This window comes from Legionella stuttgartensis, from assembly GCF_977063405.2.
Genome location: NZ_CDRUHA020000022.1, coordinates 403,700 through 461,370, shown reverse-complemented (window position 1 = coordinate 461,370; position 57,671 = coordinate 403,700). Strand labels below are relative to the sequence as shown.

The following is a 57,671-nucleotide window of genomic DNA, read 5'->3' as shown; positions in this document are numbered from 1 at the left end:
GGCTTTGTTATTTATTAAATCTACACGACCCGATATGCATGATGTCAGTTTTCTCAGACACCATCCAGATCTGCTTAAAAAATTAGCGTTAGCTTATGATGCACGAGATCACAGCATGGCCAGACTATTAGATGCCCATGCTCGGGTTGATACGCCTCATGTACCAGGTCCATCGGATCATGCTGTTTCGCTTTCGAGTGTTCGAGTGTCTACTTCTGTACCACCTGTCTTAGAGGGGGCAAGAGTACCCAGGCCTTCTGAGCATGTTGTAACGGGCCGTCATCTTCCTGAAGTGTCTCCTAGTCCTGAGCGCCTGCCTGTCCCCGATAGAAGGAGAGGACATGGAGTGGAAGAGACAAGAGCGATGTTACAAAGGGAAGATGTAAGTTCGCATGATCTTTCAGCTTTTATCCGCAGAGCTGGAACTGGGGCTTTTGAAGATGACGAAGATGAAGTTCTAGTATCTCAAGGAAGAAAAATTCTTGATAAACAGCTACATCCTAATTTGAAACATTCCAAGGAAAGTTGCCTTAAAGAGTTACAAGATTATATTAATTCTCGAGGTACAATTAACGATAAAGGAGATTTCGTACCTTCAGACAGAACAAAATACCTTAGAAACTCTGTTGTTACTGCGCGAAAAGTAAGCATAGTGCAGGGGATAATCGATAAAATTAAGGGGGCTCATAGTTATGAGGCCTTGCAAGCTGCGTTGAGGCCATCTGAACAGGAACAAGGTGTTTTAAATGTAGGATGCTGGAGTAGTGACGTCAATTCATCCTTAGGTAAATGTGCACTTATTGCAGATGAAGGATTTCGAAACCATGTTATTGCCCATGGTCATGGTGCTATTTCCAGGAAAGTGGTGGAAGAGGAATATGATGATGATTTAGGCGAGTATCATCGCTTTGAGTAAATGAAGCAGGTGTAGAGGTGTCAAACTAGCTTTTATGGTTCAGACCCTGACTCATCATTAGTCTCAGGAGCACGATGGTAGCTCAGTAGGGTTACTCTAAACTTAAGGAGAATAATTTCGTTCTTCTTTGGTTTCTAACTGACTTGTCTCGATTGCCTTTTGTGCTTGTTTAAAAGAATGAATAATAGCTGATAACGTTTGCATCGCCGTTTCAAAACCTGAACCACACTTTTCTTTTTGCATTTGGTCCGCTAAATCCATTTCTAATAGAGAAACATTTGCATCCCTGGATGATACCGCACGCACCTTACCATATTCATAAGGCATAGTATCCATAAACCATTTTAAAGCCATTTTTTCACGTTTATCCATTTTATCTATAATTTCCATTAAAGCGATCATAGATGGTGCCATTAATTTAGTATATACCTCGGGATTTCCTATTTTAATGATCCTATGAATTGGTTTACCTGCTTCATAAATATTAAGCATTGCTTGAACCGTTGTTTCTTTAATTAGACTTGCTGTTTCTGCTAATTGAGTAAATATGTCTTCTGGATCAAATTTTCCTTCGATTTTTGAACTAGAAAATTTATAGATCGCTTCTTTTACAGATGGAAATTCTAATAGTTTTTGTATGTCGGTGGGAGAAAAGAGCACAACCCCTTTTTTGTTGTCTGGATTTAAAAAATCTTCAAACAGTTTAGGTTCGGTACGACTTCCAAGGCTATGAATAATATCATCAATATGATATGCATAACCACTTTCAGATACAAACAATTTATCTTGGGGTATATTTGCCGAAGAGTTTTTTGTAGTACTCGCTAGAGCATTACCGCTCGCATCCCTTTTGACATCCCCTCTATTAATCTCACGTCCAGGCTCATTATAAATAGGTAAATCAATGGGTTCTTTTTCTTTCATTAGTTCTTTAAGTTTAAGCTTTAACTTTTCAAAATTTTTTTTCATGACACTCTCAAAAAAAGATCAATTATTGGAAATACTGATTAATTAAAATATAGTATGCTTCTGAGAGATAATGTGGTAATCAGGAGGCAATTGCAGGTTGATGGTTTAAGCCACCTTGATAGTAAGGAGTAGTGTTTATTTTACTCAAGATTAGTGAGCTTTTATCAAGCCTTGTGCGAGCAAGCGATACAATCGATTCCTGCACTCAATATGGATAACTTACCTTATTTATAATTATTTTTGCTTAAGTATTGTTATGGGCACAATTTTTTTTACTAAAATAATACTTTAAGGAAAAGTTATAGATTCGGTATTAATGGAAATTAAAAAAGCAAGGAAGTCTATTAAATATTGGAGCATTTATGAAAACTATCAGTAAGAAAGATCAGCATAATATTACACCAGATCAAGCAATTGATTTGCTACGAAAAGGAAATGAACGGTTTGTCCAAAACTTACGGTTTAATCGAAATTTACTCCAACAAGTGAATGAAACAGCTGACGGGCAGTATCCTTTTGCCACCATTTTAAGCTGTATTGATTCACGAACACCCGCAGAGTTAATATTTGACCAAGGTCTTGGAGATATTTTTAGTATCCGAATTGCCGGTAATATTGTGAACGACGATATTCTTGGTAGTTTAGAGTTTGCGTGTAAGGCTGCGGGATCTAAATTAATTGTGGTGCTTGGCCATACCAACTGTGGTGCAATAAAAGGGGCGTGTGATGATGCTCAGTTAGGTTTTTTAACTCAGCTTTTAGAAAAAATAAAACCTGCAATCAATCTGGAGCAATCATATAAAGAAAATCGAAATGGGAGTAACCTTCCCTATGTTAATGAGGTGGCAAAAATTAATATCAAAAACAGCATCCAAAATATTTTAAATAAAAGTACCATTATAAAAGAACTGACAGAGCAACGAACTATTAAAATAATTGGTGGTTTGTATGATGTATCCTCTGGAGAGGTCGCTTTTTTTGAGGAGTAAAGGGCATTACAAGGTTAGGAACCAAAGTTTTTTGCTCAAAACGAACGATTCAAATTTGATTGTCATTATTCAGCCACATAACTCACATGTGTTCAACGTCATTTTGTCTCGATGTATTTGCTCAAGAATCTGAGAGGTTATGCAAAACTCATTGAGTTTTGGGTAACTTATGTTCAATTCAAAGTTATTTTTTATAATAAGAACGCGTATAGTATTTGGGGGTGAGGAATGGGTAAAGTAGTTCATGTCTTAATCTCAGGTGGCGGTATTTCGGGCTTAACTTTGGCTAATTTATTAGTTCGTATTGGTAAAGATGTAAAGTTTCACGTCACAATCTTCGATTCACGCCCCAATTTAAATAACAATCAAGAAAGTATCGGTGGAGGTATTGGTCTATGGCCGCCCAGTCAGTTGGTATTGAGTAATATACCTAACTATCAAAACTTTATTCAAGAATTTGGTTATCTCATGCCTTTTCCGAGTTATCGAGATTCGGATGGAAGGATATTAGCTAGAGCGAATGACGATTTTGGAAACCGATTTCCTGTGCAATGTTTAAACCGCGATGATTTAATTAATATGCTTTTAGATGGTTTAAAAAATAGAGATGATGTTGAAATTATTACATCACAAAAAATCGATGGATATAAAAGAGACAAAGATGAAATTGTGGTGACTCTTGATGGGAATAAATCATATCGAGGGGATTTACTCATTGCTTGTGATGGCATTCATTCAAAGATCAGAAATTGTCTGATGTCCGAATTAAAACGACCACCAGTCCATGAAACTGATCTTGGTTATACTTATTTTCGTGCAAATGTTCAGCTTCCTATCGATACCCAACATAAATGGTGGTCCTCATCCTTTGAAACATGGGGAACTTATCAATCCAAAAAATATGGTAACCAAGAGGTTCGGTTTGGTTATGTCCCGCTAAAACCTCCAAATGCCTTTTGGTTTATCGCAGTTAAAACACAACAGGATCACAAGTATTTATCGCCAATTACAGGCGTTCAGTTAGTGGACCAGGATACTAAGAAATTTTTGCAAGACTTAGTTAGAGATTGGAAACCAATTCGCATCGACTCTGGTGATATTGCAGTAGATTATGTGGAACTAATCAATTCGACCAATAAAATAATCAGAACAGATATAGCTAAAATTGAAGGGGTGGAACAATTCCCCTGGACATCAAAAGACAATCGAATAGTGCTTATGGGGGACTCAGCTCATGCTACCGCACCGAATATTGCTCAGGGAGCCGGTTTGTGTATCGAGGATGCAGCGTGCCTTGCATCTAAAATGGATCGAATTGATTATTTAGAGGGTATATCTGAATACGAAACCGAACGAAAACCACGAGCTAAAACAGTCCAGAATATTGCGGATTGGGTGGCTTCCGTAGGACAAGCTCAAAATCCATTGCTAAAAATGTTAAGAAACGGCGCCATGCGTACTGCCACTCACCTTGTTCCATCATTGCAACGAAATGTATTCGAATATTTAGTATCTTACAGCTTGGGTGGATCAACAAAGTCACCCTACTGGCATGCGCCTACATTAGCAATAACTGAGAATGAATCATCCTCTATCTTTGGGAGAGCTTTTCCTAAGGCCCATTTACTTGATAGTCAGGTAAAAGAGTTTAAAACGGCGAGTATTGGAGGTAATGGGATAGGTGAGGTTACCGTAGAAAAGCCAAGCTCTTTAGCAAAAATAATTGGATATTTTGCAGGTTTTCCCAGTGATATGAATCAGCAGCCGTTTTACGCTGAGGTAATCAATTTAACTAAAGATGTACAACGCTGGAACAGAGTGTTTGGCTATAAGACTCCGCAACAAAAGACCTATTCAACCACACATTCACTCTACAAAGGCTTTAATCAACAAATGCATTTAAGTGAAGGTATGGGAGGTAAACTAGACAAGGCGCTTCGATTTATTTACAAAATACAACTACAAGCCGATAAGTCGTTAAAATATGAATCTCAAGGTATAACATTTTTTGATTCATTCAAAATACCATTACCCACATTTTTATTACCCAAATCAGAGTGGGTCGAGAAACCAACAGAACAAGGATGGAAATTTGATGGAACAGTTTCTTTTCCTATGATTGGCACCTTGATGCATTATTATGGACATTTTCATGTGAACAAAATGGATGTTGTGACGAATAAAAGAGTAATTATCGCAGGCGGATCGGGTATGATCGGAAAAGAAGCATGCTTGGAGTTCGTCAAAAAAGGATATGAGGTATATTGTTTAAGTCGCTCTTCAGAGACAAAAATAAATATTGAAGGCGTCAAAGTCAGACAAATTGATGAAGATTGGTCAGATCTTATTGATAAAAACACAATCATATTAAACTTAAGTGGCGAAAATCCAGGTGCTCAAAGATGGACTTCTTCAGTTAAAACTACTATAGCAGAATCACGCTTTCGGGTGATTGATACAATAATTCACAACATTGATAAAGCTCGCGAAAAACCATTAAAGTATCTGCAAGCGTCTGCTGTCGGATTTTATGGAAATGCTGACGATTCCATTTTGACAGAAGAAAGTGGGTCAGTTATAGGCAGTGATCCTGGAACAAAATTCAGAGTGGAAGTCTGTAAGGAAATTGAACATAGAGCAAATAAAGCAAATTGTCACGTGGTCAATTTAAGACTGGGACATGTGTTATCGAACAATGGTGGTCTTTTGCCTTATTATCGATACGCTGGATTTTTTGGAGCTGGGAGATTTGGTACTGGTAATCAATTTGTTCCTTATGTGCATGTTAAAGACGTCGCAAAAGCGATTGAATTTATTGCTAAAACCGACAAAATTATTGAGGGCCCCATAAACATAACTGCTCCGCAATCCTGTACTAATTCTGAAATATTACAGTCGTTGCGATGGGGTAAATCGATGTTTGGAGTACCTGTCCCAAGTTCAGTTTTAAAATTATTAATCGGCGAATCATCTGTAGTATTAACTGACTCTGAACGAGTCTCGCCGAAAAGGTTACTCGAGAATGGATTTGAATTTGACTACAACACCATAAATGAATCCTTAAATGGATTAAAATAGGAGGATGCTTCTACACTGGCTCTCACGACCCAGATATTGAGTGCATTCTATGCTATCCTTTTATTTATTAGTTTGATGCAATTAAAAGCTCACGGCTTTTTTGGGTGGGCTCTGAAAATAAATAGTTCTTATGCCAATCTGGTTGTCACGTACGTATTGGTAAATGTTTGTTTTTTCTAATTGTGAAAAAATAATATGAATGAGACTAAATTATTAGCTGAATGGGTATCCCAGATTGCATTTGAATCTATGCCAACCGCAGTTATTGAATCGATTCAATTATTTCTTCTTGATAATGTGGGATGTATGATCGGAGGTGCCAAACTCCCTTGGAGTTTAAGCTACTATCAAACGATTAAAAGTACGCGCTCCGGACATCATTCCACCGTAATTTATTACGGCGATAAACATTCGCCTGACGAGGCTGCATTTTTAAACAGCTCCTTTGGACATGCCAATGAAAGCGATGATACACATCTAGCCAGTCCCACACATCTTGGAAGCATTGCTATCCCCTCAGCACTTGCCCTGGGAGAGTATTGCAATTGTTCAGGTAAACAATTGCTGTTAGCACTTATCGCTGCTTATGAAGTGCAAATTAGAATTGCTTCGGCGTGCTCTCCCCATCTCATCAATCGTGGTCATCACCCGCCTGCTGGTGTTGGGCCTTTCGGAGGAGCAGCTGCAGGAGCGGTTTTACTGGGGTTTGATAAACAAAAAACTATTGATGCGTTGGGCATAGCCGGCAGTTATGCTTCAGGGTTACTTGAATATACTCAGTCTGGAGGTTCTGTTAAACGAGTGCATTGCGCAATTTCTGCTCAAGGCGGAGTGCGTGCCGCAATGTTTGCTCAAGCAGGAATTACTGGACCTCAAGCGATTATCGAAGGTACTCGGGGTTTTTGTAATGTGTTCGCAGGAGATCAATATCATCGAGAACAAATCACCAAAGAACTGGGTTCTACTTATCGATTACTTGAAAATGGGTTGAAAATACATAGCTGCTGTTTTTACATCCATGGTTTTTTGGAAACATTAGATCGGGTGCGTTCTACTATTGAAATTATCCCTGAGCAAATCAAATCCATTACGTTGTACATAGATAATCCTGATGTTTTTCATCACATTTGTTCAATAAGAGAACCTAAAGATGTTTTGGGTGCACAATTTAGCCTCCCATTTAGTCTGGCAATGAGACTTTGGCATGGCGGAAAAGGTGTTGAAGGTGGCAATGGCTTCTGGGATTATTTATCCGTTGATTTAGCTAATCCACATATTTTGAACATTGTAAAAAAGATATCCTGCATATTAGTTGATTCCAATCAGAACACAATACGCTCTCAATTATACCCATTTATCATGGAGCTTAACGATGGTCGTTTAATTGAGCAAGAACTATTACTGGCAAAAGGAATACCTAAAAATCCTCTTAGCTCAGCCGAGGTCCAAGAGAAATTTTTATTTATAACTGAAAAAAATCTTCCCCGAGGTCGAGTTCAGAAAATTATAAATATGATCGAAAATATCTCCGATTTGCCTGACATAAAAACATTGATAAAATTGCTTATCAATAAATAATTAGATATGCCTCTAAGAAAACCCTGATGTTATAGAGTTTCACTCCATAATTGAATAAAAAAAATACATTATAATTAATATATCAGTTTTTACAAAAGGATAAACCCATGGAGTTTAAATATGAAGAATTAAATGAAAGAGATACTTTCTCTGCACTAATAATCGCAATAAAGACAAAAAACTTGGATCAACTTTCTGATTTATTAAGGCATGCCAGAGATAAAGGTCTTAAAGATTTACCAATCATGACCGATGAGAACGGGAGTACGATTTTACATCATGCCTTAATGCAAGCCGACTTTATGATTATGAGAACATTAAGTACTTATGAAGCAGGTTTTGAGGAAAGCTTATCAATAAGAAACAAATTAGGTAAAACTCCATATGATTGTATAGCTGATTTACCTAAGGAGCAGACTGCATTTAAAAATAAAGCCAGAGAAATGTTGAGCGCTTCCTGGAAGCAATCATTTATTCTCGAGCAATTCAGACAATTTTTACGCTATCAACAAAAAAAAATGAATATAATGAGGAAGAAGTTAATCAGATAATCAATATTCTTCGAGAAGGTCACTGTAATGGCTTTAGTTCAATCTGGTTACACTGTAAGCTTAACGGCGAAAATCAAAAATATTATGAACTAATGAACGATATTGTGACTTGGGATAAATCCGAAGCAACCCTGACTGAAGCACTTGTTAAAAAGTTTGACTATGCCCTACAACTTGTTCGTTCCTATCATATGAATCCTCGACATCTTAAACATGAAGAGGAGCAATTTCAAAAGGAAAGAGAACAATTTTATAAAGAGGGGGAGGCTTTAAGACAACAACTTGCACAGGCTGAAAGTGTAGATGCAAAAGCCCAACTGGCTGCTGAGCTAGCACGGTTTGAAACTGCAAAATCTAATTTGGAGGCAGCACAGGATTTTATGACCCCCTCTACCGACTGGCAAAAAGTGTGGGATAGCAAGAAATATCAATTTGAAAGGGAAATAAGAGGGGAGGAGGTAACTTTACCTATGTTAGAAATTAGCCATTGCAGAAAATGACGGCAAAGGATTTAACTTTAAATCGAGAACCCATGTTATAGCTGGCTTTTACCGCGATGGGATATTAGAACTTTTCGATTCAAATTTCCCAGGAGAATTTGGAAATACGCCTTTAACAAAATCCTTTGATTTAAAAGACCCCACAGAAATTAAAGAAGGCGCTTTAGAAATTCGTGAATGTTTATATGATCGGGTCAATAAAGGTTCTCCTGAACGCTTTTTTATTTCTTTCCATGCTTTTGATAAAAAAGAGGCTATACCCGGTAAATATCTAACGTTTACAGACATCAACGGTATATTAGCAACGAGGGAGATTTTGAGATTGTCCGAGGAAGGCCCTTTAGATCCAGCAAAATTCACTCAGCACATGGAAGACATTGATAAATATTTGTCACCTGAAGAGGTTGATAATTTTTACAAAAAAGTCGTGTTTGACCAGAGTAAAATCGATAATCCTACGCCTTCTTCACCATACTCACCACTTACACAGGCAGTTGCTGCGCAAAATTATCGAGCAATAGAAAGCCTGTTAAGACATGGTGCCAATCCTAATTTAGAAATTGCATACCAAAGCGCTCTTTCTTTAGCCAATGATCTGGATGACCCAAAAATTATTAAGCTATTTGAGGCGCAACGCGATCTATCCAACGCCACTGCTTCTACCAGCACCTTTCAAATGAAAGTAAATATTCTCAAGATTCCCATAGATGAACGCAGTGCGAATATCTTAGCAGTTTATAATTTACTGAATGATCCTTTAATGAATAACCAAGATGGTTTGGTTCCTAAGATTATTGAAGATATAAAAAAATTGGTAGGGGAAATAGATCCTGAGTCTGAAACAAGTATATGTAAATCTATTTGTGATATTAAGGAAAATATCAGCGCAACCAAGAGTAATGGTCTCAACTCCCACGCCCAAGCTGTTCTTGAAGTGTTTAGTAAATCGAGCTCAACTGACTTTAGAAGCATTCGTAACTCATTGTCTGAGGATCCTGCGCGAAGAGCCATTATGGATGTTCAACCAGGAAGTAGGCTAGACACGTAGAAAAAATTGGTAATCCCAGAGGAGTAACAGAATCTAAGGTGTTAGCGGCTCTTGGTAAAAGATTCTGGCATTGAACTGAATTGTTTGAATAACATGAAAATTTGGGCATTAATATAAGGATACGATACATAATGCGCATAAAATAGCACCAGATTATATTGTGATTTCTTGGGTATGGTAAATGCTTGTCACTGAGTGCATACATTAAGAAATACAAATCCGATTAAAATGATGTTTTTTTGAACAACAGTTAAAGTTTAAGGTTTGACATACATAACTTTTTTGTTAACATGCCTCTAATAGATACTCTCTAAAAGTAATAATATATGAAAGATCGTAGCCGAACAAAATATACCTTGCTAGGTATGCTAGCAATAAGGGATTTATCTGGTTATGAAATCACTAAATTAATTCAAACCAGCACGGAATATTTTTGGTCAGAAAGCGAAGGACAAATATATCCAACTCTTGCAAAATGTGTTGAGGAGGGGTTTGCTTTCTGCACAGCACAACCAGCCAATAAAATAGGCCACAATAAAAAAATATATTCGATTACCGAGGATGGTAAAAGATTTTTAAGAGAATGGCTTAAAAAAAGTCCTAAAGCTACCATCATTAGGAATGAATTATTATTAAAATTATTTTATGGCCATAACGTTGATAAAATAGATAACATTCATCACGTTATACATCGTCAAAAGGAAATTGAATTAACCCTTGAGCGCTATAAAAATTTATATAATGAATTGATCGACGAACACAAAAATTCCCCGCACCTAAAATATTGGCTTCTTACATTAAGCCATGGAATAGACATGGCGGAGGCAGAACTATCTTGGTGCAGGAAAAGTTTAAAACTACTTGAGTTAGACCAGCCTATCGCGATTAAAGAATCATGAGGTAAGAATAATGCAATATTACTTGATGTTAAAAATGCTTCATATTTTTGGAGCCGTCTTGTTTTTAGGAAATATAATTGTTACAGCATTTTGGAAAACCTTCGCGGACCTTTCAAAAGATTGGAGAGTTATTGCCTTCTCTCAAAAATTAGTAACATATACTGATATTTTTTTTACAACTGTTGGAGTTTTAATAATAGCTATTACTGGAATTCTGATGGCAAAACAATATGCTAATTACTTGCACTTAAAATGGATCGCATGGGGGATAAGTTTATTTATCGCATCCGGTATTATTTGGTTATCAATTCTAATTCCTTTGCAAATTAAATTGCATATAATTGCCAAGAAATTTAAAACGAATCAAAAGGTTTCCGAAGAGTATTGGAAACTTGAAAAGTTTTGGATGATATTTGGTATCATTGCAACCGTCTTGCCACTAATGAACTTGTATTGGATGGTATTCAAGCCAAATTAAGCAAGCAAACATCAATACACTGATGCGAAAATCCGTCAATTTGCCGACAGCTTTTATATCCCCATGCCATCTGTGAAATTGATTCGCATGCTTTTAGATACCAATATTCCCTGCGCTTAAGTTAATTAATACTTTTATATTCATTGAAATAAATTATATTTATATTTAGTATAAAATATTATCTAAGACAGCCAGGGAATGCATAATGTTCAAGAAATTAATAATTGGTGGTTTTTTGTTTGTTATCACCGGGGCTGTTCATTCCGAGAAAGTGGCTGTTGTTGGAGCCGGTGCCTCAGGCTTAGCCACTGCATGGTCAATAGGAAATGCACACGAGGTGACATTAATAGATAAGAGACAGTTAGGTGGTCATGCTCTAACGAGAAAAGTTCATTTAGAGGGTAAGATTCATATTGCCGAAGCGGGGGCTGAATTTTTCAATACCACCGCATACCCTCATTTTCTCCGATTATTGGAATATTTAGGCGTGGCTCTGGCTGGTTTTACTTTAGTAACCATTTTTTATAACCAAAATAATAATCAACGGCTAGTCGTGCCTCCTGTACATGACGGTACTGTGGAATGGAATTCCTTTCGACCAAGAAATTTAGTAAAAATGCTGGGTTTAAAATATGTACTATATAAAGCAGGCCCTTTAGTTGCCAATAAGGATTCGACGCTTTCCCTTAGTGAATTTCTGGATTCATTATGGCTTACAGCAGGATTTAAACAGTATTTATATGCAACGCTAGGTGCATTTTTTGGTGTTAATGCAACAGCAGCAAGCAACATGAAAGCTTATTATGCTCTGCGTTATATGGTTATTGGTGAAAATACTCAATGGCTGGAGGCTACTGAGGGGTTGAAAAGTTATATTGATAAAATTGCTCACGAAATCGAAGAGGATGGCACAAAAATAGAGACGGGTATTGGTGTTAAGTCTATAGAGTTGAAAGAAAATGGCCGTTATCGAGTTATTAAAGAAGATGGGAGTTCAGAATCGTTCGATAAAGTAGTTTTGGCAACCAATGCAAAGTCTACGGCTCGCATGCTTAAAGGAATGGCAGGGCGCGAGAAGTTAGTTGATATTATTAACAAAGTTGACTACGTACCTGCTACGATTGCTCTACATGGTGATGAAAGTTTTCTACCAATAAATCCTGATGACAGAAAAACAATTAATATTCGTATTGCAGAGGATAGGCAAAGCGCCCGCATGACGATGTTTAAACATAACGATGTGAAAATCTATAAAACATGGGTTACCCACGATGAAAAGCCTGAGCCTTGTTACTCTGAAGATGGGTTTATGCACCTGCGTGTTAATCAAGCTTATGTAGATGCACAAAAAGCTGTGAAAAAAGCTCAGGGTAAAAAAGGGTTGTTTTTTGCTGGTACCTGGACTGGCAACGGTGATTCACATGAAGAGGCCGTGTTATCTGGCATGGAAGTTGCTGAAAGAATTGGCGCGAATCACGAGCGGCTTGCAATATTAAAAGGCTTATAAGCAGGTAAAGCGCTTATTGAATTAAGTGCCTTGCAATATTTTTTCAGGTTCTGTGTGGATTTAGAATAGCGACAAACCAAACGCAGCGGTCCCCCCATGGGGTATTCATCATTTCATAACTAGTTATTAAAAGTCATGCCGATAACACCAGTGATATTATAGTTAATTTTGCTTTGATCCCCATTCAATACTTGAGAAATTGGGGTTGACCATCCTAACTGAAAGAAGAGTTTTTTGGTAGAAAACCATAAAGAAGGGGTAAGGTATACTACATTTCCTCCTGTGTCTGGATCAGCCTCTCCTGAGATTCTATCTTTTTCTGCATAGGTTCCATGGACTTCAACTAAACCCATAAATATGTATTTCCCCGTTACGCTTTTAATGTTTCGACCCAAGCCGGATTGATATAGATATTGGGTACCTAATTTAACATTTCCATTTTTTTCTATCCACGTCAACCCAGAAGAAGCATACCATAACCAATTTACAGACATGCGGTTAAAGGTACTTCCCAAAAAATAACTAGGTGAGCCAAAACCTGTAGGTGGGTTTTTCTGAAAGGAACCTGTTGGCGCGGACAGTGCACCTACAACAGTCAATTGGTCGGCATATTTTGAATTGCTATTTTCATAAGGAGCATATTCTCCTTGAATGTAAATATCTCCTATGCCGGAGGAGTGCTCGTTACCGCTTACGTAATTTGCAGCGATTGGGAGCGATAATAAAAGGGAGGCTTTATCCGATAAACCATAAACAAAAGAGACTGGTGCGTTTAAAAAATGTTCGTTTCTAATTTGCAAATAAGTGGGTGCAACATAAAATTGGAATTGATCCTTTCAATTAAACTTTGACCAAATGAGAGGAATGGGCCAGGTTGTTGGGAAGGAGGAAGAGCAAAATTTCCTATACTTGGGGGTTCATTTTCGGTTTCTGGCGAGATGACCTCACAGAAAGCGATATTGGGGTATGCAAAAACAACAGTTAGGAATAAGCTGAATCTGCTTATCTTATATAATTCTCTCATTTATCTATGACTTAAAGTTAAAATGTAATTAAACTACAAAAGGGGCGTAAACGCCCCTAATTATTTAAGTTTTTTTGAAATTTTTTAAATATTTAAGTTTTATTAGACCTCTAGAAGATGAATTACTAAGCCATTAAGATTGGGAAAAATAGCAATCACAATCGCAGCGGCCAGCACTCCTACGCCTACATACCGGAACATGGATGCTTGGAATCGCGAGATCAGCAGTCCTGCCCCAACTCCAACACCTAATAAGAATAATGAGGAAATTAGGCATCCGAGGATGAAAGCGGGCATGCTCATTAGAGAACTATAATTTACCATTAGTCCATTACCATTAAAGAAAGTAAAGACTGCAATAATACCCACAATGGCTAACAATGAAATACCTGTATTCAACGAAAGCAAGGCGCCGCAAACAACAATGGAAGCAAGAATGGCATATTCCAATAAAGGAATTGATACACCGGAGAGGTTTAAAATGCCACCCAGTAACATAGCCATACTAAATACCAATGGAATGCTCCATAAGGCCCGCCCACCTATTTGTGCTGCAATGAGCCCAACTGCAAAGGTGAACAGCATATGGTCGACACCATGAATTGGCATACTTAACCCTTGCAAAAAGGGAGCATCGCGCATAAATTCAGCATGATGTGCATATACCATAGTGGGTACAACGCTAAGCACCACAATTAAAAACGTAGATAAGGCGGTGCTATGAGTGATTTTGCGCATAATATTTTCTCCTTTAAACACCGGGTGTGGAATCGACAGTCCAGTCAGTGGTTTTCCTAACTTCGTACGTTAAGTATATACTATTTAAGGTAATAATGCGTTCAAACTGAATAAGAATTAGGCATTAATTCCAGTGGCCAACCAATTATTGAGGGCAATCCTAAGATAATTCGATCATTGCTTAACCTATCCGTTAGGTTAGGCTCACCAAATTCTCGACAAATTATACGTAATTTCCAGGACTGTATATAAGTTAAGATGTGAGGCCCTCAGCATCAGATTTGCTTAGCATAAGCCATTTATACATTCCCATCATAAAAACACTCAATAGGATATAAATGGCAGGTAATAAAAAAGTGTTAAGAGTAAAAATACCCATACAGAGTACGATCACTGTGGCTGTACCCATATTAATAAAATTCATCACTGCGGAAGCATGCGCTTTATCATCTGACCCACTCATGGCAATGGAGGATGCATTGGCAAGAATAAAGCATAATCCAAGGTAAATAGTAATGGTTGGTATGAATAGTGAGAACATTATGGGCATTTTAGCACATAGGCAAAGAAACATAGCTAGGACTCCAACTAGCGTGATACATAAACCCATAAACATAATCGATTGAAGAGTATGTTTATTTGTCAATTTGGCTCCAATGAGTGAACCAAGTATTAAACCAATGGATGGTAAAATGTTTGCTATACCGTACTCAGTACTGCTCATTCCAAATGCATTGATAGCAATGAACGGTGCAATAGCAGCAAATGCATAGATAAAAGAAGTGCATGCGCCCATCAGTAAACCGCCTGCAATCAATTGAGAATTTTTGAATTGCTTGCCATAAGCAGACAAAAGATAAGATGGTTTGAGCGAATCGTAGTTCAAATTTTTCTGTGTTTCAGGTAATCGACCGACAAGCAACAAAAGTATCAATCCATAAAAAGCACTGGCAAAAAAACAACTCATCCAGCCAAAATGTGAATTAAGAATGCCGCCTAATGCAACACCTAGTCCTGGGGTAATAGCAAATGCTAGCAATAAATAAGATATTTTTTGACTCGCCTCTTTAGGAGCATAACACTCATTCACTAAGGTAAATGTCATTTTCAAGCCAACACCAGCTCCTAGGGCAAGTAAAAATCGCCCCAGCACTAATAATGGATAATAATGCATGGTTCCTGCTAAAACACATAAAAGGCTACTCGTGATTTGTAAACTAATTCCTATGTATAAAGCAGGCTTCCTACCAAATCGATTAGCAATGGGACCATAAACCAGTTGTCCCAATGCATATCCAATGAGAAACCAGCTAATGGTTTGCTGAGCAGTTATGTCTGAGATAGAGAAAAACTCAGCAATATTAGGTAAAGCAGGGGAAAATAACACTGCATTTACCGACGCAAATGAAATCATCAAAACTAAGGTAGTAAAAGGGAGTTGTATCGTTGTTTTCATAGAATATCCTAAATAAATCAGATAATAGTATATAAATTGACTTAAAAGTTAACAATATTATAATATGTTAATAACTGTTAACATTTATGCAATAATTATGAGTAAATTGGAGCGTATCGCTGCTTTTATTGATGTAGTAGACGAAAATGGTTTTGCGGCGGCAGCCAGAAAACAGGGAGTTTCCACTGCGGCAATAAGTCGCTTAGTTACTCGACTTGAGTCAGATCTAAACGTCGAATTGTTAAAGCGAACCACTCGCAAAGTATCGCTTACTGAAATTGGCATTACCTATTATCAACATTGTAAAAAAACAATTGATGGCTTGCGAGAAGCAGAAATTGCCATTGCTGGGAGTCAAAACGAAGCCGTAGGGACGTTAAAAGTGGTAAGTAGCCGCTATTTTGCTCTCAAACATTTAATACCTGGCTTATCGAGTTTTATGGCGAAGAATCCTAATTTGCAGGTTATGTTTGAATTAGCGGAGCGCTTCCCAGATATGGATATGGAGGAAATTGACATTCTGTTTGGTGTTTCATTAGAGGGCGCTGGTCATCTAGTGAGAAAACGTGTTGCAATGACACGATATGTGCTTTGTGCATCTCCTGAGTATTTAAAAAAATATGGTACACCGCGGGTTCCTCATGACTTGAGTAAACACCATTACATTACTCATAGTATGCGCACACCAGATAACGTGCTTGTGTTTAAAGATAACAAAGAAATCGTTGTACATCCCATATTGTGGCTAAATGATAGTCGTGCGATGCGGGAGTGCGCCATACTGGGAATGGGCATTGTCAAATTACACGATTATATTATTGCAGATGCATTAAGAGATGGGCACCTTATTGAAGTGCTGTCTGAATTTCAAGACCAGCAATTACCCGTATATGTATATTATCAACAAAGCCGATATTTGCAGCCAAAAATTAGGAAATTCATCGATTTTTTTACTACTAATGAACACTTGTTGGATTTGGATTAAGAAATCCAAATTCCTATACCCAATACCAAGTAAAGCTCCAATAACTACGAGGTATTTGAGCGCTTAATGGCATGAAGCTTGGAGATTTATTATCACCTTACAGTGGCATTGACTTTAAAATAGACTCAACATGTTCTTGGGGGCTTTTAAGTGGGATTATATTTGCTTTCCCCCAAGTGCATTTCTTTTTGTATTAGGCACCTATGCTTTTCATTGTACCTAACTGCATCTCTTCATCGCTTCCTTCTTCGTCTTCTTGCTCGCTCTTCTCACCTTTTTCTTCATCATTCTCAACAGAATTTTTAATGATGCCTTTAAGCATACGAGGAGCAACTCCATTCGTCGTAGAAGTTGTTGGAGTAGATTCTTTCGAAACTTCACTACCGCCCCATGAAACGAGAAGTAGTGCGCTGTAGAGAAGTTGAAATAAATACAAGAGTTGCCCAACTATTTGTTCATCATTAAAAACCAAGGCTATCGCGAACCCCAGCATAATGGCTGAAAAAATAGCCTGAAGTCCTTGGATAACTTTTTCATTAAGGTGGGTATCTGAGCGACACAGAGCATAACCAGAGTTGAGGACCTGGGCAAAAGATATAGGAATTAAAGGAATCGGGCTTGTCGTGTTAACTATTTGCATACCTGCTTGTACGGTTAGTTGGGTCACTGCTAATCCGGCGTTTCCTCGTTGAGCATTTCTATGGGCAGAGGAGGACTGGGGTGCTCGGGCTTGAAGGCGATCTAATACAGTAGAATAAGTTGTTCCTGCCATTTTTTAAAATCCTTTTAAATAAACATATGTGCAGATTAAATCGAAATTTAATCGTAAGTCGATTTTAGCTACTGAAAATACTCAAAATGTTTTGCATTAAGGTTTTCCAGAAGCAAGTTGTTATTCTAACTGGTTTTTTTTCAACTTCAATGTTATTGGTGGGAAAGAAAGTAACTTAACCAAAAAATTTATCTCGTTTTAAAACATACAATTTTCCATTACGCACAAAATAGTATGTACAAAAGAATGATTATTGGGTTTTATAAATATTAAATATCTTATGAAAAACAACAAGCACCCCAAAGCCAGTAACTATGTATTATCTTTATAAACTGGAGTACGGTCTATCGTGACTGCTATGCACTGGTTGCTACGAAAAATTTCTATATCATTTTAGTAATGAATATAAGCCACAATCATGAGTTTATTTGGGCCATATAAACTCATGATTGTGGCTTACATATCAACTATTTTATCTCGAATCTAATTTTCTAAACTTAAATTCGAGTAATTTTCCTTTCAGCGATTAAAACTCTGCACTATAGGTACGTTTATGGCCAACAATTGGTATGGTAACGCCATATTTCTTTTGTCCAAAAAATAGGTGTGGATTAGAACTTTGGACTGTTTCTCGCTGAGCACTATCAAGCGTCCTTGGAGTTTCTTCTTGAGTAGCAGGTAGGAAAGGCCAATTTTTTTCATCCTCTTCTTGAGGTAAAAGATTCACTGGAGGAGACTGTGGTTCAGCATCAGCATCAGCATCAGCATCAGCATCAGCATCAGCATCAGCATCAGAATACGAATTCGTGTCTGAAATTAGTAACTTATCATTAATTAAAGTTTGATAAAAATCCATGACGAAAAGGTCATTAATTTCTTCAGATGAGTTGATTTTATCAAATACCTCCGGAAATATTTTCTTTAATAAACCATACTCATACAAAGCCTTTACATAAGAAACTGGATGTTCCACGGCAGCAAGATGTCTGATTGTTACCGCTACGATATGACTATAATGTGGAAAAAGATGAGTATTACCATTCCAATTTAGAATCGCTTGACTTAACTCTGGGGTAGGTTTAAAGCCTTCTGTTATATATTTTACAGCTCTTAACAAACGTACTGGATCTTCTCGGAAAAGAAGTTCCGCGCTACTCTGGGTATTTAAAGAAAAACGGTGTACGTCATCAACGCCATGATTTAAAGGATCATGAATTGTTCCTTCACAATCTAAAAATAATGCGCAGATAGTAAAATCTCGATGAGAAGCATTTTCTTCTAACCATGTTTTTGGACTTTGACCACTATTTTTTGTAACATGAATATCCACTGAAAATTCTTTATTATCAAAGAGTAATTTTTTAGTATAAAGATTAGGAATATATTTATCTTTTCTAAAACCTATTCTAAGTAATGCTTGAGGATCACAATCACTCGTAAAATCAAGATCAGTGAGTGTTTGAGGGTGGTCCTGTAAAAGTTTAACAACAGAACTTCCTACTAAATAATGATGCCCCGAAATTTCTTTTAGTTGATCAAAAATATGGGAAATAACTGCTGGAAGCTTTACCCTAGGAAGCTCAATCGCCTTCTCATCTTCATTTTTATCTGATTTTACATAATCTTTAAGGGATAATCTAAATTTTCCTGGAACAGTTTTTTCTATTTCTGCTGCTATTTTTTGGTTTCCAGGAAATAACTTGGTTATTTTATTTCGAGTTTGCTCTACTTTATCTAAATCACCGATTTTTATGTAATGAAACAGAAGACCTAAAAGTAACCATCTGTTATTGTGAAAAAATGACATGGCTTTTTCCAGCGTAAAAAACGCCTTATCATGCTCACCACGTTCATCAAGATGTTGAGCCAATAGTTGATACAATTTAGGTTGATGTGGAAATTTATCAATAGCAGAGCGAAGAAATACTTCCGTAGAAACCCTCTTATCTTGATTAGCAATCAAGTATTTTGCTTTTTTCAAATAAACGAGAAAAGAGTTTGGAAACTGTTTAAAAAGGACTTCATATTTTGCAAGATGTTGGGAAATATTATTTGGTGCTCTTAATTCCTCCAACCGTTGTTTCTCAATGTATCCCTGCGGCATTGAAGGATAATTTTTTATTAAAACCTCGCAGCATTGTCGGGCTCTTTCAAAATGATTAGCCATTCTCCACAGATGAGTTTGTCTTTGAAGGATATTGGGTTTCACTTCTGGTTGATTTTTTATACTTTTCAAATAATAAATCATTTTTGATTTATCTAGTTTTTCATAATAAAGTGCAAAAAGACTTAAAATAGTTGGATTATTAGGGTATTTTACTTGAGCGTCTTCCAATCGCTTCAACGCTTCTGTATTTTTCCCAGCATTGATTAAGCAAGGAATATAGGTATCCAGAAGAGAAAGATCATGGGGGTAAGAAATTAACCCTTTCTCAAGAATAGTTAAAGCCTTCTCATTTTCTCCTATAATAATGTAGCAATAGGCTTTAGTATTAATCACTGATTTTTCGTGTTGATATGACTCGTTTAACTCAGCTAATAAACCTAAGGCCTCTCGATGCTTATTTGCTCCTATATAAGCTTGTACTGTGTGTAAAATTGAGTTTGAATTTAACTCTTTTTTTAATAATCGCTGATGGAGAGCCAGTCCAGTATAAACATCCCCTATTGATGCATAAAATTTAGCCATGCAATGAAGTAGAACCGGATCATCTTTCCATATGGTTAGCATTTTTTGAGCGAGTTTTATTGCCCTTGAAAAATCGCTTAAATGCTCATAGCAATAAAGAAGGTCGCGTTGTATATGGTAAACTTTTTCCCAATGATGAGGAAGCGTTTCAATTAGGCTAGCTGCCGTAGCAAAATCACCTTTTTTTATGGAGCATCGCGCCATTCCATACTGAGCCGCAGCATGATTATCAGAGGTTTTATCTATGCAGGCCTTTTTAACCGCTAAGAATAGAGAGATCGCCTCATCATATTGCTTTTTTTCTAGATGGGCCCAGGCGTCCTTTAATGTTTCTGCCTTATTCAAAGAGGGCTTTGACTTAACTAAAGTCCAAGGCTCCTCCATCGTTATTTCTTCATCCATAGTGGTAGGTTTTGTGCGATCTTTTAAAAAGCGCATAGAAGTTCGTGCAGGAGTCTCAAGAGTAGGTTTCGGTTGTAAAACCTTTTCTTTTCCTTTATCTGTTTCTTTTCTTTTTTCTTTTTTCTTTATTGATCTGCTATGCTGCCGATTTCTTGTATGATTTTTTTGTGGCACAGTATCTATTTGAGTCTGCTGCTTTGTGCTTTCATCTATCTTGTTCTCAGGTCTTGTAGTACTCACAATGTTTTTTAGAACACCTAAAACAACCTGAGCTGATTTACAAAACCGTGCAACGGATACCGGATCATCGAATAAATTCGAATCCATAAAAACATGCCCATCTTGATCTAATTTTGGAAAACAGGCAGAAATTTTCTTTAAGTCTTCTTGCAAAAAATTTGTCATTACAGTAGCGATATCATGAATAACATATCTAAAATCTCTCGTAACATCGCCTTTATAGAAATCCAGAATTCCTCGTAGGTAGACATCTGTTTCATGGGCCATTTGCAGCATACTTGCGTTGAAAATAGGCCCAAAAGCTGAAGGTGGAACCTCGCTATTACGAGAGAATAAGGTTAGAAATACCGACACCATAGCATTTACAGTTATTCTATACTTGAAAATTGTATTATGGAATTTCTCCCAAGACTGTTGCTGTGCAAGGTTACGGTGCTCTATAACGCCACAAGACTCAAGCTGAGTAAGAAGATTATCTTGTATTGCTACAATAGAGGATAAATCATCTATAAATTGCCAAAACCAATGTTTATCATAGCCACCGTGGATTAAAGATTCTCTAAAACTGAATAACGCCTCATTATCTGAGATATCCAACTTAGCCAACTGTTCGTAGTATAATGCCTCATAACGGACCATTAACTCTCTAAATTTAACTTGGAGTTCAAGGGGTAGTTCTTGCTCATTCACTGCAGGAGTTATTGAATCTGTAATTAAATGGTCAGCGGATGCTTCATTACTGCTAATTTGCTTTAAAACATCATTAAAAGGATCATTTTCAGGAATAGGTACGGAGTCTCCATCATCGGTTCGTCTTCTCAGCTGTATAAAAGTTTGCTGTGCTGGCCGAGCAGAGAAAAGTAACGGGGGTTCCTTTACAAAAATTTCAGGATAAAGGCCACTTTCCATCTCTTTTATTATAAAATCAGGTAAATCCTTGGGTGCCCCCTGTTCAATAAAAGAACTTTTAAGTACACTTTTTTTATATGAGCCGCCACTAAATTGGCAAAAAAGTTCTTTATATTTTTCAAATAAAGCATCAACCTCTTTTTCTTTTTCTCGTTTAGTAAGAGGAACCTCAACAGAAATGGGCGAATATTTGCTGTCTACATATTTACGAAGCATTTTTTTAAAAACTGAATTCATTGACAGACTTATCTCTTAGTAATTTGGGGCGGGTATTAAAACACTTAACTAATAATTTGAAAAGCTGCTTTATTATTTTGCTCTATGATGTAAGAAACAAACATGAAGAGTTTAAAAATAGATTTCATTGTTGCTTCATTCTTAAGAAAAATTAATTCATTAAATATAAATATGTTTTGAACTCTTCTCTTTTAGTAGACAACAGTTAATGTGCTTTCAATCGTATTTGTAAACATGACTTACAAATACGACTGGATCAGAGGGTAATTTATGAAATTAATAAGAGTTCGCCACGTCGACTGCAATCGGTTTAGGAAGAGCCTTTTATTCTAGAGTTGTCTTGCGCTTCATCTTGAACTGATGGCTGTCCTCTTTGCTCTGGGATATTCGTTTTTGGAGATGCATCAAGGACGGTGCGTTCCTGAGCGACTTCCTTCTGAGTTGCTGAAAACAATCCTTGACCTTTTGGTGCAGCAAGTTTTGACGACTTCGAGTGTTGATTTTCTTTTCTCGAAAATTCCTTCTCTTTTTCAAGGGGAGGTGGCATGCTCCGCTTATTTGTCTTCACCCCAGTCATAGGTGATCCTTTATAGCTATTTCCTCGATCTTGATGCGGTTCAAAAAAAGGAAAAAATAGATTTTCCTTTTGCTGACGATTGAATTTCTCAAAGGCAAATATTCTTTCTATAATTTGTCTCTTTAATACATAAGCTTCTTCGAAATTCCTAACATCCTCAACAGTTAATTCCTGATTCGTGGATGTTGCACCTCCATATTTAACGCAAGATTCAAGAGGAATAAATGCTTCAAATGGAATATTACCAAAGCGTGCAAAATTCACAGGAAAAGCAGGTTTTCGTTCACGTTTCAAAAAGTCAATAATTTCAATGGTTGAATCAATACCCCCTTTATTCCCTGGACGAAAACTCATAAATAAATCACCTAATTTTACGCGTATTTCAGCTCCTTCGAAGATAACGAAATCTTCTTCTTTATATAAATATTGGCCTAAGTGCTGCAACTGTATTTTTTTAAGATGCTGAATTTCAAACAAGTACCCATTAAATACTTCACTGGCATAATGCCTTTCTTCCCCGTCATTTTTTTCGTGTGTAGCACAATGAAAATCTGCGAGAACGGGTAATTGTTTAGGACGATTATCTTGGTTGAAGCACATAAGATAGAGCATATGCCACGTTTCAAGACTAATACCTAAGGCTTCAGAAATCTTGATGCTATTATCTAACTCAGGATATTTTGCAATGGATGTCACCAAGCGCTCATATTCATTAAAAAAAGCACTCTCATTGACACGCATTGGACCTGGCTGTCTTTTTCGTTTCATTTGCCTTCTTGAAACGGGTCCCTTTCCATTGAGAAGATCCAAAATACGCTCAATAATTTCCTGTGCCTCTTTTTTCAATGGATGATCTGGGGCTTGTTTGAGCTGTGATGGGGCGAGTTGTTCTTTTAGGACATGACAGGCATTTTGGAAAGAAAATAATCCTACGGTTATCTGTTCTGGGTTAATCACAGACAAAGCAACATCTAAGAGCGCAATTTTTTCTTTTAAACTATGCTCGGTAGATAATTCAATCTGATTTGCAATATCTTGCAACATTTGTTCCTGTAACTTTCGCCGACTTGCAGCTGAATGGTTTGCACTATTTTTTTCAAATTGAGATAAAAAAACATGCAATTCTTCTGGACTATTGAGTGCCTCGACAGGCAGGAATGTGACATTGCGAATAAAAGTCCATTCAAAATCAGTTTTTTCCAGATTGTTTGTAGATAAATCAACTCCATCAAGACTCGCTCTTAGTAATTGGGTACCGCTTAGACTGGTATCCGTAAGATCAGCTCCTCTCAATAAAGCTCCATTCAAATCCACATCAGCTAAAAAAGCCCCCTTAAAATTCGAATCACGAAGATCTGCATCACTAAATCGCACGCCCCTCAAATTGAGATAAGAAAAATCCTTACCTCTGAATTGCAAGCTACTAAAATCAGCTCCAGCGAGCAAATTGACAAATCGACCAGGGTGATGCTGTGTTATGCGATCCATGAACTTGTCGATGTCTTGCTTCATCATTTTATTGATGTACTCGAGAGAATATTCATCCAACATCATTCCTATCAGTTTGTTGTTAAACGCATGAATTTCGTCCGATATCGTAATAATTAGCTCTAAATGCCTCCGGGTATTCTTGTCTAATTTTATTTTGTGCATCATGTGTTTTAAGTTAGCGGGTAACACATTACAATCTCGTGTAAGTGTATAACAAATCACTTCATCAGCAGTCAGTGATTCTTTTGCAAGAACTTTACGTTTTAATTCTTGATAACGTCGTGTCTTCTGATAGAAGGCTGTAAATTGATGCCCTGTAACCCCATCCATGTGACTCAATTGCTTGATAATAAAATGAGGTCTAGTTATCCTATCCAATGTTGCCTCTACAACCCCTTTTTTTGACTTCGTCATCAATCGTACATTGAGCAAATTCTGTGGAGACACTTGGCCAAGAATGTACATCATCATTTCATCAGGAAGTGCTAAAAACGGATTGGATTGATTCATATCCTCATCTTCGTCTTCCTCAATTTTCGTTGGAACAATCAAGAGTTCTTTTGCTTCTTCCTTTGCTTTTTGTTCTGCAAATCTTCTGGCTCGTTGTTCTCTTATCTTAGCCATTTGCTCTCGTTGATTCAGATCCTGTTTGTCTTTCATATGATACCTACTTAAAAATTGATGATGTTGGGCTCAGTCAAAATGCTGTAATCCGACTAAGTAATTTGAAATAAAAATTGCTGATAAATTTCCAATTTCCAAGAAATCTTCTCAAATTCGCTGTAGGTATTTATTTTTTGGTTATGCAGAGAGGTATTATGAAAGTTCAATTAAATATAAAGTGACAAACTGCGACAGTCTTAATCTTAATTCTTATTTTTTAGATTGTTCCTTTAATGGCGCTGATAACTTAAAAAATCTGTCTCAACATAACTCCAGCTTATTGATTTAAGATTACTAAGTTGTATCAGTCCTCCGCTCACTCAGATTTTTAATTACCTGATGATTTATTACTTGAATAGCTTCTAAGTTGAGCTATTGTATGGCTTAATTCTTAACATAACATTAAGTCACTGAAAGAATCCGTATCATTTTTAAACCGGTCTTTTTGGAGAACTATCCTCATTAATTTCTTTGGTGGCCTCATCCGTAGCCTGAGATAAGTCTGCTATATAGTCTGGAGTTCTGGGGCCGCTAACCTCCCTTTGCTTTTCATTTTTTTCTGCAATCATGTCTTTAACAGTGTCTATTGTATTTTTAAAGTTGGTCCATGATTTGACTTCCACCTTATTGCCAAAAATAAATTCATAAACAGAACCCCAAAAGCTTTCACGGCGTTGTTGAGACGCTTCCCCCGTTTTTTTCATAATCTCAATAACACTGTTTATATTTTCTTCCCTTTCTTCTGAATTAGGGTTAGTCAATAGAATCTTACTCGATACACTCTCCAGATCCTGCTTTAAGTTGGAGTAAGTGTTAAATTTTTCTTCCCCTTTCCCATAACGTTTTATTTGCTTATCAATATGTTGACGCAGCGCAGTTAGAATCTCTACGGCACAATCGAGCTGATTTTTCTGTGCCGGCACATTCTCTTCGTCTAGAATCGCTCGTAAATTACTATGATATTCATCATAAGCTTGTGCTCTGTCCTTAACATCATCCCATCTACCCATAAAAATCTCCCATAGAGAACCCATCCATTGAATACTTAGTGCAAGCGCAGAATGGCCCTGGTCTATAAATTACTCCCAAAGTTCCAAGAAAAAATTCTTTATGAAACCAAGTTTGATGTCTTGTCACATGATTACTAGGTTTAAATTAATGTACATGAATATTTTTCTCCTTTATAAGAGGCATCCAGGTCATAAAAGATTCTTTCTTTGACTGTTTTTTTATTTAATTTATCTTCATTAGGTATGTTTGACAAAATGTCATTCCATTCTTCCCTGAATCTGTTTTCGCAGACTTCGACGGATTTCCATGGACCAAGTCCAGTAGTTAAAAACTCAAACAATACGGTGCTCTCATCAGAATCTTGCCTTCCAGGTTGCATGCCCAAAGCGTTATAATAAGCATGGCAAAGTTCATGAGCCAAACCAATTGCGATGGGGCGTTGGTGATTTTTTTACTTTCTGGGGAAGGATTCCAGCGAATAATTGAACCATTACCCACATTGGGTGTTGCCAATCGCTACTGATATTGTTCTAGCCATATTTTTTAATCATGGTGAGCCTTTTTTAATTATAGGCTATATCTTTGTTTAATTGAAAATCAATTCTGTTCAATTATTTTGTGAATGAACTCGCAATAGAGTTACTAATAAATTCCATACAAATAAAAATATGGGCCAACTGATACAAGGATCTCCAGTTAATCTAAAGCCTGATGTTTATATGGATATAGATCTAAGGAACTATTTCTCTTATTGAGAAAAGAGTCATGGAGAGATATTAATGAAAATAGGGTGCAATCAGATATAGTTGCGTTTTGAAGATGAAGTAATAAATCACTTTCAAGGCAGTTCAATTAGCTACAAAATTGTGGGGGGTAGTGAAAATTGTAGAAGGGTGTAGCGTTATGACAGATTAATATTTGTTTAAGATGCATTAGAGGATAACTGGAACTAATAACCAGAATACGTTTGATATGATGATTTTAAATGAGATTTCAGATGTTTGGGCAACCACCACGTAAGTCCTTGATTTACATGGTGGCCAGAGGCGGAATCGAACCACCGACACGAGGATTTTCAATCCTCTGCTCTACCGACTGAGCTATCTGGCCCCGAGGGTTGCTATTAGACTCCTAGAAGCGTTTTGAGTCAAGTGTTGAATGCAATTTTTTTTAAAAAAAACATTATTTTTTGCTTTGATGGGATTTGCCTTTTAAGTGCTAATGGATTCATTCGTTTAAATCATATGCTTTTTATACACTAATGGTTAATATTTGTCATAATTTCAGTTCTTAATCAATGCTTTATGTGTTTTACTTGTTCAAGTTGGATGATATGTTTTTATTTGTATTGTGTTTGTTCAGTTTTTTATCGTTTTTTTGAAAATTTTTTATTTTTTTTGATTTTTTTAAGTTTTAACTGAGTAGTCTAATTAGATTTCTTAAATCTCTTCTCGCCACATCCCGCGGGAACCATGAGCTCGTTAAGAACAAAATGGAGTGCAACTTTAGGGAATTTCTGGATCCCGCGGACAAACCGCGGGATATAGGAGTCTGAAAATTTAACAAATAATGAAGAATAAAACTGGTGATACCTCAGGGTATACGAGCTCATTTTATTTGATTTTTAATATTTATTTGTTTTTAAATTTATTCAGGAGTGTAACCTGCTGGTTTTTCGGAGCCTTCCCCAAAAAAATATTTTTGCATCTCTTCTTTTAAAAATTCACGTGCTTTCGCTTCCATTAAATTCAGACGGTATTCATTGATGATCATGGTTTGATGGGACAACCACATATTCCAAGCTTGTTTTGATACTTCATTATAAATTCGTTCTCCTAACGCGCCTGGGAAGGGTGCTTTTAATAAGCCTTCGGCTTCTTGTTTTAACTTACAACAATGTACTATTCTGCTCATGTTTTGCCTCTTATTTCCAACCTATAAACGTTATATAGTTTACGTGTTATTCGGCAATTGTGTAGTTAAATATTTATTTTAGTCTGAACGATGTTTTGCCTGTGCCAATAAAATATGCTGGGATAAAATTTGCTCCTGTTCATTGGTTAAACCGTTAAAAGATACTGCTGTTCGGTAATTATGTTCGTTTTGGTATTGACTATAGACTACAGTCCCTTCAACGATAATGGGTATCATTTTGGGTTTAGTATAGATCACCAATTTTAACAGGGTTCTCTCTTTAACGAGATCGGGTGTTTTAAATGCCATTCCACCTAGACTAATGTTAACCTTACGTAGCTGAATAGTATTTGTCATCAACATTTGTCGTGATAAATAATCTATTTTAGCATTGAGCAGGTTAAGGTAATGGGCTATGGTTGGCTCTTTAAGGGCAATGACTTGGGTCAATTCAGCCAACTCATAATCAATTTCTTGAAAATAATGTGCTGCCTCAAGATATCGTTGTCCATTTTTTCCTAAAAGTTGGTCCACAACTGCGCGATCAGGACACAGTTCCCCCGGTTCCATAATTCGGTAGTTAAAATAAATATGATCTTCTACCCGAAAATGTTGACGTCTCTCATGTATAGGCATAGTAGCTCCATTAACTGCATTTTAGTAAAAAAGTCTCCTTGACTTATCAATTACATGATATCTTTAATTGTTCTTCTTGTAACATATCCAATGATGAGTTCGGTGATGGTTTTGCTATCCACTCATCTTCTCTTCTCTCTTGCTTTGCTTCAGTAAAATCTATTGATTCAGCCTGATTCAATCCATTTTTATGCAAACTTGTTGTTAAAACTTGCATCCAAGGCATTAAAAATGCCTCTAATTGGGGTAGTACTTTTTTCGCAGAGCTTGAGAGCATTCGACTTTCATGTTGTGCTTGAGTGTAATTTGTCGCGGCTCCCACTCTGAGAATGCATTCGTCCAGAAAGTCGGTGAATTGTAAATTTGTTATTTTATTTTGTCTTACTGCTTCTAATACTACAGCATTAAATTCAGATACTCTATCCAGCCTCAATGCAGCAATAAATGCTTCATTGAGATTCATTGGGGTTTTTAAAGGAGGCATCATCTTTTGTAATTGTTGTTGCGCGTCAAAAAAGAATTTTTTAATGACATGCATACCAAAGCCTTTATCATAGGCCGCATCAATGAGTTCTTTGAGTTGTTTCTCTGTCTCAACAATGCATTTCAATTTTTCATCAGTGGAAATCGAAGAATTCATTTTTTCACGATAAGTTGTAATCGCGTTCATAACATAAGTTCTATTTCCGGCATTATAGGCTTCTTTGATTATCGCCAAATCAGCTGGATCTAAATAGTTTGTAGAAAGATCCAGGACTAGTTGATGCTCAGGATGAAGTAAGTCTTCTCTTAAGGCTGCCAAATGAGTTTTAGTTAGGGTTATTGTTTTAGCAGAGGTACTCGTAATCGATTCACCCCCACCACGGCGTTTAATAAAATCCAGCATGGCCGAAGAAACTTTGTCACTAAAAGTCAGTTGGATTAAGTTATCCCCGAACTCTTCTATTTTCTTAATTTTATTCTGCTGTCTATAAGTCCATGGATATTTAAAAGGGCGGCTATCGTCACTAAATAATATGGGGTTATGCAGTAGTTTTTCAAAAATTAAGGCTTGTCTTATATCAAGAAAACTTATATTCCCTGTTGTTTGTGGCAGCACCTCGTCGATAGACTTAAGACGCTCCGTTATTCGAGTTCGTAGTAGCTCTGCATCTTTTTCAAGAATGATCAAGTCGCTTAAATATGTAGTTAATTGGCTTTGTTTTTCAATACTTAGTTGCTTTTTAAATTGTCGTTTAATTCGGACTTGTTGCTTGTGATGCTGCCATGCGATATGAGTTATGTATTGAATCATTTTATCGCCTATTGCGCGTAATTGCATGATGCTATGAAATTTGGAACACATGGACGAGTCTTCAATGATGGTGCGATTGCGTCCCAAACCATGGCGAGTATGTCTTTTAAGAAATTCCCCAGGTATCAGACATAATCGTGAATCAAGAATAAATTTGTGGGTATCCATAAGGGACTGGTCAAAAATAAAAAGTGATTTCGCATTTCTTAATGCCTTGTTTTGACAGTTGCCGCCTATTGTATCGGTATCGCTACATAGATAAAGCAAACCAAGGACATCGCCAAAATCATTAATAAAACAATCAGCTTGAATCCCTTCACCTAAGGCTTTAATGGTTGAGTAATGAGTATAGGTTTTCCCTGCTAACCATGAGTAAAATGTTTTCCCTAAAGAAAATTCACTAAGCAAACGAATCTCTTCAAAAGGAATAAATAATGCAGGATGTCCATTATGGCAAATTGTAGTCGCGTCGGTTGTATCTAATTTCAGTAGTCGAGAAATATTGAGTGCCATTGCTTCATGTTGTATTTCTTTAATATCGCCACGTTTGGGTAATTTTATAATGGCTTGCGTACTGAGCTTATATTGCTCTCGTCCAGTATGATAGTTCTCAATGCTGAGATCATCCAAATTACTACATAGACGCCCCAATTGTTTTTTTACTCTTTCCAGACTGATTAAGGAGATTTTTTCTGTGACGCCCCCTACGTTTTCTTGTAAGGTGCAATAGCAAAGGTCTGGTCCATTGTCTTGGGGAATATTAATTCGCTTTAATTCGTTTATTTTATTAAGATCCAAGAGGATATTTAATTTTTTTTCTGCCTTTTCTCGTTCTGAATTATCATTAGCGAGCCGTGCTATCTCTTCTTCATAGCGCTGAATTAATGCTGAAATTTGTATTGAGTTGGATGCCTCAAAGGGTTTAGCTTCTGGAAAGGTTTGGGTCAGGGTATAAAGCTTTGCTCTGCTATTAACTATCAAATCATCCAACTCAACATCAATATCTTGAGGTATATTGGTTGGGCGGTCGTAGTAATTATCTTTCGGTAATTGAATAATTTCATGTGCATTTAAAGTATAACGTAAGCCTTCTTCTGCTTTTTTGAGATCAACGCTTTTTAATACAGGAGGGGATCCTCCTTTTTCAAAAGCAGCAGAATATTTAATGACACTACAAAAATCTCGCCATTGGTCCTGGTCTGCTTCAAGAGTTTGCAGGTTAAACAATCCATTATTATGAAGATCGATATGATCTAATAACTTATCCAGATCGGCATAAAGAGCCAGATCGGTGTCTTGCAGTTCTACTGCAACAGGATCTTCACTTTTTTCTTTTAAAAAACGTTTAATAATCCTGTTTTTTTGCTCCAACTCCATTGGTTATATCCTTATAAAACCAATTTGACCTATTTATAATATAGACAACTTTTTTATTTTTGGTCAAAAAGTACATTAGGGATTTTACGTATAATAATCAATACCAATACAGATGAAAACCACATAAAAATACAATCACTTAGCGTGCTTGATTTTTCTTATTAAGTTTAAAGGCTAAAAAATAAGTTCTGGAAGTGAGCGCTCTTCCTTGAGCTCTTCATTAGAAGCCAATACCTGGGGCTTCTGATTCAGTGGGTTTGGAATGTGATGGGGGCTGAAAAATCTCGTCAACCCGTGATATTATCTCTCCCCTGAAAAGAGTGGGGCCGACTTTACGAATAGACCTTCTTCTAACTCCCGGGTTATCTATGTCCTTATAGCCGTTTGCAAGCGCCGCAAAAAATCTATAGTTTTCTGCAAGAGTAACTGATGTTTTTCTTTGATGTCCTGGTTTCTCTTCAGTTTGAGAGGTGGTTTTTTGTGGCTCAGTGGAAGGAGGGGCATCAGCAGAGCTTTTCAAAGGAGAGGATCCTTCTTCTGATGTCTTAGTATTTTTTTCTTCAGTAACGTTCTTTACAACCATCGTATCAGATGGTAAGAACTCCTCAGATGACTCATCTTCCTTTTGTTTTTTTCGGGAGGAGGAAATAGTACCTGAATCCTTGGAAACTCCTGATGCTTGAGCAGCAAGCTCCTCTTCCGCACGGTTTGCCTCCTTGTTATTTAATGCTCTTATCTCATCAAAATGTACCTTAAAGTACTCTTTAAAGTTATCTGCTTCAGTGATGCCCAAACTATCAAGTTCTTCTGCAGGCAAGAATTCAAATTGATGAAAATGAGTTTGAAAGTTTTGATCATTATAATCAAGTGAAATCTTTATCTGGTCTGCGGTGGTTACTCTTGGAACTCTGAAAAAGCCCCATGAGAGAGTTTGGACCATTTGTCTCCACCAGCTCGCAGAGTTCCAATCATTTGTAAGAAGGGCTGCTTCAATTTCCTGAGAAATTCCAGAAAAATAGTTCTTCGAATATTTTTGATAACATTTAGTTGCTAACTTTTCCGCAATATAGTTTAGACGTGGTTCACTAGGAGTGCGTTCTGAAATGGCAGAAAAAATTACATTTGCTCGCGCCAAATAGTTTATACCTTTGAACTTATTGGAATTTAGGAGTTTTTTCACCTCTTTTAATTCACCATCAATGTCTAATGTTTCTGAAGATAATTGCAGTTCAATTTGTTGATAGAAAAAGTCAGTTTTATGGTTAAGAAAGGGGAGTAATCTATTGAACTGTTCTATTGTAAGCCGTTTCCCCTCATCAAAACGTGTTAGTTCATCAATAAGTATGGAAAAGTTGGTAATGGCACGATTGGGTTTGTGAAAATGTGCAAGTACATTACGGTGTTCTTTGCCAGACTTTGTGGGTAGTTCACCAAGTTGGGTCACGATCAGAAATTCTTTGAGCATTTTCCCCAGTTGATATGACATTAATTGCTTTATGTCGATGTGCGTTGTACGTGCTTTAGGCCTGTAATCCTCACATTTGTCATCGAGACAAGCAAGATACTGAGGTGGTGCATAACGCGGAGTACTACGTAGGTCGCTGGCAAGTGGTTGGGCGGAACGGACAAACGTTTTGCGATCACTGACCAGTAATTTGTTCTGGTGCACCAAAAAATTACTTAATTTAATATCGGGATGGTAAGCATTTGCTTTTTCGAGTTCAAGTAAAAAATTGTTAATTTGTTTAAAATAAAATTGTGCTGTTGCCGCGATTTTTTGTTGTGACTCACCCTTCAGTGTTTTTGCGACATTCACTAAACTTCCTTGCTCGGCAAATTGGCTTATTACTACAGGCTTGTATTCAATTTCTTTACTGTGTTCGCTTTCGAATTGCATCATAAATAGAGCAGCATCATTGACGAAATATTTTGCTACTGGAAAAGAATGAAGGTCTTGTTCAAAACTCAAATCATTTCGGTCTTCTACGCGAAAAACCAGGTACTTTTCCCAACGTTTCATTTTGAATTTATAATTATGATTATTGACTTGCTTTTCGCCGAGCGGTTCAGTCATATATTCGGAACTACTTAGATCAATTTCACCTTTAATGGCACTAATTTTCTCTTTAGCCAAGTGTAAAATTTGCTTATGTTCATCCAGTTCCTTTTTCAGAATGGCATTCTTCTCAGCCAATAGATTAAGACGATAACTTATGGCCAAAAATTCGTTTTTCACTTGTTCAAAAGGTTCGGTGCTTTTTAATAATGCGTCTCGCTTTTGCATTAACTGATAGATGTCTTCGCCTTCACTTGCTCTAAACTTAGACGCTGCGATTTGCTTCGCTACAGCGTTTGCAAATTGGAACCCTTTTAAAAGGAACGAACCATCAGGATTTATTCCATAGGCCTCCAGATGGGCTTGCCAACTATCCTTATCCCTTGCTGAAAGCCACTTAAACTCCCCCTCAGATATAGGGGTTGAATTGATGGCATAATTGATCTTTTGTAAGTAGTATAAACGCTGGACTACATCTTCGTCCGATATTTTATTAAATTCCTGTATCAGTCTTCTTAGCTTTCGGTGTTTCGCACTAATTGGTTCTATTTTTAATCCCATGGGTACTCCGACGTCAAAAATCAGAAAAATGGAGTTAATATTTATTTTCACTAGGGGATTTCATTTTTTCTGGCTAAGAAAAAAATTAGTGAGATTTTAAATATCAATCGCATCAGTAATTTTAAAAATTGGGTAAAATTACAACATAGTCCTATATATCTTTCAAGAAATACAATTGAACAGAAGAGGGATAATTGCAACATGCTGATTTTTCGAAATTTATATCTAAACCCATAAGGGCATTTTAGTTTATGAAGACCATTTTAGATGATTTAATTACTAAGAAAACTACTATCTTAAATAGTCTGTTTTATGATTTAATATTGATTATTTCCAGTATAAGAAAGGGTTATCATGACTTTTGTAGTAACAGAAAGTTGTATTAAGTGCAAGTACACTGATTGTGTTGAAGTATGTCCTGTGGATTGTTTTTATGAGGGACCGAACTTTTTAGTGATTCATCCCGATGAATGCATCGATTGTGCCTTGTGTGAACCTGAATGCCCGGTCAATGCGATTGTTTCTGAAGATGATTTAACTTCCGACCAACAGCAATTTAAAGAATTAAATGCTGAACTTGCTAAAACATGGCCTAATATTACTGCTAAAAAAGATGGACCGCCCGATGCCAAAGATTGGGAAGAGGTTAAGGATAAACTTCAATATTTACAAAAAGAGTGGTAGAAATCACGCCGCTTGCTGAATCGTGTCAGCGGTTTCTTAGTGAGAATGGTCGACTTTCCACTGCCATTCCTGGATTTGTGGCGCGAAAGCCACAGTCCGATTTGGCTGTAGCAATTGCTACGGCAATTGAAGAGAAATCAATTCTAATTGCTGAGGCGGGGACAGGAACCGGTAAGACCTTTGCCTACTTGCTCCCTTGTTTGTTAAGTGGAAAAAAAGCGCTGATTTCTACAGCAACCAAAACATTACAAGATCAACTCTATCAAAAAGATTTACCCACTTTAGTAAGAGCTTTGGGTCTTTCTGCGCGGATCCAAAATCTCAAAGGACGCTCGAATTATATATGTCAATACCGCGTTGAGTTACATTCCGAGGAAGGGCAATTTCAAAGCCCACAATGTGCCCATGAAGTTGCGCATGTACGCAGCAAATTATCGCAAATGAAAAACGGTGATCGATCGGAGTTACCTGAGTTAAGTGAAGATTCTCCGGTTTGGCCTTATGTGACGTCAACAGTAGATAATTGCTTGGGTGTTGAATGCCCCAATCATGATACATGTTTTTTACTCAAGGCTCGTAAACGTGCATTGGATGCTGATGTAGTTGTGATTAATCATCATCTTTTTTTTGCTGATTCACGCTTGAAGGAAGAGGGCTTTGGGGAGTTATTGCCTGGAGTGGATGTAATTATTTTTGATGAGGCGCATCAGCTTGCTGAAATAGCCACTCATTTTAATGGCGAGCGAATTGGCACACGCCAATTTCGTGATTTATTGGATGATCTTATTAAAGAATGGCCTGTTGTAGATCTCGCAAATCAACCTTTAAAAGCATTAAGCCATAAAGCAGATAAGTTAATGGATGAGTTATTGAGTAATTTGCCCGGAATGGATGACCGAATCAGCTGGGAAGAAATAAAATATAACAAATCCTTTATGAGTGTTTGGAATGAGTGGTTGGCATTAAAAGACGAAGTGATGGAATGCTTCAGTGACCTCTCACTTGCAGAAATTCCTGGTCTTGCGCGTTGTAAAGAGCGATTGATGGAGTTAACGCGGGTCTTATTATTTTTTACTCAAGAAAGTAATAATAGAATACGTTGGCTCGAGCGTTTTAAACATACTTTAGTTTTTCATGTTACTCCCTATGATGTGGCTGAACCATTTAGCGATTTACTCAAACGCCAAGAGTGTACTTATGTATTTACTTCAGCAACTTTAACTATAGCTGACTCTTTTGATTGCTTTTGTAAACCTTTAGGCTTGGTTGACGCTAAGACTCTATTATTACCGAGTCCTTTTGATTTTCGACAACAGGCGGTGCTGTATTTGCCCAGGGGATTACCTGATCCTAAGGATTTAACTTATTATGAATTATTAGTTTCTCGGGCGATTCCTCTAATTGAAGCTTTGGGTGGTCGCTGCTTTTTTCTATTTACCAGTCATAAAGCGTTAAAACAAGTTGCTCAAATGATGGGCAATATCTTAAACTACCCCTTATTGATTCAAGGTACCGAGGCAAAACCCATTTTACTGGAGCGTTTTAGGCAACTTGGCAATGCTGTTTTATTAGGTACAGCAACTTTTTGGGAAGGAGTGGATGTTAAAGGAGAAGCTCTTTCGTGTGTTATTATTGATAAATTACCTTTTTCTAGTCCAGCGGATCCGGTGGTTCGCGGGAGAATGGCTTATTTAAAGGAAAAAGGTTTGTCGGGTTTTGATGAGTTATCTTTACCTGGAGCAGTAATTGCTTTAAAGCAAGGGGTAGGACGTTTAATTCGCGACAATACTGATAAAGGTGTTTTAATGATTGCGGATCCTCGTCTAACCAGTAGAGATTATGGTGGTCGTATCTTGGCCAGCTTGCCTCAATTACCGAAAACTCGTGATGAACAAAAAGTGCTTAACTTTATTAGAGAATTAGAGCTGGATTATGAAACTGCTAGCGATTGATACATCTACAGAAACAGCCAGTGTTGCTTTGTTTACTGGAGAAGAGTTACTTTGTGAGGAACAAAGTAATCAAAAAACACATGCGCAATTTATTTTACCGATGATCGATAGGTTGATGGGGAATGCAGGTTTACACATGAACCAGCTAGACGCCATAGTATTTGGTCGAGGCCCTGGTAGTTTTACCGGTTTACGCATCGCATGCAGTATTGCAAAAGGTCTGGCTTATGCGAATGACTTGCAATTGATTCCAGTGAGTAGTCTGGCTGCGATTGTTTGGTCAGTTCGTCAACAAAAGCAAACGAACAATGTAGCCGTATTGGCGGTTCTAGATGCCCGTATGCACGAGATGTACTGGGCTTATTTTGACGAGAATCAATGGAACGCTGAGGAGCATGTTAATTCAGTGCAAGAACTTCGCGTCCCCGAGAAGCACGCTGTAATTCTTGCAGGAGTTGGAATTGATGCATATTGGAATGATTTTACCCCAGAAATTAAATCACTAATAAGTGATAAAATAACGATTAATCCTTCTGCGGCAGCCATGATTCAGTTTGTTAAATGTTCTGGACTGAAACCTCTTTCAGCTGCTCAAGCGCAGCCTGTATATGTACGAAATAAAGTGACTTAAGCTCATAGGAGAATTTTGTGGATAAAAAATTATTGGAAATATTAGTGTGTCCTTTATGTAAGGGAAAATTATTGCTTAAGAAGCAAGAACTTATTTGTAAATTCGATCGCTTGGCCTTTCCTATTCACGACGATATTCCTGTGATGTTGGAGCATGAAGCTCGAGTTATTCCATTAGAAGAAAAGGATGAGTTGTAACAGAAGATTATCGCTTAATTTTATAGCATTGTAGCCCGGGTGCAGCATGGAGAACCCGGGCTATGCATATTTTATGATTTTGTAATATATCTTTTACGCCAGTACAGTAAAAATGCAGGAATCATCATGATCACGATGCCCACAGAAAAAACCAAGCGAAAATGTGAGGCACTACCAAAGTTCATAAATTCTACGGGCGGGATGAAGCCTACGATTAGAGTCATAGTACATCCAGATAAGCCCAAAATACAGGTTAAATAGTAACCGAATTTTTTCCCTGGTATCGCAAAAGGTCTTTCAATGTGGGCATATTTGCTTTTTAATTTCCATGCTGCAATAAACATCAGAACATACATCATGATGTAGAGTTCGGTACTTAAAGCAGTAAATAACCAATAGATGGCATTCACACTAGGAAATAGCAGGAAGCCACTACATAGGAGCGTTACTAGAATAGCCTGTGTAATTAATATTCGCGACGCCATGCCTCGTTTATTTAATTGACACATAAACTTTGGAAGGAAATTATGATTGGCTGCCATGAGTAGCCCTTTAGCAGGTGAAATTATCCAATTGATCATACTTCCTAAACTTCCTAATAGAAGTAAGGCTATAAGGATTGGTAAAAGCCATTCTAGATTATAAGCATGGAAAAAGTTAGTAAAGGCTTGGAGTACTCCATCAATAAGGCTAATTTTTTCTTTGGGTAGTACGAAGGCTATAGCTAAAGAACCAAAAATCATTGTGGTTAAGATAAGCAGCACAGAACAAAACATTGCTCGCGGAAAATTAGTTTGTGGCTTATGTACGTTACGAACATGCACTGCAGCGAGTTCCATACCCAAAAACGAAGTCATTATAGCAGTGAGTGATACCCAAGATTGGCTGTCTTTCCAGTGCGGTATTAAATGGGACAAACTCATATCAATTGCTATTGGATTCCCTTTAAGGACCCAAATCAGTGCTAGAACAATAATAAAGCCCATAGGCAATATCATTCCCAATATGGCGCAAAGACCTGCAAAGTGAGCCGAGGCCCTTAAGCCAGATAGGGCGATTAGAGTTAATGACCAAAAGATAACTAGGATTACTGTGATTAAATAGTATTTATTTTGGGCTAATTCAGGATTTATTAAATAGGCCAACACCCCTGCAATAAAGGATAAAATAGTGGGATACCAGACTAATGTATTGATCCATTGTAGCCAAATGGTAAAAAAGGCTAAATTTTCGCCGTAGGCATGTTTTACCCAACTATAAATTCCACCTTCTTCATCAGACCAGGTTGAGGATAACTCAGCTGCTACTAGCGCAACAGGAATTAAAAAAACAATTGCGGAAAAGATAAAGAAAAAAATTAATGAAGAACCGAATAGGGCGGTTCCCGGCAGATTTCTAATGCTGTCGATTGCACCCGTTATGAGTAAGACCAAAGCAAATACAGATATTTTTTCAGAAGACCAATTGTTCATTAATTAAAACGACTTATTAAAAATGGAAGGCATTATATAGGAAGTTGGTGAAGGACGTTACTGTTTATTTTATCATAAAGAGTTAACCTTTGTTACTTTTATGTAAAGTAACAAACTATGGAACTCTTTTATATCTTCGGATTACACTTTGTTCTTTTTTTTTTATTGTCACTGACAGGTTTTTGACAGTTGAAATTTAAGTGATATAAATAGCTAAAAACCTGTCAATAATATTTAAATTCAAAGCGTTATAGAGTTTTCTAAACTGGACACCGTCTCATGGGAATCATCTTTTTTAAGGTGTTTCGTACTATTAAAAAAGGATTTCCCTTTCTCTTTGGATTCAGATAAAAACTCGCGTTTAATTGTTTTTAAAAAATTATCGAACTCAAGAAAAATTTCTATTTTTAATTGATAATCGGATTCTTTGTGATCGCTGTTCTCTTTATAAAACTCTACGGCTTGGCCGCTGAGCTTCGTTATTTTTTGTTGTAAATCAGCTGTTGATTTGAAATGGTCGCGTAATTTCATAGCTTGTTCGGTAAATTCGATAAATTGCGCTTTATATGCTTCTATTTTCATGTTTAATCCTTTTTAGATTATGAAGAAGGTATCCTAACCTCATGAATAAAAAGCAAAAAACATGCCGTTTTCATCTCGATTTAAATAAAGCATTTGGATTAAATAGCATAGGTTATAGATTCTTTAAGATCACTAAAACCAAAATTAGGTATTGTTACTTTCTTTATTAAAACCACCTTTACATACTGGAGAGTTCAATACACTGTTACCTCTGCTTTTCCATTCATCGGGAGTAAATAAATGCATGCTTAAGGCGTGTAACCCAAGCTCAAATTCTTCTTTGAGCAATTGATTTAAAAGTCTATGTCGTGCAACTCGCGATAAATCGGTAAATTGTGAAGAAACAACAGTAAGTTTGAAATGAGTTTGGGCCCCCTCAGGAACATGATGATTCCCTGATTCATCTTCGACATTTAAATAAATTGGAACCAACTCTTGCTTTACTAATTGTTCAATACGATTTTTACGTGACATATTCAACTCTTTTTTAAATTAAACTTACAATAAAAAAGCCGCCATAAAGCGGCTTTTTAAATATGATACGATTAAACTCTGCAGTTTGCAGGGACGTATCGATCATTGGCGGCATTATTTACCCTGCAAGTCCATTCAATCGGACTTGTTGGTGGTGTTCCAGGAACAAGGGCTGCTCCATTCGCTGTTGGGGTTAAGGTAAGGACCACGTTTTGCGCCTGAGCTGTATAGGTGACTGTGATTACACCGGTAGCGGGAGTAACAATAATACTTTGCACATTAGCAGTCGGGTTTGCAAAATTCCAACCCAAGTCTAAGTTAGCCCCAGTCGATGCATTTTCAGAAACAGTAGTTTTTGCTGAAGAGGCAATACTTAACCCTTCGGTAACTCGTGCTCTGACGACGTAATCCTGGTACGCAGGTATAGCAATTGCTGCAAGAATACCTACGATTGCCACCACTATCATTAATTCAATTAAAGTAAAGCCTTTTTCTTTCATTATCTGCTCCTAATGATTGGTACAACGATAAATATGCAAATAAAATGCCATTTATCAATAGCTTACAACCCAAATAGGCCAAATACAACCTGCCATGGCTAGAAAAGGAAGTCCTCTTTACTTGCCTCTATACTAATTGTAGCAGATGTGTAGTGGGTTGCTTGATATATATAACTAAGACTATTTTTAATAATTTGTTTCTCTGTGGTCTGGTGATGCGTAGTTCAACTCTCGGGTTTTAAATTAAAAGTAAATTCCCCACTCCCAGTAATGGGAGAGGGCTAGGGGGGCTAATGTCCCTCATGCGCCCTGAACGGGCACCTTCTCCCCTTGGGAGAGAAGGGAGTTTGTTGAACTTAAAAATAGGGATTTTGAGTGCGATTATTTCAGAATCTTGGGGACTAATTGATTCTTTAATCGGACGTAATCAGGTAGTCCATTTATGTACTCCGGGTATGCCTCTCCTTGTATCAGCGGTGACAAATATCTTCTACATGCATCGGTAATACTCATTCCATCGGCCCCTATATATTCAGCAGGCATCGCTTTTTCCTGATTGGCAACATTAGCCAAGGGAACATGGCCGATGGACCATTGGTAGGGTTCATCTTGCTCACGGATAATAATGGGCATAATGGCGTTATGCCCTTTGATGGCATACTCTACTGCAGCTTTGCCAAGAGCATAAGCTTGTTCAAGATCCATTTTTGAAGCGATATGACGAGCAGCACGTTGTAAGTAATCTGCAACTGCCCAGTGGTATTTATAATTCAGTTCGGTTTTGATGAGCTGAGCAATGACCGGTGCCACACCACCTAACTGAGCGTGACCAAACGCATCACGTAGCCCTGCATCGCTTAAGAATTTACCTTCTGTATTACGAATGCCTTCTGAAACGACCACCACACAATAGCCATAGGTCTTGACACATTCATCAACCTTATTCAGAAATTTTGCCTGGTGGAAAGGAACTTCAGGCAATAAAATAATGTGGGGAGGCTCATCAGGTTGTTGACTTGCCAATCCGCTTGCTGCTGCAATCCAGCCTGCATGACGGCCCATTACTTCAAGAATAAAAACCTTGGTTGATGAGGCTGCCATTGAAGCAACATCAAAACCCGCCTCCCTGGTGGAGACAGCTACATATTTAGCTACCGAGCCGAATCCTGGACAAGTATCTGTGTAGGGAAGATCATTATCAACAGTTTTGGGTATTCCAATGCAGGTGAGTGGGTATCCCATTTTGGTTCCTAACTGCGATATCTTATGAGCGGTATCTTGTGAGTCACCACCACCATTATAGAAAAAATAACCTATATTATGCGCTTTAAACACCTCAATCAGACGCTCATATTCTGCACCTTCATCTTTGAGTTTGTAGCGACATGAACCGAAGGCTCCAGAAGGAGTTTGCAATAATTTGGCAATGTCTGCGTCACTTTCAAGCGAGGTATCAATAAGTTCTTCATGTAACGCACCAATAATTCCATTTTTAGCTGCATACACTTTGCCAATCTGTTGCGGATATAACCGAGCGGTTTGTAACACACCACATGCAGATGCATTTATTACGGCGGTTACACCACCTGATTGAGCATATATCGCATTTTTTATAGTCATTCTTTCTCCTGGTTAAAGGTCATTCTCATCTCCATCACCCTCGTGTGGCGTTACAAAATAGGGACTGAGACATTTTAAATTCTTATTTTTTGATTTTCGTATTCACTGATTACTGCATCAATGCTTTGAATTAATTCTGCAAAAGGAGTCGCTAATTCTTCGATTGAAGCAGCATGTGTAGCTAATTTTTCCACATGCACTACTTTTTTCTGTAATGTTGGCACGCCGGAAAAGCAACAGGCTCCATGAAGCTTATGTGCCGCCTCTCCTAATTTTTTAATATTTTTGTCATGCATTAATTGAATGAATTCTTCACGGTTCTTATGTAACTCTTCGACAAAGCGGGCAAGAAACTCTTCAGCCAGCGCATGATTTCCTGATACTTTTTGTACGCACAATTGCCAATCGATCGCAGCATGTTTTGCTTTATCGGCAATACGGATGATTTGAGTGAGTAATTGTTTTTCATCTATAGGCTTTTGCAAGCAAAAATCGACGCCTGATTTTTTTAAATCAATACTATTCACATCACTTCCATTTGCACTAATTAAAACGATGGGTGTATGTCGATTAAGTTGTGATTTTTGGCGAATGAGTCGAGATGCTTCCAGCCCATTTATTTTAGGCATTTGTAGATCAAGTAAAATAAGGTCGTACTTTTTGTCATTACAAGCGGATACAGCCATCTCGCCGTCGTCAACTCCAGTCATGTTTGCATGAGTGCCTAATAAAGAGTTAAGAAGCATCTTGTTCACTGGATTGTCTTCGGCAATAAGCAAATTAAGCCGCATAAAACGCAGTTGTTCTCTTAGGCTATCCAATTCATGGTTTACTGGTTTTTCAACATTTTCCATGCTGGTAAGTGATTCAATCACGTCTTGAAGTTTTTGAATACTAATGGGCTTATATAAAAATCCCTGAGCACCAAGAGCGGTATAATCATTAATGAGCCATTTGGAAATCAATACATAGGGGAAATAATTATGTGTTGAAATGAGTTTGCAAATTTGTTGTTCATAGCCCTTGTTGATGTTGAGAAAAGCAATTTTACAGTCTTTGTTATTTTCCAAAGCTTTCGCAAGGCGGTTAAATGAGTTTACCGCGACACATTGTATTCCCCAATAACCTAGGCCATTGCATAGGGCTTCTAAGTGCAGTGAATTATCGTCAAAGCACAACATTTTAAAATGAGCGAAAGGGTGTATTTGATTTCTTTCTATTTCATAGGCAGCCAATTTTTCAACTTTGACCTGAGCAGTAAAGCTTGACCCTTTATTGAGTTCACTTGTAAAAGAAATACGGCCTTGCATTTCCTCACAAAGTTTTTTGCAAATGACCAAACCAAGACCGGATCCACCATAACGACGAGTAATGCTTGTATCTGCCTGGTTAAAGGCTGTAAAGAGTTTACTTTGATCTTCAGGAGAAATGCCCAGACCAGTATCGGTAATTGTGATACTTAAGGTGTAGTCTTTATCCGTTTCCTGTTCTACTTTTGTACGAACTAACACATAACCATGATCTGTAAACTTAACCGCATTTGTCACCAAATTGGTGATAAATTGCTTAATTCGGAAGGGATCACCTAAAATAATTTTGGGAACATTGACATCGGTTATGGGGATTAAATCAATTCCTTTTTTATGGGCATTTGGTGCGGCAAGCGTAAGCACTTCATCTATACAATGACGAATATTTAACGGAATGCAATCTAGGTGAAGTTTTCCAGCATCGATTTTGGAAAAATCGAGAATGTCGTTGATAATTCCTAATAAATCTTGAGCAGAGGCTTTGATCGTTTTTACATAATCCAATTGTAATGGATCCAGTTTGCTTTCCAATAAAACATTGGTGAAACCAATCACTCCATTCATAGGGGTACGGATTTCATGGCTCATATTGGCAATAAATTCAGATTTTTGTCGACTTTTTTCTTCTATTTTTTTCTTCTCAAGTGAGAGCTCGATATTTTTTTCTTCCAGGAGTTCGAGACTTTGTTGTAGATCTTCAGTGGCTACTTCAATATGTTGATTCAAATCCCGGATTGTTTCGAGGTATTTTTTTTGCAAATGAGAGCAGCCTTGCTCAATAATCCCTAATTCCCCTGGGCTTGTTGTTTTTATTTCTGTTTCAAATTCATTTCGCAAAATTTGCTTCATGCTTCGACGTAAACGGGAAATAGGTAAATAAATACGTTTGGAAAGAAAGTAATGAATTGTTAATCCCATAAGTAAACCAAACAAAGTAATGAAGATGGTGACTATGAGCATTTGATAGCGCTTTATTATCATCGAACGCGTATCAATATCGATAGATAACCACCCTAAAATATCATCCGCACGGGTTGCCATGGGGCTTAGAAGCTTCTTGAAGGGTGAATTTGAATAAAGATTGAATTTTGGAATGGTGACCGGTGCGATGAAATTAATCGTAAAAGGATTTATTTGCTTACTTTCAATGTAATCGCCCGTAAATTTAGGCGGATCAAACGGTTTATTCAAAGAATGTTTTCCACCCCGATAAGCAAGCAATTGCCCATCACTACTGTAGAAGGCTAGAGCGATTACTTCGGGATTGATAGTGGATGCATTAATTAGGCCCTGCAAAGTACGATCATCACGCCGGAGCATCGCGTATTGTGCTGCAGGTAGTAATTGACGGATGTATGCTTCTCCTAAGCGGGACATGTGTTGTTTTAAGTCATTACCAAACAGTCCATTATAAAAAATAGCGAGAAGTAGGGCGACTAGAAAGGCTGGAATCAGGGTGGTAATTCTCAGTTGATACTTAATACCAATGCTTTTCAAGATAACTCACCAAATAGTTCGGATAATACTTTTATTTTAGCCTGAGTAGAGCACAGTGTAACCTGAAATGATTTGTACAATATCTCAAGTGACTTGCTTCACCCAGGCTGCAAAGTCAGTTATTATAGCCCGATTATTTTATTCCTTACAATGTGGAACAGATTATGACAGTTAGAACCCGATTTGCACCAAGCCCCACTGGATTTTTACATGTAGGTGGAGTGAGAACTGCTTTATTTTCATGGCTTTATGCAAAGCGTCATCAAGGTGAATTTATTTTGCGCATAGAGGACACCGACCAGGAGCGTTCTACCCAAGAATCAGTTCGAGCTATTCTGGATGGAATGGCTTGGCTGGGTATGGATTATTCTGAAGGTCCTTTTTATCAAACCGCACGTTATGAGCGATATAATCAAGTTGCGCAACAATTTTTGGATGAAGGAAAGGCTTATCGTTGTGAATGCAGCAAAGAACGTTTAGAAGCGTTGCGGACCGAACAATTAGCTGCTAAGGAAAAACCCCGTTATGATGGTCATTGCCGCGATAAAAACTTGCCTTTATCGGATAAGCCTTTTGTAATACGTTTTAAAAACCCCGAACAAGGAACCGTATCGTTTCACGATGAGGTATATGGAGAAATCCATGTAGCAAATAGCGAGTTGGATGATTTGATTTTGGTGCGTTCTGATGGTCACCCAACCTATAACTTTGCTGTGGTTATTGATGATGCGGATATGAACATTACTCATGTAATTCGCGGGGATGATCACATTAATAACACACCACGACAAATTAATCTGTTTCACGCATTGAATGCATCTATTCCCGTCTTTGCTCATTTACCCATGATTTTAGGGGAAGATGGTAAACGTTTGTCTAAAAGACACGGTGCCGTCAGCGTATTGCAATTTAAAGAGTTAGGTGTTTTACCTCATGCGTTATTAAATTATTTAGTGCGTTTGGGCTGGTCTTATGGAGATCAGGAAATTTTTAGTATTAATGAAATGATAGAGCGCTTTGATTTAAAAAATGTAAGTCGAGGTGTTTCAAGTTTTAACTATGAGAAGTTGTATTGGTTAAATCAACATTATCAAAAAAATGATCCTGTTGAGGAGGTTGCTGAGTCGTTACGTTGGCATTTTGAACAGGCGGGTATTGATTTATCCAATGGACCTAAGTTAACTGATTTGGTTTCCATTCAAGCTGAACGGTGTAAAACTTTGACTGAAATGTGTCAAATGAGTTTATATTTTTTTACTGATTCGATTGAGTATGATGAAGCTGCGGTTAAAAAACATTTACGTCCAGTGATTCTGGAGCCCTTGACGGCCCTTTATGAACATTTACAAAAGGTAAGCTCTTGGGAAAAAGATCATTTGCAAGAATGTATTAATGATGTGAGCGCACAATTTGATATCAATATGGGAAAGATCGCACAACCTTTGCGGGTAGCCGTAACAGGGTCGAGTATGTCTCCATCAATTGATATGACATTAACTTTATTAGGCAAAGATAGGGTATTAACCCGCCTTAAAAATGCTTTAGAACAGTTAAAAATTAGAGCTCAAGCAAATAGCTAATATTTATCTCATGAACTGCAGGTTGATTTAGAGTAACAACCTGCAGATGTGAGCTCATGTCCTATCTATGGGATAAAAAATTTTATGTAACAAGGATGGTATCTTATGAAATTAAAATCAAAATTCCTGGGGTTAGCGTTAATTACTTCTTTGATTTCCCCAATATGCGCTGCGGCTTCAGAGACTTCTTCTAATATTACAAATCAATTGCAGAAAGTAATTGATGATTATTATACGAAGTATAGTAAAAAGGAAAAATTCACTGCTATTGCGGCTTCAGTCTTGATTCCTCAGAATCAAACCAATTACAAAAAAGAAATTAAAACTGTAGTGCATGGTACCATGGGATATCCTCCTTTATCCCAAGCTATTACTCCAAGCAATTTATTTGATATTGGTAGTATTACTAAATCTTTTACCGCATTAATTATACTGCAACTGCAAACCGAAGATAAATTGTCCTTAAACGATCCATTGGGTAAATGGTTGCCGCAATATCCCAATTGGAAAAATGTTACTTTAAGACAGTTATTAAATATGACCAGCAGGATTCCAAATTATTCTGCGGATGATGCCTTTTCTGAGAAAATGGAGGCTCATTTAGATGCTGTTTGGACGGATGAAGAGTTACTAAAGTTTGCTCATCCTGAAAAACCACTCGAAAAGAAAAAGGGTAATCTTTATGAGTACTCGAATTCTAATTATATTTTGGCTGCCTTAGTTATAGAAAAAGTTACCAATGATACGTTTGCCAATCAATTAAAATTGCGAATCATTAATTCTCAAAATGGGTTACATGATATGTTTTATCTTGCAGGTCCTGAGGGTCAATCTCTAGGAAAATCGATTGAGGATCGTAGGGTTCATGGATACTTTTATGATGAACAAAACAACAAATTAATAGATACCTTAAGCAATGACTTATCCTGGGCAGGGGCTGCTGGTGCTATTGTTGGTACTACAGAAGATGTCGTACGTTGGGTCCAACAACTTTATCATGGCACATTAATTAAGCCAATTTTTAGAGAACGAATTTTAGCTGAGTTAGAGTCCGTTGTATCGATGAAAACTGGAAAAACTATTCCTACAGTGACGGAAGAAGATCCTTACGGATTTGGATTGGGAGTAGGAGCGCTTTACGATAAGGAACTGAAGCAACGCTTTTGGGTGTATAAAGGTAGTACATTAGGGTTTCGTGTCATGTATTTTTGGCAACCTTGTAATAATGTGACTACCGTGGTGGCTTTAAATGGTAAGGGAGGCGAAGGAAATACTCAGTCTAAACTGGGTGATGAAATTATTAAAGCAAACCAAAATTTATATAAAGTAATTTTGAAAAATTATCCTGAATTACAGTGTCTGTCTTGAATCCTGTTCTTTGCCTCTCTTCTTCTTCCTGAAGAGGGGGGCTTATGCTTACAAAAACGTCTTAAATTCTATTATGAATTGGATCCTAGCGGATTTGTAGTATCTATACATTTCCTGTGGTATTATTTGCGCTCAAAGATCAAAAGATGATATCTATGCAAGAAAAAAGAACACCACCCAGGATGCTAACAGTTAATAAAAAAACGGATCATTTTTTTGTTTCAATTAACAAACAAGGGCCGCATTCTTTTGTAATGCTGGGAGTGTATCACCAAAATAAAGTCCGTCATTTACTTTGTCGTGTAGGTAAGTTTGGTAATACTGGTGCCATAAAATGTGACTTCCATTTGAAGGCTCATTTACCTGTTGATCTTAGACAATATAAAGGGAGTTATATCTATTGCAATAATGATAACTCTCATGAGAAAAAACTGTATTACATTAAATCAGGATGTGACCTTCATTTACTATCTGTCTTACCTGATAATCTTAAAAAATACAAAGAAAGTTATCTTTATTGTAAAAATGGAAACATTAAAAAGTTATATTATATTAAGTCAGACGGAACATCTGAAGAAGTAACAATTAATTGCTTTCAACAACTTGAGAATAATTTAAAAAAAATTAAACAGAGAAGAGATAACCAATGGCATCTCACTACTGAGGAAGTTCACTCGTGCATTACAGCAAATGGAAAACACAACCTGGGGATCGTTGAAGAAGTTAAAATAGCTGATTTTCATCAACTTGATGAGGATATAGATAAAATTAATCCGCAAAAGGCTAGCCGGTTACATCTTAGCGGTAAGCAAGTTGAGGAAATGATCGAATCAAATGGTGGTCACACTCAGGATATGGAACCAGATTATTCCATGCAAATGGGTTTTTTGTGCAATGCGCTTTTTTTCGCTAACAAGGGCGTATTGATGGACGAAAGAATCTGGCGCGAAAATAATAGAAGCACTAAAATTACTTATCAAGCTTATGATATTACATATGAGCAATATGTAGAGTTTGTGCAAGTATTAGAAGCCTCACAGTCATTGTATAACAAATATAGATGTTACAAACCAAATGCAACAACTGATGATGAAGTCACATTAAAATTGGGTAGCGAGAAAGTTTTACCTCCCCTCGATGTAACTCAAATTAAAACAAATAATATCGATGCAAATAGAATAAAAGGTAGTGTTAAGAAGTTGCATATTGGTAATACATGCAGGCATTCAGCAATAGCGCTTGTTGAGGCAACCCAGCATGCACCGGTATCTTCTAAGGTTTCTTCTACCTTTTTCATGGACTTACCTTATGAAACAACGTTGGAATTTGGCACGCCAAGCGAGGATATCCCTTTTTATGTGCTTCCACAGCCCCCAACAGCGTTTTTTGAATCAGATAAGATAAAGAAGAAAGTAATTACAAAACTATATGAGAGAATGGAGAATATGCTACTTCTTGAGCCATACTCCTCTGATACTCAGAAAAAATTTTTGCGATTGAAAGAGTTATATTTAGAAATAGTTGGACCAAATAAGAATTTATCGCTTAATCAATTGCTTAAAGAAATTAAGTCTTGGAAAGATCAACATGTAGATACCTTAAAGGTTTTAAGAAAAACATATTTTTGGGATAATCTCCCTTTTATCCACAGACAATCGTCTACGATGAAACTAATCACTGAAATAGAAGCAGAGCTTGAGAGGAATCAAACGCTGACACCAGATTGCTAGGGCATTTTATTTGTAGGTGTTCTATTGTGAACCTAAAAAGCATATCATAGCCCCTGATAATTGACGATTAATCAAAGGAGTGGATATGAAACTTTATTATGCTAAATCAGCATGCTCATTAGCTGTACGTATTGTTCTTAATGAATTAGGTCGTAATTTTCAAGATGAAGAAGTTGATTTAAAAGCAAAAAAAACAAAATCCGACGAAAATTATCTATCCATTAATCCTAAAGGTGCAGTGCCAGCACTTCGCCTAGATAATGGGGACTTACTTACGGAAAATCAGGTCATTTTACAATATTTGGCGGATATCACTCCGGGTCAAACCCTGCTACCTTCAGTGGGAGATTTAAAAAGATATCATACTCTTGAATGGCTCAATTTTGTTGCTACTGAATTACATAAGACATTAGGAATGTTTTTCAATCCTAATCTTAATGAAGAAACAAAAAATATGTTTATGTCGGTAATTAATACGAAATTAAAGTTTGTTAATGAACATCTTGCAAAAGGACCTTATTTAATGGGCAAGGATTTTACATTGCCAGATGTTTATTTATTTGTCATACTTCGCTGGACTCATTATTTTAAAATGGATCTTTCAGCGTATAAACATGTAGAGCAATTCATAAAAGTTGTTGCAGAGCGTCCAGCTGTGGTGACTTCGCTGCAACAGGAACAATTATAATAAGTACTTATCCTATATTAAGAACGTTCGTATTTTGCATTTTTGTGTTTTATCGGTATCGATCCGAACGTTCTTCAATTGTTACTCAGGGATAAGATAATTACCCACTGTAATTATTTTTGGAAGTAAAATATGCCTATAAAACCTACTTTTCAGGGTGGAATAGATCTAAATTTTTCGTCACAAAGTAAATTTGAACCCCTTGAAGGAGTGGCCCAACACAAGCAAGCTTCTATTATTGCCCGCAATGCCGTACGATTTTTAATGATGGGCTGGACGGAACAGTGGACTGAGTTTTTAACCACATCAGTGGCTCAAGCTATTTTTGTAAAACGTGATCCTGAATTAGTAAGAGAATTACGTTTTGCTTTTCAACAAGGTTTTTTAGAGCTTTTTGAGCAATTAAGAAATAAACAGTTAACTAAAGAGCAAGAAGAACAAGTTCATCTTTATTTGAGTAATTGCTTAACATTACTTCCTTATGGCGATTTAACTCCCTATGAGTCAATCAAAATTCCTCAATGTATTGATGGAAATTGGGAGCTTGTCGAGTATCAAGTTAAGCCCATTGAATTAACAGAACGCTCAGGATGGCGACGCTTCTTTATCCATGATGCCGATCGCGTTTTTGCTTATGGACTGGAACCTCTTTTTCAAAAAAAAGCCGAGTCGCATTTAATCTTTATGGGAACAACTTACCCAGCAGGGCAAGGCTTCTTATCTCAGATTAATACGGACTCGAATGGTTTTGAAACAGTTGGTGAATCTCTTTACATAATGGGTCGGAAGAGAATTCACGAATGGCTGAATACACAAAAAAATAAAATACATGTGTGCGGGGTTAGTTTAGGAGGGTCTTTAAGTTTATTGCTTGCTATCGATAAAGGAGAGTATAAACTCTCACGCGTTGACGCATTAAACCCCGCAGGACTTCATGATTTCAAACGAAAGTATGATTATTGGGATGAGTTAACCGATAAACCATTGGTTGTCGTGCAAAAGCAAGGTAATGATCCGGTTTCAGCTTTTGGGATCTGGAAGGATGATTGGTATATTATTCAAGTAATCCCTCCAAATGATAAAAAGGGTCCTAATTGTTTTTATGATCATTTTTTAAATTACGCTGGATTTGCAGATACAAAATTCGTTTATATTGACGCGGAAGAAGATAATGTTAAACGAAAAACACGTAATTTTTGGCTTTATAATGTCGGTAGGAGCTTAATTTACGGCCTATTCTTACTTCCTTATACTTATTTGGTTCGTCCACTTTTTTATTTTTTCGCGCAAAACTGGAAAATTACTGTACCAGTTTTAGGCGTTTTAGTTTGTGCCCCTCTTACAGTTACTGGTGTTTTACCCCTACTTGCTTTTGTGGGCATAGTTGGCAGTATATTGGCTGGTATTTTTATATCCTCTTGTTTTTTTTCTAAAAATGGCATTTCAAAAGCGCCGTCAGCCCAAGCTGAGCTCGTAGAAAAAGAAGGGCTTGCTAAACTACATGATCCATCTCTTGCTCGTAACCCGACTATGGATATTTATAATGATAGTAATGCAGTGGAAGTAGGTTTGACTTACCAACAAATCCATACTTATTATAATGTAATGCGTCGTCTTGTAAAAAATAAGCATTCTTTGCCGAGCGAAGAAAAGAAAAGCAAACATATTGATGGAGTTACCAAAAAATCCCTACTCCAAGAATGCTCAGATTCCAAAAAACACGATTTAGTATTGCCGCTTAAAGTGACTCGAGCCAAAGCAGCTCATATTCGCCATACTCTTACTTTAGTGGAACAAATGGGAATTGAGAATGAAAAATTAAAGCCAAGTTTAGAAAAATGCTACACTGAGTATTGCATTGGCAAGCACACATAGCTGAATTTGCTCTTACACTTCTTTGTACCAGGTATATCATTCAATGATTATTAGGAATAAGGAGATAAGTTTTGACAGAAGGAACTGTTTTTAAAGGGGGTTTAGAACTAAAGTTTTTTGACCAACAAGAGTTTGAATCTCTTGAGGGTGTCGACCGTTCTGAACAAACCCCTATTTTAGCGCGAAATATATTGCGTTTTTTCACTATGGGGTGGACAGAATCCTGGACTCAATTTTTAACCCCGACTGTTTTGTATTCGTTTTTTCTTCAACGCGATACTGATTTATTAAGAGAAGTTCGTTTTGCCATGCAACAAGGATTTTTGGAACTCTTTAACCAATTGCAAGGTAAAGACTTAAGTTCGGATGAGGGGGAACAAGTACAGCTTTTTTTAAGTAATTGTTTGTCTATGCTTCCTTATGGTGATTTAACTCCTTATGAATCTATTTCCATCCCCCAATGTATTGATGGTCATTGGGACTTGGTTGAATACCAAGTTACTCCAATTGAATTAACAGAGCGACATTGGTGGAAGAATTTTTTTACCTATGATAATGATCGTGTTTTTGCTTATGGGCTTAAGCCAATTTTTCATGAGAATGCAGAATCCCATTTAATTTTTATGGGTACTACTTATCCTGCAGGCCAAGGTTTTCTTACTCAAGTAAAGACTGACTCTAAGGGGTTTGAAACGGTTGGTCTCTCTTTATATCGTAGTGGGCGCGAGCGAATTAGAGCGTGGTTAAACCAACAGAAAAACGCTATTCATGTATGTGGGGTCAGTCTGGGGGGCGCTTTAAGTTTATTACTTGCCATTGATAAAGGAAATTATAAGCTATCACGTGTGGATGCATTAAATCCTCCTGGGCTTTATGATCCTCTATTTAGAACTGGTTATGATCATTGGGATGAATTAAAAGACAAACCCCGGGTGGTAGTGCAAAAACAAGGTAATGATCCTGTTTCGGCTTTTGGAGTTTGGAAAAAGGATTGGGAGATTCTTCAGGTTGTACCCCCTCAAGATAAACAAGGTCCTAATGCTTTTTTTGATCACTGTTTAAATTATGCAGGATTTGCTGATACTGAGTTTCGATATATTTCTGCAGAAGCTGATAATTATCAACGTAAAACACATCATCTTTTATTGAATGCGATTGTGAGATCCTTTATTTATTATTACGTGTTGGTTCCTTACACGTATGCAGTTCGTCCATTTGGATATTATATGTTGAACAAGTTGCTTCCTGAAAGCTCTGGGACTCTATCATCCAAGAACATCACTGGATTAGCCCAAATACATGATCCTTCTCTTCTTAGAAATTCTTCAATGGATATGTATCATGAAAATAATATGGTTGAAATCGAACTTACTTATCAACAAATAAATACTTATTATCGAATAACACGTTGCTTGATAAAGGATAAAAACTTTTTATCCAGAAAAGAAAAGGAAAGTAGACACGTTCAAGGAATTACAAAACAAACTTTACTAGCTGAAAGTGATGATACTAAAAATGCTCATTTACAGGTCTCTTTTAAGGCAACCAAGGCTAAAGCATCCCATATATTCCATACTTTAAGTTTGGTTCACCAATTGGGATTGGATAATAAAGAGAAATTGAAATCTATATTAGAGAAACACTACGAAACATATCGTTTAGGTAAGCAGTAACTATTAGATAGTATCTATGCTTTACCGTTAGGGTATCCCCCACATTTGGCGAACATATTTAGGGTAAATCATTCGTTAAAAACGAAAAATCAGGTGAGCGGCGATCGAATAAAGAAATGGGTAATATGCGTCTGCTGGGTTAAGCTGCGATTCTCCATAACCAGCAGTAAAGCTACCAGCAATTTCACCCATAATTCGCTCAGTAAAATTATAATTTACACCCACACTAAAAGCCGGTCCTGGTCGCCAATCATCAACAACTATATCTTTGCGATGCACACCGGCCACTCCTGCACCAGAAAAAATTTTCATCTGGGAATGAGGAATAGGGACCATAAGTTTTCCCATCAAAGTTAGGGTCTCAGTTTGAGATGCTAACGTTTCTAAACCATCATGCTCGAAACTGAACAAACTTATAGGATCGAAAAAAACATTTGCTTCAGGAAAGTGCGTGTAGTTTACTTCAATTGCAAAATATCGAGTAAACTCGTATCCAGCCAGTACACCCCAAACACTTCCACCTTCCTCAACATCTATAGGTGTGGATAACATCAGGGCAACATTTTGATTTTCCTTAGTAGGAACCAAACCAGTCCATGTAGTTGAGCCAAACCCTCCAATTGCACCAATATAAAAAGGGTGGTGGGGAAGATTCTCTGTTTCGGCCAGACAATAAGACGTAGAAAGAAATAAGAATGAGAATAAAAATAATTTAGATTTTTTATTACGCACAATAATTACTCTACCAAGATTCCTTTGATCATTAGCATTTTGTTGGGCCGTAGCCCAACCTTAATCATTTTATAACTCTAATTTAATATAAATTACTGACAGGGTTTTTTGGTAGAACTACATATTCTGCCTCGAGAATCAGAGCCTCCCAGACGATAACAATTCCAGTTATCAAGACAATCTTGTTTTGTCGTATAGGGTTGAGCTGCACAAGCTTTATCCAATGAGCCATAGACACTCACCATACGTGCATAAAGCATGTTCATATCTTGGCACATACCAGAAGGCAAACCTGAAGAAGTACAATAGCAGGTTGCAACTTTCTTAAATGAGGAACAAAAATTTACATCATTAGTAGGAACAGCATTCCCACAAGAACTACCATAAGAAAAAGCAGAGAAACTGAGTAAGCACATTAAACCCGCAAAAAATCCTCGTATCATTTTTTAACATCCTCTATTTAACTCGAAATTCTATGCAAGTTACTGTATCAGAAAATTAATCTGGCTGCAAAAGACATCGGTATTAATATTTGATTTTTAATGCTATGAATATTGAAAACTCCAAAAATATTTCTGATTTCATTACTTATGAAAGCAATTGTTCCTCCTGTTCATATTTGAGCGAGGCTTCGTGTACATTTTTTTCAACTGCTACTGAATTCATAATTTGAATTGCTTCCAGAGCAATTTTTTCACGAAATTCGGGTTTTAGATTGGCGGAAATAACTAGGTGGTGAACATTTTGATTGTCATCTCGAATAAAACTGGCTTCGAAAATATGATCAATAGATAGCAAATCATCATTACTATTTGTGATTTGTTTTGTATTCAAACCAAATAATTTTAAGTTTTTATTAGGCGGGTCAATAAAATTAGTTCGTATGTTGAGGTTAATAACAAATTTGGTATTTCGCTTAAATGAAATCATGTGGCTACCACATCGCTTTAGAATCTTACGATAAATGGAAGGTATTTTGAGTAGTTTTACATAAAGCGGAGTAATTAAATGGGTAATTAATTTTTCAAGTATATTGGGTTTAAGAGAACTTATGGAGCACAGTTTTATTAAATTTGAACAGTGCTGATAGCTACTGGTGTCAATCATCGCATTACGTATTTGTTGGGATAGGCCAGTCAAAGTTGCGTTGTCATCAAGAATAATTTTAGTCGGTTCAATTCTAAGGAAACAGCCAATTGTATTATCATAAATTGAGTTGTCGCGTGTTGATTGAATAATATTCATGAACGTATAAGGCGTTTCGCTTTTATAGCTGCCACAGCAATTCCGTAATGCCAACGCAAGTACAGCGCCTAATGCGTTATTAATACTAATATGATTTAGTTCGCAAAAAAGCTTGAGATGATTTAAGGAGTCCTCTGGTATGACCGAGTACGTTGAATAAGGAACCTGTGCAGCTTGCATATCATGAATTATATGTTCTTCAGGAAAAGTAAATAAATGGGTATCACTGAGATACTTTTCCCAAAATGAAATGTCTTCCTCCATGTGCATTTTCATTGTGGTTCGCTCATTAAAAATATGTTCTTTAAAGTGTGAATCCGGTTCAATTTCATCAAGTCTTAAGTGAGTGTATTGTTCATAAAAATGAGATAGCTCAGCGAATAAAATATCAGTGCAGTGATCATCTGAAATGAGATGCGGTATACAAATTTGCAATTCGGATTCGTTCTCATGTAAGTAAAATAATTTGCCAATAATTAAAGCGGTTTTTTTCGGCCACGGATAAAAATCAATTAATTGTGTCATTGAATCTTGCAATTCTTGCTCACTTTTTTGTGAAGAAAGCGTACTAAGATCAGTAGCTTCCAGTCTGAACGACCAATTTTTTTGTGTTTTTTGAGCGGGTTTTAATTTGAAGATTTGATAAGTTAATGTTTCATGCTTTTTTAAAATCGCATGAAAAGCAAATTCTAAAGCCTGTTCATTTAAGTGACCTCTGAGTCGCTTTCTGGCGACAATATTTAACTTTTGGGCTCGGGGTTCAAATGTGTTCGACATCCAAAGTAAAAACTGAAAATCACTCAGAGGAAGATTACTTACTTTATGATAACTAGGGATTTTATTTGTTCGTTTTTTCTTGTTCTTTTTTGTATTCTTAATGATGGGGACTAATGTTGCAATGTTTGTGGCTTTATAAAAGTCATGTAGGTTGATATTTCTGTTTAGCTCACCATTTATTTTTGAAATGATACGTGCTGCTGATAAGGAGTGTCCCCCCAAATCAAAAAAATCATCATGAATGCCAATGAGCTGAACGCCCAATTCATCGGACCAGATTTGCGCAAGCTTTTTTTCTAGTGCCGTAACTGGCTCAACATAATTATGGCTTGCAGTTAACAAAGGTACTGGCAATGCAGTCTTATCCAACTTCCCATTCATGTTCATGGGAAATGCATCCACTTGTACAAAAACTGTAGGAACCATATAGTCTGGTAAATTTTTTTGTAAATACTGACGTATTTGATTCGCATTTAAAGTGGCATCAAAATCCTTCTGGATGTAGTAGGCTACTAGTCGTTGTTCACCCAAAGCGTCTTTTTGAGCAAGTAATGCAACTTCTTTAATACCTGGATGACTCATCATGTATTTTTCTATCTCGCTTGGCTCAATACGATATCCACGTATTTTGACTTGCTCGTCAATTCGTCCCAGATATTCAATTGTTCCATCAGGACGCTTTTTGCATAAATCACCTGTTTTATATAAACGAATGTTATTTGTTGTAATAAATTGTTGTTGCGTAAGTTTGGGTTGATTTAAGTAACCACGAGCCAGACAAGCTCCACCGATAAATAGTTCACCTACTTCGCCATCGGGCACAAGTTGATTATTGGCATCGAGAATGAAGCAACTCATATTATTGCCAGCAATGCCAATAGGAACATTCGTATCCAGATGGGTACAGTTCAAATGAGTTACTTTATAAGTTGAGACAGCGACTGTTGCTTCAGTTGGTCCATATTCGTTAAATAGAACGTGATTAGGGTATGATGCAAGCCAAGATTGGCATTCAACAGAAGATAAATTTTCTCCTCCGAGAACAATAGAATGCAACTGTGGCAATATTATGAAATTATTTTTTGCTTCATGCAAAAGCACTTTAAAGTAACTTGGAGTTAACTTCATAATGTTAATGCGTGATTTTGCTAGATAATGCAAATACGAGCGAACTTCCTTCTTAGTCATCTCTTCGCAAAGAACCACAGTTAACCCAAGCATTAATGGAACAATGGTAGTCGTGACTGACATATCAAAAATAGGGTTTGCAGAAAAATCGATTCGTTGTTGGGGTTTGCATTGGGTATAGTTAGCAAACCACTGACAGTAATTGACGACAGAGCGGTGTTCAATCAATACGCCTTTCGGGGTTCCAGTAGTGCCTGATGTATAAATTATATATGCTAAATGCTCTGGATCATTAGTTGAAGAGGGATTATGCGTTGCTTGTTTGTTGATAACCTTATCATCGATGTCCAATACAATTAGAGTGCCCTGGTATGGTTTAAATTTATCTTTGAATATAGATTTAGTAATTAA

The 57,671-nt window shown here is 37.0% G+C and carries 43 protein-coding genes and 1 tRNA gene (2 of these 44 running past the window's edge); 21 read left to right on the top strand and 23 right to left on the bottom strand.

Translation table 11 applies throughout. The features are described from left to right. Positions 1–916 carry the 3' portion of a hypothetical protein gene (locus tag ACWTEW_RS07650; RefSeq protein ID WP_454781104.1) on the top strand. 542 nt of this gene lie to the left of the window's left edge, so only the last 916 of its 1,458 coding nucleotides appear in the window; its start codon lies beyond the left edge, outside the window; it ends in the stop codon at positions 914–916. Between the two features lie 102 nt (positions 917–1,018). On the opposite strand, the gene ACWTEW_RS07645 is transcribed toward ACWTEW_RS07650, so the two are convergent. After that, on the bottom strand, positions 1,019–1,885 hold the full coding sequence (locus tag ACWTEW_RS07645; protein ID WP_454781103.1) for a hypothetical protein: 867 nt from the start codon (positions 1,883–1,885) through the stop codon (positions 1,019–1,021). A gap of 362 nt (positions 1,886–2,247) precedes the next feature. Between ACWTEW_RS07645 and ACWTEW_RS07640 the strand changes: the two genes are divergently transcribed. The 9 genes from ACWTEW_RS07640 to ACWTEW_RS07600 all read left to right on the top strand — a co-directional run bounded on the left by ACWTEW_RS07640 (position 2,248) and on the right by ACWTEW_RS07600 (position 12,513). Further along, positions 2,248–2,874 carry a carbonic anhydrase family protein gene (locus tag ACWTEW_RS07640; RefSeq protein WP_454781102.1) on the top strand — a complete coding sequence of 209 codons (627 nt, stop codon included), beginning with the start codon at positions 2,248–2,250 and terminating at the stop codon, positions 2,872–2,874. A 228-nt stretch (positions 2,875–3,102) separates the two neighbouring features. After that, positions 3,103–5,952: a TIGR01777 family oxidoreductase gene (locus tag ACWTEW_RS07635; protein ID WP_454781101.1), complete on the top strand. Its 2,850-nt coding sequence runs from the start codon at positions 3,103–3,105 to the stop codon at positions 5,950–5,952. Positions 5,953–6,147: 195 nt separating this feature from the next. Then, positions 6,148–7,530 carry an MmgE/PrpD family protein gene (locus ACWTEW_RS07630; protein WP_454781100.1) on the top strand — a complete coding sequence of 461 codons (1,383 nt, stop codon included), beginning with the start codon at positions 6,148–6,150 and terminating at the stop codon, positions 7,528–7,530. A 107-nt stretch (positions 7,531–7,637) separates the two neighbouring features. Continuing rightward, a complete protein-coding gene (locus ACWTEW_RS07625; RefSeq protein WP_454781099.1) occupies positions 7,638–8,081 on the top strand; it encodes a hypothetical protein in 444 nt (147 codons plus the stop codon). A gap of 92 nt (positions 8,082–8,173) precedes the next feature. After that, entirely contained in the window at positions 8,174–8,581 is a 408-nt protein-coding gene (locus ACWTEW_RS07620) for a hypothetical protein (protein ID WP_454781098.1), read from the top strand. A gap of 316 nt (positions 8,582–8,897) precedes the next feature. Then, entirely contained in the window at positions 8,898–9,629 is a 732-nt protein-coding gene (locus tag ACWTEW_RS07615; RefSeq protein WP_483099564.1) for a hypothetical protein, read from the top strand. Positions 9,630–9,955: 326 nt separating this feature from the next. Continuing rightward, positions 9,956–10,528 carry a PadR family transcriptional regulator gene (locus ACWTEW_RS07610; protein WP_454781096.1) on the top strand — a complete coding sequence of 191 codons (573 nt, stop codon included), beginning with the start codon at positions 9,956–9,958 and terminating at the stop codon, positions 10,526–10,528. Positions 10,529–10,538: 10 nt separating this feature from the next. Beyond that, positions 10,539–11,006, top strand: a complete 468-nt coding sequence (locus ACWTEW_RS07605) for a DUF2269 family protein (protein ID WP_454781095.1) — start codon at positions 10,539–10,541, stop codon at positions 11,004–11,006. A 205-nt stretch (positions 11,007–11,211) separates the two neighbouring features. Continuing rightward, entirely contained in the window at positions 11,212–12,513 is a 1,302-nt protein-coding gene (locus ACWTEW_RS07600; RefSeq protein WP_454781094.1) for an FAD-dependent oxidoreductase, read from the top strand. Positions 12,514–12,632: 119 nt separating this feature from the next. Here ACWTEW_RS07600 and ACWTEW_RS07595 read toward each other — a convergent pair whose 3' ends face one another. The 3 genes from ACWTEW_RS07595 to ACWTEW_RS07585 all read right to left on the bottom strand — a co-directional run bounded on the left by ACWTEW_RS07595 (position 12,633) and on the right by ACWTEW_RS07585 (position 15,731). Beyond that, complete coding sequence (locus tag ACWTEW_RS07595; RefSeq protein WP_454781093.1) at positions 12,633–13,313, bottom strand: hypothetical protein; 681 nt, start codon at positions 13,311–13,313, stop codon at positions 12,633–12,635. Positions 13,314–13,639: 326 nt separating this feature from the next. Then, on the bottom strand, positions 13,640–14,275 hold the full coding sequence (locus tag ACWTEW_RS07590; protein ID WP_454781092.1) for a HupE/UreJ family protein: 636 nt from the start codon (positions 14,273–14,275) through the stop codon (positions 13,640–13,642). Between the two features lie 253 nt (positions 14,276–14,528). Continuing rightward, a complete protein-coding gene (locus ACWTEW_RS07585; protein ID WP_454781091.1) occupies positions 14,529–15,731 on the bottom strand; it encodes an MFS transporter in 1,203 nt (400 codons plus the stop codon). Between the two features lie 97 nt (positions 15,732–15,828). On the opposite strand from ACWTEW_RS07585, the gene ACWTEW_RS07580 reads away from it, so the two are divergent. Then, positions 15,829–16,716 (top strand): LysR family transcriptional regulator, encoded by an 888-nt coding sequence (locus tag ACWTEW_RS07580; protein ID WP_454781090.1) that lies wholly within the window; start codon positions 15,829–15,831, stop codon positions 16,714–16,716. A 193-nt stretch (positions 16,717–16,909) separates the two neighbouring features. Here the strand turns inward: ACWTEW_RS07580 and ACWTEW_RS07575 are convergent, their stop codons facing one another. The 10 genes from ACWTEW_RS07575 to legK7 form a co-directional block, all read right to left on the bottom strand. Beyond that, positions 16,910–17,488, bottom strand: coding sequence for a hypothetical protein (locus ACWTEW_RS07575; RefSeq protein WP_454781089.1), 579 nt, complete (start codon positions 17,486–17,488; stop codon positions 16,910–16,912). A gap of 526 nt (positions 17,489–18,014) precedes the next feature. Then, positions 18,015–21,965, bottom strand: coding sequence for a hypothetical protein (locus ACWTEW_RS07570; RefSeq protein ID WP_454781088.1), 3,951 nt, complete (start codon positions 21,963–21,965; stop codon positions 18,015–18,017). A 310-nt stretch (positions 21,966–22,275) separates the two neighbouring features. Beyond that, positions 22,276–24,693 (bottom strand): pentapeptide repeat-containing protein, encoded by a 2,418-nt coding sequence (locus tag ACWTEW_RS07565; protein WP_454781087.1) that lies wholly within the window; start codon positions 24,691–24,693, stop codon positions 22,276–22,278. Between the two features lie 434 nt (positions 24,694–25,127). Beyond that, positions 25,128–25,706 (bottom strand): hypothetical protein, encoded by a 579-nt coding sequence (locus tag ACWTEW_RS07560; protein ID WP_454781086.1) that lies wholly within the window; start codon positions 25,704–25,706, stop codon positions 25,128–25,130. Positions 25,707–25,846: 140 nt separating this feature from the next. After that, positions 25,847–26,128 carry a hypothetical protein gene (locus ACWTEW_RS07555; RefSeq protein ID WP_454781085.1) on the bottom strand — a complete coding sequence of 94 codons (282 nt, stop codon included), beginning with the start codon at positions 26,126–26,128 and terminating at the stop codon, positions 25,847–25,849. 613 nt (positions 26,129–26,741) lie between these two features. Further along, positions 26,742–26,817 (bottom strand) — tRNA-Phe (locus tag ACWTEW_RS07550). A 537-nt stretch (positions 26,818–27,354) separates the two neighbouring features. Beyond that, a complete protein-coding gene (locus ACWTEW_RS07545) occupies positions 27,355–27,621 on the bottom strand; it encodes an oxidative damage protection protein (protein ID WP_454781084.1) in 267 nt (88 codons plus the stop codon). Between the two features lie 78 nt (positions 27,622–27,699). Continuing rightward, on the bottom strand, positions 27,700–28,257 hold the full coding sequence (locus ACWTEW_RS07540; RefSeq protein ID WP_454781083.1) for a PilZ domain-containing protein: 558 nt from the start codon (positions 28,255–28,257) through the stop codon (positions 27,700–27,702). A 46-nt stretch (positions 28,258–28,303) separates the two neighbouring features. After that, on the bottom strand, positions 28,304–30,928 hold the full coding sequence (locus tag ACWTEW_RS07535) for a hypothetical protein (protein WP_454781082.1): 2,625 nt from the start codon (positions 30,926–30,928) through the stop codon (positions 28,304–28,306). Positions 30,929–31,148: 220 nt separating this feature from the next. Then, a complete protein-coding gene (legK7, locus tag ACWTEW_RS07530) occupies positions 31,149–33,596 on the bottom strand; it encodes a LegK7 family Dot/Icm T4SS effector kinase (RefSeq protein WP_454781081.1) in 2,448 nt (815 codons plus the stop codon). Between the two features lie 303 nt (positions 33,597–33,899). On the opposite strand from legK7, the gene fdxA reads away from it, so the two are divergent. From fdxA to ACWTEW_RS07510, 4 genes are read left to right on the top strand one after another with little or no spacing between them, the layout of a single operon-like run. Further along, positions 33,900–34,229: a ferredoxin FdxA gene (gene fdxA / locus ACWTEW_RS07525; RefSeq protein ID WP_454781080.1), complete on the top strand. Its 330-nt coding sequence runs from the start codon at positions 33,900–33,902 to the stop codon at positions 34,227–34,229. Then, positions 34,223–36,181 (top strand): DNA repair helicase YoaA, encoded by a 1,959-nt coding sequence (gene yoaA / locus ACWTEW_RS07520; RefSeq protein ID WP_454781079.1) that lies wholly within the window; start codon positions 34,223–34,225, stop codon positions 36,179–36,181. The genes fdxA and yoaA overlap by 7 nt, the downstream gene beginning before the upstream one ends. Then, positions 36,162–36,812, top strand: coding sequence for a tRNA (adenosine(37)-N6)-threonylcarbamoyltransferase complex dimerization subunit type 1 TsaB (tsaB, locus tag ACWTEW_RS07515; protein ID WP_454781078.1), 651 nt, complete (start codon positions 36,162–36,164; stop codon positions 36,810–36,812). Before yoaA ends, tsaB begins: the two co-directional genes overlap by 20 nt. Positions 36,813–36,829: 17 nt before the next feature. Further along, entirely contained in the window at positions 36,830–37,009 is a 180-nt protein-coding gene (locus ACWTEW_RS07510; RefSeq protein WP_182390963.1) for a Trm112 family protein, read from the top strand. A gap of 71 nt (positions 37,010–37,080) precedes the next feature. Here ACWTEW_RS07510 and ACWTEW_RS07505 read toward each other — a convergent pair whose 3' ends face one another. The 6 genes from ACWTEW_RS07505 to letS form a co-directional block, all read right to left on the bottom strand. After that, positions 37,081–38,481: an APC family permease gene (locus ACWTEW_RS07505; protein ID WP_454781077.1), complete on the bottom strand. Its 1,401-nt coding sequence runs from the start codon at positions 38,479–38,481 to the stop codon at positions 37,081–37,083. Positions 38,482–38,721: 240 nt separating this feature from the next. Beyond that, the gene (locus tag ACWTEW_RS07500; RefSeq protein WP_454781076.1) at positions 38,722–39,063 is read right to left on the bottom strand and encodes a hypothetical protein; all 342 of its coding nucleotides are present in this window, start codon (positions 39,061–39,063) and stop codon (positions 38,722–38,724) included. 144 nt (positions 39,064–39,207) lie between these two features. After that, the gene (locus ACWTEW_RS07495) at positions 39,208–39,537 is read right to left on the bottom strand and encodes a BolA family protein (RefSeq protein WP_454781075.1); all 330 of its coding nucleotides are present in this window, start codon (positions 39,535–39,537) and stop codon (positions 39,208–39,210) included. A gap of 71 nt (positions 39,538–39,608) precedes the next feature. Continuing rightward, positions 39,609–40,037 carry a pilin gene (locus ACWTEW_RS07490; RefSeq protein ID WP_454781074.1) on the bottom strand — a complete coding sequence of 143 codons (429 nt, stop codon included), beginning with the start codon at positions 40,035–40,037 and terminating at the stop codon, positions 39,609–39,611. 381 nt (positions 40,038–40,418) lie between these two features. Further along, positions 40,419–41,657, bottom strand: coding sequence for a 6-phosphofructokinase (locus ACWTEW_RS07485; protein ID WP_454781073.1), 1,239 nt, complete (start codon positions 41,655–41,657; stop codon positions 40,419–40,421). A gap of 74 nt (positions 41,658–41,731) precedes the next feature. Beyond that, the gene (letS, locus tag ACWTEW_RS07480) at positions 41,732–44,467 is read right to left on the bottom strand and encodes a two-component system sensor histidine kinase LetS (RefSeq protein WP_454781280.1); all 2,736 of its coding nucleotides are present in this window, start codon (positions 44,465–44,467) and stop codon (positions 41,732–41,734) included. A gap of 161 nt (positions 44,468–44,628) precedes the next feature. Here letS and gltX point away from each other — a divergent pair, with 161 nt between their 5' ends. From gltX to ACWTEW_RS07450, 6 genes are all read left to right on the top strand, one after another. After that, the gene (gltX, locus tag ACWTEW_RS07475) at positions 44,629–46,044 is read left to right on the top strand and encodes a glutamate--tRNA ligase (protein WP_454781072.1); all 1,416 of its coding nucleotides are present in this window, start codon (positions 44,629–44,631) and stop codon (positions 46,042–46,044) included. Positions 46,045–46,149: 105 nt separating this feature from the next. Next, on the top strand, positions 46,150–47,412 hold the full coding sequence (locus ACWTEW_RS07470) for a serine hydrolase domain-containing protein (protein WP_454781071.1): 1,263 nt from the start codon (positions 46,150–46,152) through the stop codon (positions 47,410–47,412). 155 nt (positions 47,413–47,567) lie between these two features. Then, the gene (locus ACWTEW_RS07465) at positions 47,568–49,142 is read left to right on the top strand and encodes a hypothetical protein (protein WP_454781286.1); all 1,575 of its coding nucleotides are present in this window, start codon (positions 47,568–47,570) and stop codon (positions 49,140–49,142) included. A gap of 85 nt (positions 49,143–49,227) precedes the next feature. Continuing rightward, positions 49,228–49,830, top strand: a complete 603-nt coding sequence (gene gstA, locus ACWTEW_RS07460) for a glutathione transferase GstA (protein WP_454781070.1) — start codon at positions 49,228–49,230, stop codon at positions 49,828–49,830. 132 nt (positions 49,831–49,962) lie between these two features. Then, positions 49,963–51,705 (top strand): hypothetical protein, encoded by a 1,743-nt coding sequence (locus ACWTEW_RS07455; protein WP_454781069.1) that lies wholly within the window; start codon positions 49,963–49,965, stop codon positions 51,703–51,705. 71 nt (positions 51,706–51,776) lie between these two features. Further along, the gene (locus ACWTEW_RS07450) at positions 51,777–53,378 is read left to right on the top strand and encodes a hypothetical protein (RefSeq protein WP_454781068.1); all 1,602 of its coding nucleotides are present in this window, start codon (positions 51,777–51,779) and stop codon (positions 53,376–53,378) included. Positions 53,379–53,453: 75 nt separating this feature from the next. Here the strand turns inward: ACWTEW_RS07450 and ACWTEW_RS07445 are convergent, their stop codons facing one another. The 3 genes from ACWTEW_RS07445 to ACWTEW_RS07435 form a co-directional block, all read right to left on the bottom strand. After that, positions 53,454–54,110, bottom strand: coding sequence for a hypothetical protein (locus tag ACWTEW_RS07445; RefSeq protein WP_454781067.1), 657 nt, complete (start codon positions 54,108–54,110; stop codon positions 53,454–53,456). 92 nt (positions 54,111–54,202) lie between these two features. After that, positions 54,203–54,553 (bottom strand): hypothetical protein, encoded by a 351-nt coding sequence (locus ACWTEW_RS07440; RefSeq protein WP_454781066.1) that lies wholly within the window; start codon positions 54,551–54,553, stop codon positions 54,203–54,205. A gap of 145 nt (positions 54,554–54,698) precedes the next feature. Further along, a protein-coding gene (locus ACWTEW_RS07435) for a non-ribosomal peptide synthetase (protein WP_454781065.1) crosses the window boundary here: on the bottom strand, positions 54,699–57,671 show its 3' portion. It continues 315 nt past the right edge of the window; 2,973 of the gene's 3,288 nt are visible here — the last part of the coding sequence; the start codon falls outside the window, past its right edge; the stop codon is at positions 54,699–54,701.

Excerpts from the sequence above, each read along its gene's own strand:
- ACWTEW_RS07645 (WP_454781103.1), bottom strand. The coding sequence starts at position 1,885 with ATGAAAAAAAATTTTGAAAAGTTAAAGCTTAAACTTAAAGAACTAATG.
- ACWTEW_RS07640 (WP_454781102.1), top strand. The coding sequence starts at position 2,248 with ATGAAAACTATCAGTAAGAAAGATCAGCATAATATTACACCAGATCAA.
- ACWTEW_RS07635 (WP_454781101.1), top strand. The coding sequence starts at position 3,103 with ATGGGTAAAGTAGTTCATGTCTTAATCTCAGGTGGCGGTATTTCGGGC.
- ACWTEW_RS07630 (WP_454781100.1), top strand. The coding sequence starts at position 6,148 with ATGAATGAGACTAAATTATTAGCTGAATGGGTATCCCAGATTGCATTT.
- ACWTEW_RS07625 (WP_454781099.1), top strand. The coding sequence starts at position 7,638 with ATGGAGTTTAAATATGAAGAATTAAATGAAAGAGATACTTTCTCTGCA.
- ACWTEW_RS07620 (WP_454781098.1), top strand. The coding sequence starts at position 8,174 with ATGAACGATATTGTGACTTGGGATAAATCCGAAGCAACCCTGACTGAA.
- ACWTEW_RS07610 (WP_454781096.1), top strand. The coding sequence starts at position 9,956 with ATGAAAGATCGTAGCCGAACAAAATATACCTTGCTAGGTATGCTAGCA.
- ACWTEW_RS07605 (WP_454781095.1), top strand. The coding sequence starts at position 10,539 with ATGCAATATTACTTGATGTTAAAAATGCTTCATATTTTTGGAGCCGTC.
- ACWTEW_RS07600 (WP_454781094.1), top strand. The coding sequence starts at position 11,212 with ATGTTCAAGAAATTAATAATTGGTGGTTTTTTGTTTGTTATCACCGGG.
- ACWTEW_RS07590 (WP_454781092.1), bottom strand. The coding sequence starts at position 14,275 with ATGCGCAAAATCACTCATAGCACCGCCTTATCTACGTTTTTAATTGTG.
- ACWTEW_RS07585 (WP_454781091.1), bottom strand. The coding sequence starts at position 15,731 with ATGAAAACAACGATACAACTCCCTTTTACTACCTTAGTTTTGATGATT.
- ACWTEW_RS07580 (WP_454781090.1), top strand. The coding sequence starts at position 15,829 with ATGAGTAAATTGGAGCGTATCGCTGCTTTTATTGATGTAGTAGACGAA.
- ACWTEW_RS07575 (WP_454781089.1), bottom strand. The coding sequence starts at position 17,488 with ATGGCAGGAACAACTTATTCTACTGTATTAGATCGCCTTCAAGCCCGA.
- ACWTEW_RS07570 (WP_454781088.1), bottom strand. The coding sequence starts at position 21,965 with ATGAATTCAGTTTTTAAAAAAATGCTTCGTAAATATGTAGACAGCAAA.
- ACWTEW_RS07565 (WP_454781087.1), bottom strand. The coding sequence starts at position 24,693 with ATGAAAGACAAACAGGATCTGAATCAACGAGAGCAAATGGCTAAGATA.
- ACWTEW_RS07560 (WP_454781086.1), bottom strand. The coding sequence starts at position 25,706 with ATGGGTAGATGGGATGATGTTAAGGACAGAGCACAAGCTTATGATGAA.
- ACWTEW_RS07545 (WP_454781084.1), bottom strand. The coding sequence starts at position 27,621 with ATGAGCAGAATAGTACATTGTTGTAAGTTAAAACAAGAAGCCGAAGGC.
- ACWTEW_RS07540 (WP_454781083.1), bottom strand. The coding sequence starts at position 28,257 with ATGCCTATACATGAGAGACGTCAACATTTTCGGGTAGAAGATCATATT.
- ACWTEW_RS07535 (WP_454781082.1), bottom strand. The coding sequence starts at position 30,928 with ATGGAGTTGGAGCAAAAAAACAGGATTATTAAACGTTTTTTAAAAGAA.
- fdxA (WP_454781080.1), top strand. The coding sequence starts at position 33,900 with ATGACTTTTGTAGTAACAGAAAGTTGTATTAAGTGCAAGTACACTGAT.
- tsaB (WP_454781078.1), top strand. The coding sequence starts at position 36,162 with ATGAAACTGCTAGCGATTGATACATCTACAGAAACAGCCAGTGTTGCT.
- ACWTEW_RS07505 (WP_454781077.1), bottom strand. The coding sequence starts at position 38,481 with ATGAACAATTGGTCTTCTGAAAAAATATCTGTATTTGCTTTGGTCTTA.
- ACWTEW_RS07500 (WP_454781076.1), bottom strand. The coding sequence starts at position 39,063 with ATGAAAATAGAAGCATATAAAGCGCAATTTATCGAATTTACCGAACAA.
- ACWTEW_RS07495 (WP_454781075.1), bottom strand. The coding sequence starts at position 39,537 with ATGTCACGTAAAAATCGTATTGAACAATTAGTAAAGCAAGAGTTGGTT.
- ACWTEW_RS07490 (WP_454781074.1), bottom strand. The coding sequence starts at position 40,037 with ATGAAAGAAAAAGGCTTTACTTTAATTGAATTAATGATAGTGGTGGCA.
- ACWTEW_RS07485 (WP_454781073.1), bottom strand. The coding sequence starts at position 41,657 with ATGACTATAAAAAATGCGATATATGCTCAATCAGGTGGTGTAACCGCC.
- gltX (WP_454781072.1), top strand. The coding sequence starts at position 44,629 with ATGACAGTTAGAACCCGATTTGCACCAAGCCCCACTGGATTTTTACAT.
- ACWTEW_RS07470 (WP_454781071.1), top strand. The coding sequence starts at position 46,150 with ATGAAATTAAAATCAAAATTCCTGGGGTTAGCGTTAATTACTTCTTTG.
- ACWTEW_RS07465 (WP_454781286.1), top strand. The coding sequence starts at position 47,568 with ATGCAAGAAAAAAGAACACCACCCAGGATGCTAACAGTTAATAAAAAA.
- gstA (WP_454781070.1), top strand. The coding sequence starts at position 49,228 with ATGAAACTTTATTATGCTAAATCAGCATGCTCATTAGCTGTACGTATT.
- ACWTEW_RS07455 (WP_454781069.1), top strand. The coding sequence starts at position 49,963 with ATGCCTATAAAACCTACTTTTCAGGGTGGAATAGATCTAAATTTTTCG.
- ACWTEW_RS07440 (WP_454781066.1), bottom strand. The coding sequence starts at position 54,553 with ATGATACGAGGATTTTTTGCGGGTTTAATGTGCTTACTCAGTTTCTCT.